Source organism: Bradyrhizobium sp. HKCCYLS3070, assembly GCF_051167575.1.
Taxonomy (GTDB): Bacteria; Pseudomonadota; Alphaproteobacteria; order Rhizobiales; family Xanthobacteraceae; genus Bradyrhizobium.
The window spans coordinates 570440-624014 of sequence record NZ_JBNPTI010000001.1 but is presented as its reverse complement, the minus strand read 5'-3'; the positions used below and the strand labels follow the sequence as shown (position 1 = coordinate 624014).

Annotated in this window: 63 protein-coding genes (1 of these 63 only partly in view); 13 read left to right on the top strand and 50 right to left on the bottom strand. The window is 65.4% G+C overall.

Annotation, left to right across the window (positions count from 1 at the left end; genetic code table 11):
- The first annotated feature begins 140 nt into the window (after positions 1–140).
- From ACQR03_RS02815 to ACQR03_RS02805, 3 genes are all read left to right on the top strand, one after another.
- A complete protein-coding gene (locus ACQR03_RS02815) occupies positions 141–494 on the top strand; it encodes a hypothetical protein (RefSeq protein ID WP_315749656.1) in 354 nt (117 codons plus the stop codon).
- Between the two features lie 16 nt (positions 495–510).
- Positions 511–1236, top strand: coding sequence for a hypothetical protein (locus ACQR03_RS02810; protein ID WP_434840926.1), 726 nt, complete (start codon positions 511–513; stop codon positions 1234–1236).
- A 114-nt stretch (positions 1237–1350) separates the two neighbouring features.
- Positions 1351–1977 (top strand): peptidoglycan recognition protein family protein, encoded by a 627-nt coding sequence (locus tag ACQR03_RS02805; protein ID WP_315749652.1) that lies wholly within the window; start codon positions 1351–1353, stop codon positions 1975–1977.
- Positions 1978–2199: 222 nt separating this feature from the next.
- Here ACQR03_RS02805 and ACQR03_RS02800 read toward each other — a convergent pair whose 3' ends face one another.
- The 4 genes from ACQR03_RS02800 to ACQR03_RS02785 all read right to left on the bottom strand — a co-directional run bounded on the left by ACQR03_RS02800 (position 2200) and on the right by ACQR03_RS02785 (position 5703).
- Positions 2200–2520: a hypothetical protein gene (locus ACQR03_RS02800; RefSeq protein ID WP_315749650.1), complete on the bottom strand. Its 321-nt coding sequence runs from the start codon at positions 2518–2520 to the stop codon at positions 2200–2202.
- Positions 2521–2576: 56 nt separating this feature from the next.
- Complete coding sequence (locus ACQR03_RS02795; RefSeq protein ID WP_315749648.1) at positions 2577–3296, bottom strand: alpha/beta hydrolase; 720 nt, start codon at positions 3294–3296, stop codon at positions 2577–2579.
- Positions 3297–3471: 175 nt separating this feature from the next.
- Positions 3472–3939, bottom strand: a complete 468-nt coding sequence (locus ACQR03_RS02790) for a hypothetical protein (protein WP_315714530.1) — start codon at positions 3937–3939, stop codon at positions 3472–3474.
- A gap of 231 nt (positions 3940–4170) precedes the next feature.
- Complete coding sequence (locus ACQR03_RS02785) at positions 4171–5703, bottom strand: acyl-CoA carboxylase subunit beta (RefSeq protein WP_009027335.1); 1533 nt, start codon at positions 5701–5703, stop codon at positions 4171–4173.
- 125 nt (positions 5704–5828) lie between these two features.
- Here ACQR03_RS02785 and ACQR03_RS02780 point away from each other — a divergent pair, with 125 nt between their 5' ends.
- On the top strand, positions 5829–6260 hold the full coding sequence (locus ACQR03_RS02780) for a DUF4260 domain-containing protein (protein ID WP_315749647.1): 432 nt from the start codon (positions 5829–5831) through the stop codon (positions 6258–6260).
- A 30-nt stretch (positions 6261–6290) separates the two neighbouring features.
- Here the strand turns inward: ACQR03_RS02780 and ACQR03_RS02775 are convergent, their stop codons facing one another.
- Together ACQR03_RS02775 and ACQR03_RS02770 are read right to left on the bottom strand one after the other, a co-directional pair.
- The gene (locus ACQR03_RS02775; protein ID WP_315749646.1) at positions 6291–9431 is read right to left on the bottom strand and encodes an efflux RND transporter permease subunit; all 3141 of its coding nucleotides are present in this window, start codon (positions 9429–9431) and stop codon (positions 6291–6293) included.
- A 24-nt stretch (positions 9432–9455) separates the two neighbouring features.
- Positions 9456–10637, bottom strand: coding sequence for an efflux RND transporter periplasmic adaptor subunit (locus tag ACQR03_RS02770; RefSeq protein WP_315749644.1), 1182 nt, complete (start codon positions 10635–10637; stop codon positions 9456–9458).
- 738 nt (positions 10638–11375) lie between these two features.
- Between ACQR03_RS02770 and ACQR03_RS02765 the strand changes: the two genes are divergently transcribed.
- Together ACQR03_RS02765 and ACQR03_RS02760 are read left to right on the top strand one after the other, a co-directional pair.
- Positions 11376–12347: a dienelactone hydrolase family protein gene (locus ACQR03_RS02765; protein ID WP_315750032.1), complete on the top strand. Its 972-nt coding sequence runs from the start codon at positions 11376–11378 to the stop codon at positions 12345–12347.
- 100 nt (positions 12348–12447) lie between these two features.
- Positions 12448–12933, top strand: a complete 486-nt coding sequence (locus tag ACQR03_RS02760) for a hypothetical protein (protein WP_315714534.1) — start codon at positions 12448–12450, stop codon at positions 12931–12933.
- Positions 12934–13130: 197 nt separating this feature from the next.
- Here ACQR03_RS02760 and blaOXA read toward each other — a convergent pair whose 3' ends face one another.
- From blaOXA to ACQR03_RS02740, 4 genes are all read right to left on the bottom strand, one after another.
- On the bottom strand, positions 13131–13949 hold the full coding sequence (gene blaOXA, locus ACQR03_RS02755; protein WP_434840925.1) for an OXA-1091 family oxacillin-hydrolyzing class D beta-lactamase: 819 nt from the start codon (positions 13947–13949) through the stop codon (positions 13131–13133).
- An 85-nt stretch (positions 13950–14034) separates the two neighbouring features.
- Positions 14035–14316 carry an EscU/YscU/HrcU family type III secretion system export apparatus switch protein gene (locus tag ACQR03_RS02750; protein ID WP_315714536.1) on the bottom strand — a complete coding sequence of 94 codons (282 nt, stop codon included), beginning with the start codon at positions 14314–14316 and terminating at the stop codon, positions 14035–14037.
- Positions 14313–15962 carry a flagellar hook-length control protein FliK gene (locus ACQR03_RS02745; RefSeq protein WP_315749641.1) on the bottom strand — a complete coding sequence of 550 codons (1650 nt, stop codon included), beginning with the start codon at positions 15960–15962 and terminating at the stop codon, positions 14313–14315. Before ACQR03_RS02745 ends, ACQR03_RS02750 begins: the two co-directional genes overlap by 4 nt.
- Before the next feature lie 61 nt (positions 15963–16023).
- On the bottom strand, positions 16024–16806 hold the full coding sequence (locus tag ACQR03_RS02740; RefSeq protein ID WP_315749639.1) for an ATP12 family chaperone protein: 783 nt from the start codon (positions 16804–16806) through the stop codon (positions 16024–16026).
- 89 nt (positions 16807–16895) lie between these two features.
- Between ACQR03_RS02740 and ACQR03_RS02735 the strand changes: the two genes are divergently transcribed.
- Positions 16896–17336 (top strand): hypothetical protein, encoded by a 441-nt coding sequence (locus ACQR03_RS02735; RefSeq protein ID WP_315749638.1) that lies wholly within the window; start codon positions 16896–16898, stop codon positions 17334–17336.
- A 61-nt stretch (positions 17337–17397) separates the two neighbouring features.
- A complete protein-coding gene (locus ACQR03_RS02730) occupies positions 17398–17571 on the top strand; it encodes an RNA polymerase sigma factor region1.1 domain-containing protein (protein ID WP_315749636.1) in 174 nt (57 codons plus the stop codon).
- Between the two features lie 15 nt (positions 17572–17586).
- Here ACQR03_RS02730 and ACQR03_RS02725 read toward each other — a convergent pair whose 3' ends face one another.
- Complete coding sequence (locus ACQR03_RS02725) at positions 17587–18969, bottom strand: RluA family pseudouridine synthase (RefSeq protein WP_315749634.1); 1383 nt, start codon at positions 18967–18969, stop codon at positions 17587–17589.
- A 105-nt stretch (positions 18970–19074) separates the two neighbouring features.
- Between ACQR03_RS02725 and ACQR03_RS02720 the strand changes: the two genes are divergently transcribed.
- Positions 19075–20022, top strand: coding sequence for an alpha/beta hydrolase (locus ACQR03_RS02720; protein WP_434840924.1), 948 nt, complete (start codon positions 19075–19077; stop codon positions 20020–20022).
- 109 nt (positions 20023–20131) lie between these two features.
- Here the strand turns inward: ACQR03_RS02720 and ACQR03_RS02715 are convergent, their stop codons facing one another.
- The 3 genes from ACQR03_RS02715 to ACQR03_RS02705 are packed head-to-tail and all read right to left on the bottom strand — an operon-like array spanning position 20132 to position 23294.
- Entirely contained in the window at positions 20132–21466 is a 1335-nt protein-coding gene (locus ACQR03_RS02715) for a replication-associated recombination protein A (protein WP_316202171.1), read from the bottom strand.
- Complete coding sequence (locus tag ACQR03_RS02710) at positions 21463–22857, bottom strand: DegQ family serine endoprotease (RefSeq protein ID WP_315714544.1); 1395 nt, start codon at positions 22855–22857, stop codon at positions 21463–21465. The genes ACQR03_RS02715 and ACQR03_RS02710 overlap by 4 nt, the downstream gene beginning before the upstream one ends.
- A 59-nt stretch (positions 22858–22916) precedes the next feature.
- Entirely contained in the window at positions 22917–23294 is a 378-nt protein-coding gene (locus ACQR03_RS02705; RefSeq protein ID WP_316171213.1) for a winged helix-turn-helix transcriptional regulator, read from the bottom strand.
- A 117-nt stretch (positions 23295–23411) separates the two neighbouring features.
- On the opposite strand from ACQR03_RS02705, the gene ACQR03_RS02700 reads away from it, so the two are divergent.
- Together ACQR03_RS02700 and chrA are read left to right on the top strand one after the other, a co-directional pair.
- Entirely contained in the window at positions 23412–24428 is a 1017-nt protein-coding gene (locus ACQR03_RS02700) for a zinc-binding alcohol dehydrogenase family protein (RefSeq protein ID WP_434840923.1), read from the top strand.
- A gap of 216 nt (positions 24429–24644) precedes the next feature.
- Entirely contained in the window at positions 24645–25874 is a 1230-nt protein-coding gene (gene chrA / locus ACQR03_RS02695; protein WP_434840922.1) for a chromate efflux transporter, read from the top strand.
- A gap of 78 nt (positions 25875–25952) precedes the next feature.
- Here the strand turns inward: chrA and ACQR03_RS02690 are convergent, their stop codons facing one another.
- Positions 25953–26249, bottom strand: coding sequence for a hypothetical protein (locus tag ACQR03_RS02690; RefSeq protein ID WP_434840921.1), 297 nt, complete (start codon positions 26247–26249; stop codon positions 25953–25955).
- Between the two features lie 347 nt (positions 26250–26596).
- On the opposite strand from ACQR03_RS02690, the gene ACQR03_RS02685 reads away from it, so the two are divergent.
- Positions 26597–28060: a hypothetical protein gene (locus tag ACQR03_RS02685; RefSeq protein WP_316171210.1), complete on the top strand. Its 1464-nt coding sequence runs from the start codon at positions 26597–26599 to the stop codon at positions 28058–28060.
- Positions 28061–28203: 143 nt separating this feature from the next.
- Here ACQR03_RS02685 and ACQR03_RS02680 read toward each other — a convergent pair whose 3' ends face one another.
- The 34 genes from ACQR03_RS02680 to rpsL all read right to left on the bottom strand — a co-directional run bounded on the left by ACQR03_RS02680 (position 28204) and on the right by rpsL (position 50007).
- Complete coding sequence (locus ACQR03_RS02680) at positions 28204–29541, bottom strand: chloride channel protein (protein ID WP_434840920.1); 1338 nt, start codon at positions 29539–29541, stop codon at positions 28204–28206.
- A gap of 21 nt (positions 29542–29562) precedes the next feature.
- Positions 29563–29859, bottom strand: a complete 297-nt coding sequence (locus tag ACQR03_RS02675; RefSeq protein ID WP_315714551.1) for a DUF1330 domain-containing protein — start codon at positions 29857–29859, stop codon at positions 29563–29565.
- 8 nt (positions 29860–29867) lie between these two features.
- On the bottom strand, positions 29868–30662 hold the full coding sequence (locus ACQR03_RS02670) for an SDR family NAD(P)-dependent oxidoreductase (RefSeq protein WP_315827335.1): 795 nt from the start codon (positions 30660–30662) through the stop codon (positions 29868–29870).
- Positions 30663–30901: 239 nt separating this feature from the next.
- Positions 30902–31315, bottom strand: coding sequence for a 50S ribosomal protein L17 (gene rplQ, locus ACQR03_RS02665; protein ID WP_315754213.1), 414 nt, complete (start codon positions 31313–31315; stop codon positions 30902–30904).
- 133 nt (positions 31316–31448) lie between these two features.
- Positions 31449–32480: a DNA-directed RNA polymerase subunit alpha gene (locus ACQR03_RS02660; RefSeq protein ID WP_315714554.1), complete on the bottom strand. Its 1032-nt coding sequence runs from the start codon at positions 32478–32480 to the stop codon at positions 31449–31451.
- A gap of 112 nt (positions 32481–32592) precedes the next feature.
- Positions 32593–32982 (bottom strand): 30S ribosomal protein S11, encoded by a 390-nt coding sequence (gene rpsK, locus ACQR03_RS02655; protein ID WP_006611861.1) that lies wholly within the window; start codon positions 32980–32982, stop codon positions 32593–32595.
- 129 nt (positions 32983–33111) lie between these two features.
- The gene (gene rpsM / locus ACQR03_RS02650; RefSeq protein ID WP_315714555.1) at positions 33112–33480 is read right to left on the bottom strand and encodes a 30S ribosomal protein S13; all 369 of its coding nucleotides are present in this window, start codon (positions 33478–33480) and stop codon (positions 33112–33114) included.
- Between the two features lie 195 nt (positions 33481–33675).
- Positions 33676–34554 (bottom strand): adenylate kinase, encoded by an 879-nt coding sequence (locus tag ACQR03_RS02645; RefSeq protein WP_315750031.1) that lies wholly within the window; start codon positions 34552–34554, stop codon positions 33676–33678.
- Positions 34555–34638: 84 nt separating this feature from the next.
- Positions 34639–35973, bottom strand: coding sequence for a preprotein translocase subunit SecY (secY, locus tag ACQR03_RS02640; RefSeq protein WP_315714557.1), 1335 nt, complete (start codon positions 35971–35973; stop codon positions 34639–34641).
- 156 nt (positions 35974–36129) lie between these two features.
- Positions 36130–36615 carry a 50S ribosomal protein L15 gene (rplO, locus tag ACQR03_RS02635; RefSeq protein ID WP_009031841.1) on the bottom strand — a complete coding sequence of 162 codons (486 nt, stop codon included), beginning with the start codon at positions 36613–36615 and terminating at the stop codon, positions 36130–36132.
- Between the two features lie 11 nt (positions 36616–36626).
- Complete coding sequence (rpmD, locus tag ACQR03_RS02630; protein ID WP_006611856.1) at positions 36627–36818, bottom strand: 50S ribosomal protein L30; 192 nt, start codon at positions 36816–36818, stop codon at positions 36627–36629.
- A gap of 60 nt (positions 36819–36878) precedes the next feature.
- On the bottom strand, positions 36879–37451 hold the full coding sequence (gene rpsE, locus ACQR03_RS02625; RefSeq protein ID WP_006611855.1) for a 30S ribosomal protein S5: 573 nt from the start codon (positions 37449–37451) through the stop codon (positions 36879–36881).
- A 48-nt stretch (positions 37452–37499) separates the two neighbouring features.
- The gene (rplR, locus tag ACQR03_RS02620) at positions 37500–37862 is read right to left on the bottom strand and encodes a 50S ribosomal protein L18 (protein ID WP_006611854.1); all 363 of its coding nucleotides are present in this window, start codon (positions 37860–37862) and stop codon (positions 37500–37502) included.
- 11 nt (positions 37863–37873) lie between these two features.
- Entirely contained in the window at positions 37874–38407 is a 534-nt protein-coding gene (gene rplF, locus ACQR03_RS02615; RefSeq protein ID WP_315714558.1) for a 50S ribosomal protein L6, read from the bottom strand.
- 13 nt (positions 38408–38420) lie between these two features.
- Complete coding sequence (gene rpsH, locus ACQR03_RS02610) at positions 38421–38819, bottom strand: 30S ribosomal protein S8 (protein WP_315714559.1); 399 nt, start codon at positions 38817–38819, stop codon at positions 38421–38423.
- A gap of 13 nt (positions 38820–38832) precedes the next feature.
- Entirely contained in the window at positions 38833–39138 is a 306-nt protein-coding gene (gene rpsN / locus ACQR03_RS02605; protein WP_315714560.1) for a 30S ribosomal protein S14, read from the bottom strand.
- A gap of 46 nt (positions 39139–39184) precedes the next feature.
- A complete protein-coding gene (gene rplE, locus ACQR03_RS02600; RefSeq protein WP_172108070.1) occupies positions 39185–39742 on the bottom strand; it encodes a 50S ribosomal protein L5 in 558 nt (185 codons plus the stop codon).
- The gene (gene rplX / locus ACQR03_RS02595; protein ID WP_315714561.1) at positions 39735–40049 is read right to left on the bottom strand and encodes a 50S ribosomal protein L24; all 315 of its coding nucleotides are present in this window, start codon (positions 40047–40049) and stop codon (positions 39735–39737) included. Before rplX ends, rplE begins: the two co-directional genes overlap by 8 nt.
- Positions 40049–40417, bottom strand: coding sequence for a 50S ribosomal protein L14 (rplN, locus tag ACQR03_RS02590; protein WP_006611848.1), 369 nt, complete (start codon positions 40415–40417; stop codon positions 40049–40051). Before rplN ends, rplX begins: the two co-directional genes overlap by 1 nt.
- A gap of 101 nt (positions 40418–40518) precedes the next feature.
- Entirely contained in the window at positions 40519–40767 is a 249-nt protein-coding gene (gene rpsQ / locus ACQR03_RS02585; protein ID WP_212358258.1) for a 30S ribosomal protein S17, read from the bottom strand.
- A gap of 10 nt (positions 40768–40777) precedes the next feature.
- On the bottom strand, positions 40778–40984 hold the full coding sequence (gene rpmC, locus ACQR03_RS02580) for a 50S ribosomal protein L29 (RefSeq protein WP_006611846.1): 207 nt from the start codon (positions 40982–40984) through the stop codon (positions 40778–40780).
- 5 nt (positions 40985–40989) lie between these two features.
- Complete coding sequence (gene rplP, locus ACQR03_RS02575) at positions 40990–41403, bottom strand: 50S ribosomal protein L16 (RefSeq protein ID WP_008963467.1); 414 nt, start codon at positions 41401–41403, stop codon at positions 40990–40992.
- A 40-nt stretch (positions 41404–41443) separates the two neighbouring features.
- The gene (gene rpsC, locus ACQR03_RS02570; RefSeq protein WP_012045041.1) at positions 41444–42154 is read right to left on the bottom strand and encodes a 30S ribosomal protein S3; all 711 of its coding nucleotides are present in this window, start codon (positions 42152–42154) and stop codon (positions 41444–41446) included.
- 21 nt (positions 42155–42175) lie between these two features.
- Positions 42176–42556, bottom strand: a complete 381-nt coding sequence (rplV, locus tag ACQR03_RS02565; protein ID WP_315714562.1) for a 50S ribosomal protein L22 — start codon at positions 42554–42556, stop codon at positions 42176–42178.
- A 10-nt stretch (positions 42557–42566) separates the two neighbouring features.
- Entirely contained in the window at positions 42567–42845 is a 279-nt protein-coding gene (gene rpsS, locus ACQR03_RS02560) for a 30S ribosomal protein S19 (RefSeq protein ID WP_006611842.1), read from the bottom strand.
- Positions 42846–42857: 12 nt separating this feature from the next.
- Positions 42858–43691, bottom strand: a complete 834-nt coding sequence (rplB, locus tag ACQR03_RS02555; protein WP_006611841.1) for a 50S ribosomal protein L2 — start codon at positions 43689–43691, stop codon at positions 42858–42860.
- A gap of 12 nt (positions 43692–43703) precedes the next feature.
- On the bottom strand, positions 43704–44003 hold the full coding sequence (locus ACQR03_RS02550) for a 50S ribosomal protein L23 (protein WP_172108066.1): 300 nt from the start codon (positions 44001–44003) through the stop codon (positions 43704–43706).
- Positions 44000–44620, bottom strand: coding sequence for a 50S ribosomal protein L4 (gene rplD, locus ACQR03_RS02545; RefSeq protein ID WP_315714563.1), 621 nt, complete (start codon positions 44618–44620; stop codon positions 44000–44002). The genes ACQR03_RS02550 and rplD overlap by 4 nt, the downstream gene beginning before the upstream one ends.
- Positions 44621–45340, bottom strand: coding sequence for a 50S ribosomal protein L3 (gene rplC, locus ACQR03_RS02540; protein WP_006611838.1), 720 nt, complete (start codon positions 45338–45340; stop codon positions 44621–44623).
- Positions 45341–45398: 58 nt separating this feature from the next.
- A complete protein-coding gene (gene rpsJ, locus ACQR03_RS02535) occupies positions 45399–45707 on the bottom strand; it encodes a 30S ribosomal protein S10 (RefSeq protein WP_002712302.1) in 309 nt (102 codons plus the stop codon).
- 91 nt (positions 45708–45798) lie between these two features.
- Entirely contained in the window at positions 45799–46989 is a 1191-nt protein-coding gene (gene tuf, locus ACQR03_RS02530; RefSeq protein WP_006611837.1) for an elongation factor Tu, read from the bottom strand.
- A 39-nt stretch (positions 46990–47028) separates the two neighbouring features.
- Positions 47029–49101 (bottom strand): elongation factor G, encoded by a 2073-nt coding sequence (fusA, locus tag ACQR03_RS02525; protein ID WP_315714564.1) that lies wholly within the window; start codon positions 49099–49101, stop codon positions 47029–47031.
- A 33-nt stretch (positions 49102–49134) separates the two neighbouring features.
- Positions 49135–49605, bottom strand: a complete 471-nt coding sequence (gene rpsG / locus ACQR03_RS02520) for a 30S ribosomal protein S7 (protein ID WP_006611835.1) — start codon at positions 49603–49605, stop codon at positions 49135–49137.
- 30 nt (positions 49606–49635) lie between these two features.
- The gene (gene rpsL, locus ACQR03_RS02515; RefSeq protein ID WP_006611834.1) at positions 49636–50007 is read right to left on the bottom strand and encodes a 30S ribosomal protein S12; all 372 of its coding nucleotides are present in this window, start codon (positions 50005–50007) and stop codon (positions 49636–49638) included.
- Between the two features lie 643 nt (positions 50008–50650).
- Here rpsL and ACQR03_RS02510 point away from each other — a divergent pair.
- Positions 50651–51874: an FAD-dependent oxidoreductase gene (locus ACQR03_RS02510; RefSeq protein ID WP_315749617.1), complete on the top strand. Its 1224-nt coding sequence runs from the start codon at positions 50651–50653 to the stop codon at positions 51872–51874.
- Here the strand turns inward: ACQR03_RS02510 and ACQR03_RS02505 are convergent.
- A protein-coding gene (locus ACQR03_RS02505) for an ABC transporter ATP-binding protein (protein ID WP_315749615.1) crosses the window boundary here: on the bottom strand, positions 51811–53575 show its 3' portion. The gene runs 308 nt beyond the window's last position; the window shows 1765 of its 2073 coding nt (coding positions 309–2073); its start codon lies off the right edge, out of view — the gene reads right to left on this strand; the stop codon is at positions 51811–51813. The genes ACQR03_RS02510 and ACQR03_RS02505 overlap by 64 nt on opposite strands.

Genomic DNA, 53575 nt, shown 5'->3' with positions numbered 1-53575 from the left:
ACTATCCCCCTCTGCCCTTCTTCCGTGCTCAGTCCGGGCCTCGTCAAAACACTGGAAATCCTAATGCAGTGGTTGTAGCCTTGGCAATGCCGCGCATACGGCTTTTTGACCTTAGTATATTAACCTGAAGGGGAAGCGCAATGCGCTGTTTTTTGATAGCTCTTGGGTACCTTCTTGTTTTTGCAACCGCTAACGCTCGGGCGGACGCGCTGGACATTTTCAACGGCGTTTGGGTTTCGGTTAATCCGCCCGGTCCGCACTTCATCTTCAACAAGGTGGGCCTCAACTCTCGTGAAGCCAGCCTTCCTGTCTTAGGACAGGCGGCCATCCGGGTGTCAAACGGCGAGAACGGGTCGAACTTCCTAGTCTCCGGCGAGGGCTTTTCGTGTCAATACTTCGTCGGCAAGATAAACAATAGCGAGATGACCTGGGAACTCAAAGGTGGCTCATCGGTGTGTTTCCCATCTGCGCATTTCAAGAAAGATCCTCCCTAGCGCGGAGCAGTGAGCGATGCGCGTTCCCGTCTTTCTCGTTGTCGGGGTGACGAGCGTATCATTGGCTTTCTCGACAAATGCGCTCGCCGACGATGCCTTACAAATGTTCGACGGCGTGTGGGTTTCGATCAGTCCGCCTGGACCGCACATCGTCTTCAACAAGATTGGTCAGACGCGCGAAGCTAGCTTACCCAATCTCGGTCAGGCCTCCATCACGAGCTCAAGGGGCGAGAGCGGATCGAACTATCAGATCGCTGGCGCTGGATTTACCTGTTACTACCTCATTCTTACTACGAATGCTCAAGCCAAGATGGTATGGGAGTTGAAGAGTGGCTCAAGCCCTTGCTTCGCAAATGCCGTCTTTGAAAGGGCCGACTCTGAAAATGAGAAGGCCAACTCGAGTGCCCGACCTGCAACGGCGATGGCACCCGCTGCTCTTCAGGCGCCCAACGCAGCTTTAGCACCCAGCCCTACGCAGCCGAACCCGCCCTCAGAAGGGGGCCGCAGGTGCGGCTACTACGCGATAGCATATTGTTCCGAAGATCTGAGTGTCGCCCGCGGAATCAGCGGTGCGCTTCAAGCACAACTCATCGACACAAATGCTCGTAATTACTATCCTAACTTCCGCGCCGGCTGGTACTGTGTCGGAGTCGGCCCGCTGAACAGGGACACAGCCCAGAGCGCCGCACAAGGATACAAGCAGCGCGGCTATCCAACAGCATACTTTAAGAATAGCTGCTGAAGCGCGCCTAACTTTGGTGCCGATCGTCCAGCTTGGGCCGCCCTGACCATTGTCCAGGCATTCCTAATAGCACCCGGATACGCTCTATTCGACTTCAGACCCGAAGGAATGGCCATGGGGAAGCAGCTCGTTTTGTTACTCGCCCTCGCTGCAACGCTTTCGAATTGCAGCGCGACCGGTACCGAGCGGTCCTTTGCTGACCGAAACCCCGATGTTCAGGGCGTGCAGCCGGAGATCGTGTCGCGCGAACAATGGGGAGCGAAACCGGCAAATGGTGGAATGACAGCCCAGACTGTCATTGGCATAATTATACATCATACGGGCGTTCGCAGTAACAACTCGACAAGCATCGAGGCGAAGATGCGCGGCTTGCAGGCATTCTCGCAATCGCCAGGTCGAGTCTCACCATCAAAGTCAAAACCATCCTGGCCCGATGTACCTTATCATTTCTACATCGACGCAAGGGGCTCCATCGCTGAGGGACGGGATGTAAGGTTCGCCGGTGACACTAATACGGGCTACGATCCTAGAGGTTACATTCAGATTGCTGTCGAGGGTGACTTCGAACATGAAGTGGTACGCCCAGGGCAAAGAGAAGCATTGCGAGGCCTATTAAAGTGGCTCTTAATTCGTTGGAATCTTCCAACGTCCAGCGTCACCATCCACAAACTTCATGCCCCTACCGACTGTCCCGGGCGGAACTTGATACCCGAAATTGAAGCAATCCTGAAGGAGATATAGACCGGTTGACGATTTTGCTGGCGGGCCTCGACCGCGTGAGATCATCATTTCCGAAAGCGCCGAGAGCATCCAGCACGCCGTACGAGCGAGACAATTGCTAGGTTGTTGAACACCTGCTCGGCCATTGCGCGGATGCTGAAGGAAATTCATCTCCGATTGCGAGCATTTGGTGGCCACTCGCGAATTGATGGCTACCGCAGCTCGATGAGAATGCACCCAAAGTCAAGAATCAACTGGAAATCCGTCCGCCAGTACGAAGCTTTCGCGCGTCCGCGTCACGTCGGGCCAGTCGCGATTGAAGTCGGCGATCAGGCGCTTCATCTCGTCGCCGCCGACGGCGCGCTCCATCGCATCGATGGCATCGAACTGATACATCGCCTGATGCACCGCCGGGTCAGCGAGGCTCCAGACCCGCCACGCCTTGCGCACGCCAAAACTCCTGATCGCGTCGGGCAGATGAACGTCGCGATACCAGCGATCGAACTCATCGCGCCGGGCGGGATCAGGCAGGGTCGCGCGAACGACGAAAATGGCTGACGGCATCGAGTTTCCTCCGGACCATGTTGGTGTTGTCGCTGAGTCTACCTGCAATCGGCCGCTCAGCGAAACCCTGCGGCCAGGCCAACCACCTGCCCGTCGAGCCCGTTGAAGCCGTGATGGCCGCGCGCCTGACAGGGATCCCCCGCCTCCGCGCCGCCCGACAGCCACTTCACCCGCGCGCGGCCGCTCGACCATCTGATGAATGGATCGACGCCCGCCGGCAGCGTGAACTTGCAGCCGTCACTGGTGTGATGAATGACCAGCGTCCGCGGCAAGGCGGAGGGCGAGCCAAGGATCGACATCACGTTCGAGGAGCTGCCGGACTCCGGGCTGAGGAAGCCCGAAGTCAGCACCAGCGCATCCGGCCGGGCACCGCGGGCAATGCCTTCCGCGGCGCGCAACGTGCCGCGGCTGGTCCCGATCACCGTCACCGGCCGCTTGATCGCGGCCATGTAGTCCACCGCGGCCTTCAAATCGGTGCTGGCGTCCGCGACCATGACGGCGAGCCCGCGGGCGGCATAGGCGTTGCGCGTGCGCACCAGCTGGTTGCCGAGCAGGCCGTGAATGTCGCCGCGATCGCCGACATTGATGGCGCCGTCGCCGCCGGGCAGCAGGATCACGCTGGCGCGCACCGAGGCCGGCCTGATCAGGGCGACGCGGGAGCCGCCGATCGTCACGGTCTCATCGGCGCCGGCGGCTTGAGCGGCGGCGGCCGATATCATCAGCGCCATGCAGATGCGCACGATCAAAAAACGCGACCTCGCCGTCGTCTCGATCATTGGAGCCTCCCCGCGCCGACTCGCGCGATGACGGGAGACTATCAGAATCAACGAGGCCCGGAGTGCCTAGGAGTCCGGGCCTCGTCACCTCGCGACCTCGCGCGAGCGAGGCCGGTCGGTATTTGATGAAATCTAGCGCCGGTTCACACGGGTCGCATTGAGCTGGCTCAAAACGTCAGTAGCAGCGGGTGATCGTGACGGAGTGATCGCCGCCGCGGCGTCCCGGCACCGTCACGGTCTGCATCGGGCAGCTCGACACATAGGGGCGATCCGACGGCACGACGTTCGGCGGAAAGCGGTGGACCCAGTCCCACGGGACGTCGTAGGTATAGGTGTAGCGCACATCGGCCGATGTGTGCTCGGGGATCTGCTGCGGCACGGGCTCGCCATAGCCGCCATAGGCGAACGCGCCGGCAGCCGGCAGATAGGAACGATAACCGCGGTGGTGGTGACGGACGAAGGGCCGCACGCCAGGCGCCGGCGGGACGACTTGGCTTGCCCCCGCCTGACCGGCGGCCACGGGCGCAGCCACGGCAACGCCAGACCGGGCCGACGCGGCCTCGGAGGAGAACACCAGCGCGGCGGCTGCCGCGCAGACGACCAGAACTCTGGAATTCCGATATGCCGATGTTCTAACAGCCATGATACGCGACCCTACTCTTCTGACCCATCAGCGATCGACAAAGGCTAGGCCAGCGGCCCAGTTCCCGCAAACCCTTCGTTAAAGGTTAGTTAAGCCGTAAGCTTAACGCCAGGGGCGAAAACGGCGCAGATTGCCGCGCCGATCCGGCGGCAGCGCGCGGCGGCCGCCAGACTTCGTCAAATACGACGGCGACCCGCCGGTGCGCCGCCCTCCCTGCTCTTCAACCGCCGCTCACAACGGCAGATTGTCGTGCTTCTTGGCCGGCATCTCCATCTTCTTGTCACGCAGCATGGCGAGCGCACGGGCGATGCGGCGGCGGGTGGAGTGCGGCATGATGACGTCGTCGATGTATCCGCGCTCGGCAGCGATGAACGGCGACAGGAAGCGGTCCTCGTATTCCTTGGTGCGCGCGGCGATCTTCTCCGGATCCGCCATGTCGGCGCGGAAGATGATCTCGACGGCGCCCTTGGCGCCCATCACCGCAATCTGCGCCGTCGGCCAGGCGTAGTTCATGTCGGCGCCGATCTCCTTCGAGGCCATGACGTCGAAGGCGCCGCCATAGGCCTTGCGGGTGATCACGGTGACGAGCGGCACCGTGCATTGCGAGTACGCGAACAACAGCTTGGCGCCATGCTTGATCAGGCCGCCATATTCCTGCGCGGTGCCCGGCAGGAAGCCCGGCACGTCGACGAAGGTGACGATCGGGATGTTGAAGGCGTCGCAGAAGCGGACGAAGCGCGCGGCCTTGCGCGAGGCGTCGCTGTCGAGCACGCCGGCCAGCACCATCGGCTGGTTGGCGACGAAGCCCACGGTGCGACCGGCAATGCGACCGAAGCCGGTGACGATGTTCTTGGCGAAGCCTTCCGCGATCTCGAAGAAGTCGCCCTCGTCGACGACCTTCAGGATCAGCTCCTTCATGTCGTAGGGCTTGTTCGGATTGTCCGGGATCAGCGTGTCGAGCGACATGTCGACGCGCTCGATGTCGTCGAAGCTCGGCCATTCCGGCACGCCGTCGGAGTTGTTCGACGGCAGGAAGTCGATGAGGCGCCGCATTTGCAGCAGGGTCTCGACGTCGTTGTCGAAGGCGCCGTCGGCGATCGAGGAGCGCGTCGCATGCACCGAGGCGCCGCCGAGCTCCTCCGCGGTCACGACCTCGTTGGTGACGGTCTTCACGACATCCGGGCCGGTCACGAACATGTAGCTGGTGTTCTTCACCATGAAGATGAAGTCGGTCATCGCCGGCGAATACACGTCGCCCCCGGCGCACGGGCCCATGATCACCGAGATCTGCGGGATCACGCCGGACGCCAGCACGTTGCGGCGGAACACGTAGGAATAGCCCGCGAGCGCCGCGACGCCCTCCTGGATGCGGGCGCCGCCGGCGTCATAGAGGCCGATGATCGGCGCCCTCGCCTTCATCGCCATGTCCTGCAGCTTGGTGATCTTCAGCGCGTGGGTCTCGGACAAAGAGCCGCCGAACACGGTGAAGTCCTTGGCGAACACAAAAGTCTTGCGGCCGTTGACGGTGCCCCAGCCGGTGACGACGCCATCGCCCGGGACCTTGGTCTTCTCCATGCCGAACTCGGTCGAACGGTGCTCGACGAACATGTCGAACTCCTCGAACGAGCCCTTGTCGAGCAGCAGCTCGATGCGCTCCCGCGCCGTCAGCTTGCCGCGTGCGTGCTGCGCCTCGATGCGCTTCTCGCCGCCGCCGAGCTTGGCGCCTTTGCGCCGCTCCTCGAGGGTGTCCAGGATGTCCTTCATGCGCTTCCCGCCCGTTCCCGATGTCGTGACTGTTGGCGGCCTTCTATCACGGCTATTTCGGAGCCGGAAAGCCGCTTTCGGCCGTGCCGCCCCTCCTCCCACAGTTCGGAATTGGAAGCAGAATCATGGATATGGCCGCTCAACCGGATCTGGTCACTGAGCCTGCCGGCACATCCCATGGCGCCGTCCATGGCGGCCCGCGCCTGCTGCTGCGGCTCGAAGGGCTGGCGCTGGCCGCCGGCGCAGCCGCCTTCTATGCCCACCAGGGCGGGTCGTGGTGGCTGTTCGCGGCGCTGTTTCTGGCCCCGGACACCAGCTTCGCGGCCTATCTCGGCGGACCGCGCGTCGGCGCGGTCGTCTACAATGCCGTCCACAGCACGCTGGCGCCCGCCGCCCTGCTCGCCCTCGGACTCCTGGCCGGACAACCGCTGGTCACGGCGATCGCGACCGTCTGGCTTGCCCATATCGGCGTCGACCGCCTCGCCGGCTACGGTTTGAAATATGCCGACGGCTTCGGCTTCACCCATCTCGGCCGGATCGGCCGGGCCGCGGCCTGATCGGACGGCGCGTCCCCTGCACGCCCCGGATCAGTGCGCGGCCGACGGCAGCTCCCGGTTCGGCGTCGCCGCGGCCGGCTTGTCGCGGGTGAAGAACCGGATCACCACGACGAAGAACACCGGTACCCAGAGCACCGCGAGGAAGGTCGCCGTGATCATGCCGCCGAGCACGCCCGTGCCCAGCGCCTGCTGGCTCGCGCCACTCGCCCCCGTGGCGATCACCAGCGGCACGACACCGAGGATGAAGGCCAGCGACGTCATGATGATCGGCCGGAAACGCAGCTCGCAGGCGGTGACGGTGGCCTCGATCAGGGGCATCCCGCGCGCCCGCAGGTCCTTGGCGAACTCGATGATCAGGATCGCGTTCTTCGCCGACAGGCCGATGATGGTGATGACGCCGACGGTGAAATAGACGTCGTTCGGCAGGCCGCGCAGCCAGGCCGCGGCGACCGAGCCGATCAGGCCGAGCGGCACGGCGAGCATGACCGCGAACGGGATCGCCCAGCTCTCGTACAGCGCGGCGAGGCAGAGGAAGACGAACAGGATCGACAGCCCGAGCAGGAACGCGGCCTGCGATCCCGCAAGCTTCTCCTGCAGCGACTGGCCGGTCCAGGCGTAGCCGAAGCCCTTCGGCAAGGTGCCCATCAGCCGCTCCATCTCGGCGATCGCGTCGCCGGAGGTGTAGCCCGGCTTGGGATTGCCGGTGATGCGGACCGACGGGTAGCCGTCGAAGCCGACGACCTGGGTCGGCCCGACCACCCATGACAGGCGGGCGAAGGAGGAGAACGGCACCATCTCGCCGGCCGTGTTGCGCACGCTGTAGGTCAGCAGGTCCTCCGGCTTGAGGCGCTTGTCCTCATTGGCTTGCACGATCACGCGCTGCATGCGGCCGAGATTGAGGAAGTCGTTGATGTAGCTCGAGCCGAGGCTCGTCGACAGCGCGCCGTTGATGGCCGCGAAGGTGACGCCGAGCGCGGCCGCCTTGGCACGGTCGATCTCGAGACGGACCGAGGGCGCCGGCGGCAGCCCCTCGACGCTCAGCTTGCCGAGCACGGGCGAGTTCGCCGCGGCCGCAAACAGCGTATCCTTGGCCGCCATCAGCGCATCATAGCCGCGCTGCGAGCGATCCTGCAGGCGGAAACTGAAGCCGGAGGTGTTGCCGAGATTGTCGATCGGCGGCGGCGCCAGCACCGACACCTCGGCATCACGGATTTTCGCGAACTGCGGATTGAGCTTGGCGATCAGGGCGTCCGCGCTCTGGGCCTTGTTGCGCTCCGACCAGTCCTTCAGCGTCACGAAGGCCTGCGCGGTGTTGGCGCCCTGGCCGTAGAAGCTGAAGCCGGCGACGAACGACACCGTGTCGATGCCGGGCGTCGCGACCAGCTTCTCGTTGACCTCCTGCAAGATGTCGAGGGTCCGGTTGGCGCTGGCATCGGCGGGCGCCAGCACGTCGACCATGACGAAGCCCTGGTCGTCCACCGGCAGGAAGCCGCCGGGCATGCGCCAGAACGAATAGCCGAGCCCCGCCAGGATCAGTGCATAAACGATCATGAAGCGTCCGGCGCGCGCCACGATCCAGCGCGTCGCCTGGCTGTAGCGGTTGGTCGCCGCGGCAAAGCGGCGGTTGAACCAGCCGAAGAAGCCGCGTGCGGCGTGGCCGTGCCCCTTCTCGATCGGCTTCAGCAGGGTCGCGCACAGCGCGGGCGTCAGCGACAGCGCGAGGAACGCCGAAAAGCCGATTGACACCACCATGGCGGCGGAGAACTGCTGATACATGATGCCGACCGAGCCCGGGAAGAAGGCCATCGGCACGAACACGGCCATCAGCACCAGCGTGATGCCGATCACCGCGCCGGTGATCTGATCCATCGCCTTGTCGGTCGCCTCGCGCGGCGGCAGCCCCTCTTCCGCCATGATGCGTTCGACGTTCTCGACCACGACGATGGCGTCGTCCACGAGGATGCCGATCGCGAGCACCATGCCGAACATCGTCAGCACGTTGATGGAGAACCCGAGCGCGAGCAGCACGCCGCAGGTGCCGAGCAGTGCGATCGGCACCACGATGGTCGGGATCAACGTGTAGCGGATGTTCTGCAGAAACAGGAACATCACCAGGAACACCAGCACGACGGCCTCGCCCAGCGTCATCAGCACCTTCTTGACGGAGGCCGCGATCACCGGGGTCACGTCGTAGGAGACTTCGTACTTCACGCCCGGGGGAAAGAACGCGGCAAGCTCCTCCATCCGCGCCTTGACTGCCTTGGAGGTGGCGAGCGCATTGCCGGCCGGCGCCAGTTGCACCGCGACCGAGGCGGCCGGCTTCCCGTTGAGCCAGGACGAGAACGCATAAGAGAGACCGCCGACCTCGATGCGCGCGACGTCCGCAAGCCGCACGGCCGAGCCATTCAGGTTGGCGCGCAGCACAATGTTGCCGAACTCCTCCGGCGACTCGAGCTGGCCCTTCACCAGCACGGTGTTCTGCACCCGCTGGCGGGTCGGCGACGGCTGCACGCCGAGCTGGCCGGAGGCGACCTGCGCGTTCTGCGCCGCGATCGCCTGATCGACGTCCTGCGGCGTGAGACCGAGGCCGAGCAGCTTGTCGGGATCGAGCCAGATGCGCATCGCGCGCTCGGTGGCGAACAGCCGCGCACGGCCGACGCCGGGCAGCCGGCGCAGCTCGGGCAGCACGTAGCGCGTCGCGACGTCGCCGAGCCCGATCTCGTCGAGACTGCCGTCGGTCGAGGTCAAGGTGACGAATTGCAGGATGGCGCTGCTCGCCTCGAGAATGACGATGCCCTGCTGCCGCACCGCCTCGGGCAGGCGCGGCTCGATGCGCTTGATGCGGTTCTGGACGTCGACGGAGGCGAGGTCGATGTCGGTCCCCGGCTTGAACGAAGCGAGGATCTCGACCTCGCCGGTGGTGTCGCTGGTCGATTCGTAGTTCAGGATGCCGGCGGCGCCGTTCAGCTCCTCCTCGATCAGGCGCGTGACACTGTAATACAGGTTCTCGGTCGACGCGCCGGGATAGGCGGTCGAAATCGAGATCGAGGGCGGCGCGATGATCGGATACTGCGCGACGGGCAGGAACGGAATCGACAGCACGCCGGCCAGGCAGATGAAGATCGCCACGACCCAGGCAAAGATCGGACGTGCGATGAAGAAGCGCGACATGACAACCTCCGGGCCGTGACTGCGTCAGTTCGAGGCGGACGGCTTGTCGGAGCCGGAAACCTTCCAGGGCACGGCTGTGACGGCACTGCCGGGCGCCACCTTCTGGACGCCGTCGACGACGACGCGCCAGCCGGGCTTGAGGCCATCCTCGATCAGGACGCCGGAGGCGAGCGTACGCCCGGCACGTACCGGCTGAAGGGTGGCGCGGCCTTCGTCATTAACGACATAGACGGCGCTGCTGCCCGACGTCGTGCGCTGCACAGCCTGCGCCGGGACCACGATGCCGTTGGTATCGATCGCCTCCTCGATCTGCACCCGGACATACATACCGGGCAGCAGCTCGCCTTCGGGATTCGGAAACTCGCCGCGCAACGTCACCTTGGCGGTGCCCGGATCGACGCTGACGTCGGAGAACAGCAGGCGCCCTGCATGCTTGTAGATTGAGCCGTCGTCCAACACGAGTCGGACGCGCGCCGCGTCGGGCGCAACGCTCTTCAGCCGCCCTTCCGCGAGATCGCGCCGCAGTTCGTTCAGCTCGGCAACCGACTGGGTGAAGTCGGCATAGACCGGATCGAGCTGCTGGATGGTGGCGAGATGAGTCGTCTCGTTGGGATTGACCAGCGCGCCTTCGGTGACCAGCGCACGGCCGATGCGGCCGCTGATCGGCGCGCGCACCGTCGCCCAATCAAGATTGAGCTGCGCCTGCGCAACCGCGGCCTTCTGGGCCGCGACGTCGGCCTCGGCCTGGCGCTCGGAGGCAACCGCGAGCTCGTACTGCGCCTGGGACGTGGCCTGGCCGGTCAACAAGGTCTTGAGGCGGTCTTCCTGGCGATCGGCCTGATAGAGCACGGCCTCGGCCTTGGCGAGCGCAGCGCGAGCCTTGTCGAGCTCGACCTGGAACGGCGCCGGATCGATCCGGTACAGCACGGCGCCTGCCTCGACGAGCGCGCCCTGCTGGAAGCTGCGCTCGACCACGATGCCGCTGACGCGCGGCCGCACCTCGGCGATCCGCATCGACGTGATCCGCCCCGGCAGGTTCTTGGTCAACGTCACCGGCGCCGCTTCGACCGTGATCACGCCGACCTCGGGAGGGCTCGACGCTTGGGAGGCACCGGAGCCGTCACGGTCGCTGCACGCTGCAAGCGTGAGAAACGAGACCGCACAGATCGTCGCGCCGGCCGAACGGATCAATTGCTCTCTCAGCATGAAGTCCATCTTGTTACGTCGCCGGCGCGCATGGATGCTGGACGATTATCGAGGACATCGGATCGCCGAGGATCCGCCGCCCGTCTTCCAGATCGTCGCTCACCAACTCGACGCGTCGTATGCCACCGTCGCGAGCCGGCGAACGTTCGTGCGCTCCTCATAGGCGAACTGATAGCTGCAATCCAGAATTTTTCCGCAACATGCGGCGACTGCGACAACTGCGCACCATGTATCATCGCAGAAGTCTGCAAGGATGCTGGGCGATATGTCGCGCTTTGCTTCCCGGGCGTTGATGCGGAGTCCGAAAGGCACGAAGAATCCGCAACGACACCGAAAGGATAATGGATCACCCACAAGTCGGATCACGCGACGCTGACGGTCGATGATCGCCTCGTCCTGATCACGTTACCGGGCGCAGAGGCCGCGATCGCCAAACGGTCGCACGAGCGCCGCGTGATCAGCATACCGCTCTCCGCCGGGCTGCCCGCCCGAGCAACGCACATGCCCCCTCGATCCGTTGTCCACCATGCATCTCACGGGATGGTTTGACAGCGCCATGATCGCTCGTTCTACTTGGTTGCAAAGCCGCGCCACAAGCGGCGAGCCAGGAGGACGGTCATGGAGCGACACCATGGTAGCGCGCCGTTGGCGCTTGCCGCGCGCGCCTGTTTCGGTCTCAGACGCGTATCGCGCACCACCGCTGGACCAGCGCGGCGTTCGGCAGCAACGGCGGTGGTCATGATGCTGCTCGCTGCACTCGGTCCCGGGCTCTGCGGCAGCGCGAGCGCGCAGGGCATCACCAAGGACGTGCCCGCCCGGGTCGAGATGTACCCGATCCCCTCGCTGACCCTGTCCGACCGGCAGTTCCTCTCCGGCGACGACGGCGGCAAGCCGGTCACCGTCGTCGGCGAAATGCGCGTGGCGCAGGGCAGCGGCAGGCTGCCGGTAGTGGTGCTGATGCACGGCTCGGGCGGCGTCGGCGCCAACATCGCAGCCTGGAGCCGCACCTTCAATGCAATGGGGATCTCGACCTTCGCGATCGACGGCTTCACCGGGCGCGGCATCACCGCGACCAGCACCAACCAGGCCCAGCTCGGCCGGCTGAACCTGATCATGGACATCTATCGTGCGCTGGACGTGCTGGCGAAGCATCCGCGCGTCGATCCCGAGCGCATCGTGCTGATGGGCTTTTCACGCGGCGGACAGGCGGCGCTGTATGCTAGCCTCCAGCGCTTCCACAAGCGCTGGAACAATTCCGGGCTGCAATTTGCCGCCTACATCCCGTTCTATCCGGACTGCTCGACGACCTATCTCGGTGAGACCGACGTCGTGGCGCGGCCGATCCGGATCTTTCACGGCGGACCGGACGACTACAATCCGGTGCGGACCTGCAAGGCCTATGTCGAGCGGCTGAAGGCAGCGGGCCGCGACGTCGCGCTGACCGAATATCCGGACTCGCCGCACGGCTTCGATCTCGGCCTGCTCGGCGCCAACATGCTCGCCGTCGCGCCGAAGGCGCAGACCGTGCGCAACTGCCGCATCAAGGAGAGCGACGGCGGGATGCTGATCAATGCCGACACGCAGCAGCCCTTCACCTATCAGGACGCCTGCGTCGAGTTCGATCCGCATGTCGGCGGCAATCCGGCCACGGCCGAGGCGGCCCGCCAGGCGGTGACGGATTTCCTGCGCGCACTGTTCAAACTGTCGTGAGCAAAAATAGAACGATTTGGATCAATTCTTGAGGTGACAGGTCGAACGCATCGGGTCTTGCTGCGTTGTCGCTCACTTTTCGACGATGAAACGGAGCCCGATGATGCGCGCCTCTCGCCTTGCGATCCCAACTTTGCTGACCGCCCTCGCCTTGGGCGGCGCGGCCCATGCGGCGCCTGCCGCGCCGTTCCGGGGGCTGGAGGGCTCCTGGACCGGCGGCGGCGTGATCAGCATGTCCGACGGCAACCAGGAGCGGCTGCGCTGCCGCGCGGCCTATGACGTCGGCGGCGCCGGCGAGCAGCTCCGGCTCAACATCCGCTGCGCGAGCGACAGCTACAACATCGACCTCTCCAGCGACGTCGCCTATCGCGGCGGCGAGATCTCGGGGCAATGGAGCGAATCGAGCCACAACGCATCCGGCACGATCGAGGGCCGCGCGGTCGGCAACCGCATCGAAGCCCAGGCGCGCGGGCAGACGTTTTCCGCCGGGCTGTCGCTGACGACGCAGGGACGCCGGCAGACCGTGTCGATCCGCCCGGCGGGCACGGAGATCAGGGGCGTCGACCTGGAGCTGGCGCGGAGATAGGCCACCAACATTTCCGCGTCATTGCGCGCGAAGCGGCGAAGCGAAGCGATCCCGAGTCCCTCGATGACTCCGGATTGCTTCGTCGCTTCGCTCCCCGCAATGACGACAGTGTCCTGGTCTTCGAGGAACTCACGTTCGCTGGTCCCGGATATCGCTGCGCCCATCCGGGCTACGCCACGACATCACGGCAGTTCGATTCACACCGCGCCGATGTCTTTCAGGCAAGCCTGCGTCAGCGTCATCCGAGCCTCGACGTGGCGCGGCTCAGGGCAGTCCATGTTGAGCGCGAACACGGTCGGCTGATCGCCCTTGTCGACCCAGCCGACCATCCAGCCAAGCGCCCCCTGCTCCTTGCCGAGCAGTCCGGACTTGAAGTGAATGACGGCATCGCCGACCTTGGTCACGGGGATGATGTCGCGGGTCAGATCCTGGCTGCGCTTGGAGACCTGAAGCACGCCACGCCTGAGGCGATCGATGAAATCGACCTGCTCGACGGGATCGATGCGAAGCGCGCCGGTCAGCCAGAACTGGTCGATGCCGCCGCCGATGTCGTGATTGCCGTAGTCGAGCTCCTCGAGATATGTCTGCATCCGCTCAGCGCCGATGCGGCGCGCGATCTCCTGATAGACCGGCACGGCGGAGACCGCGATCGCGCTGCGCAAGGTGTGGTCCTTGTTCCAGGCCTCGATCGATCTCGAGACGCCATCCCACTTGAACACGTCCTTGTCGGGATCCTCGACGACGCCCGTCTCCAGCGCGATCAGCGAGTTCGCGATCTTGAAGGTCGAGGCCGGCAGCCTTGCCTCGCCGGAGCGATCGGTGTCGCTGGCGATGACGAGATATTCCTCGACCTTGTAGGCCAGGAAAGTCCCCTTGGTGCCTTCGTCGGTGAAGCGCTTGGCGAGATCGCTGCGGATCTCGTTGCGCGGCGGCGCGACATGCGCGAATGAACGTGCGGGCAGCAGGCTGGCGCCGGTCATCAGGGCGAGCACGTGGCGGCGGCTCATCATGGGCATCGCAAATTTCTCCGTCGTCGTCGGCTCCTCCCTATCACAGGGCGGTGACGACCGACGCATGACGGAGATCACAAATGCGGCGCGCTCAGCGCATCGGCCGCGACAGGTTGAGCACGAACACCAGCACCTCGGCGACGGCCTTGTAGAGCTCCTCCGGGATCTCGTCGCCGAGCTCGACATTGGAGAGCGCGCCGGCCAGCACCTCGTTCTCCTCGATCGGGATGTCGTGCGCCTTCGCGACCTCGATGATCTTGGCGCCGATCGTGCCCTTGCCCTTGGCGACGACGCGCGGCGCGCCCTGGCCCTTGTCATAGTGCAAGGCGACGGCGAGCTGGGTCTTGTTGGCGGCCTTCACCTCGATGCTCATAGCGCGCGATCCAGGAAATGGCCGGCCCTGGGCGGCATCGCCGCCGGCGGCGCGCCGTCCTGCACCACGAGATCGCCCGGCGAGAGCTCGGCACGGCTGAGGGCCTGGCTCAGTTCGGAGAGACCGGCGCGCAAGCGCGCGGCGGTGACCGGACGCTCGGCCCACATCCGCACGGAGGTGCGCTCGGCGCTGAAGCTGATCATCGCATGCACCGGGCCGGCCGGCTCGACGTCGAGCGAGAAACGCGCCCGCCAGACGCGCTTGGCGGCGTCCGGCGATTGCGTGCCGCCGTCGCGCGAGATCTCGAACTGCGCCATGGCCGTGCCCTGCGGGGTAGCGAAGGGAATCTCGAAGTTCCAGCGCGGCGGCGCGGGATCGGTGCGCGCGGTCGAGGCGTCCGGGCGATCCGGCAGCGAGGCGACCTGCAGCAGGGTCTGGCGCGACAGCGCCTGGTCGGTCTCGTCGAGCAGGCGGTGCGCGATCGCCGGCAGCGGCGTGTCCGGGCGGAGCGTCGGCGCCGCCACGGCCTGCGGCATCGGTGCAGCCCCGCGGAACGGCGGCGGCGGCGTGTTGGTGCGCACGACCATATCGGCGCGGCCATTGGCGTTGCGTCCGGGAACGAGGCCGGCGGCGCGCGGAATCTGCTGCTGCGCCTCCTGCAGCACGGCCAGCACCGTGCCGGGCGTGAGCGACTGCGCCTTGGCGCCCGTCAGGGCCTCGATCAGCGCCGAGCCGGTGAAGCCGGCAGACGCGGCGTCGGGCCGCCCCATTCCCGTGGCCCAGGGCTGGGGCGGCAGCTCGATCTCGATGTCGGGCACCAGCGAGGGTGCGCCGCTCTGTTGCTGCGCGGCGGCGGCGCGGCCGGCCTCGGACAGCACCGAGGCGTAGGAGCCACCGGGCGACGGCTGCGTCGACGCCGCCATGCCGGGCTCGGCGGTCTGCAGCACCGTCGCCAGCGTCTGGCGCAGCACGATCAGCGCCGCCTTCAGGTCGGGCGTGCCGGCACCGGCGGCGCCATTGGCGAGCGAGGATTCCAGGAACAGGCCGGAATGCTGTACGGCGTTCTGCACATCCTCCGCGGTCAGCGCCGGCGATAGCTGGGTCTGTTGCGCCAGCACCTGGGCCACGGCGGCGCGCAAGGCCGGTGGAAGGTTCGGCGAGTCGGCGACGGCCTGGAGATCGGCGAACAATTGGCCCTGGCTGCCCTGACGGGTCGCCGCCTCCTCGCTGGCAATCGACAATGCGAGCCGCTCCATCCCGGTCAGCGGATCCGGCGGCGGAGGCAGCCCCGGCGCCAGCCGGCCGGTGACGTCGACGACGGTGGCGGCCGGCGTCGGGGTGCCGGTGGTGCCAGCGGCAGCGCTGCCGCCCTGCCCGACGATGGCGAGCTGCAGCCCTTGCGCGGTCTGCGACACGGCGACCTGCACCGTCTGGCCGGCCTGCAGCGGCAGCTCGCTCGCGAGCTCCATCGACAGGTTTCCGATCGCGACTTGGACCAGATTCTCGGCGAGCACCTGCTGCACCCTGGCGCTGACCAGTGCGCCGGCCTGCAGCGTGGTTGCTGCCGCCACCGTGGTTCCGGCCGGCGAGCTGCCGACGCCGCGGACGGCGCTCACGGAAGGCGACGGGGTGACACTCTGGACCATGCGCGTACTCGGGTTACGCGCACAGCCTATCGGTTGCCCCTAAACCCGGCGTTAACCGGCCTCAGAGCGCGGCGTCGACCGCCTGGAGGATGCGGACGGCGGCCTCGTAGTCGATCTGCTTGGCGGCGCGGCGGCTCATCGCCTCCTCGTCGGCCCCCCATTGCGCGACGTTCCAGTCCTCGTCGACATGGGCTGCCGCCCAGATCTGGCCAGGGTCGCGCACCCCATGAACCAGCGCCAGCGCCAGCAGCGCCGAGCCGGTCAGTGTGGTGACGACATGCGCCGCCGCCACCGTCCACGGGCCGGTCGGCAGCGCACCGCGCGCCGCCTGCACCGCAGCCTCCGGTTGGGTCACATGCATGATGCCTTCGGACAGGATGAAATGCGCGCCGAGACTATCGCGGGCCCAGTCCAGCACCGGGTCCCAATGCTCGGCCTCGCGCGCGACCAGCCCCTCAGGATGGCCGGCCCGGTAGAACAACAGGTCCGATTGGAGATATTTGGCAATGTCCTCGCGCACGTCATCGGTGCGGTCGACCACCGACTGCACGACGCTGTTGGCGAACCGCGTCAGCGGCATCGTGGCGGGGTCGATGTTCTCACCCTGGGCCTGCCACTCGGCGGCCACGGCCGCCGCCAGCTCCCCGGCGGGAACGATGACGACGCGCCCCGACGGCGTGCGGATCGGCCGGCCGTCGAGGGTCACGTTGAAGCCGCCCTCGGCGGCGGCGGTCCCGGCCTCCTTGTAGAAGCGCTTGCGCAGCGGCGTCCGCATCGCCTGGCGCGCCGATTCCTGCGGATCGAGCGGCGACCGGCCGACGACGTCGTCAAACAGTTCACGCATCAGAATTCCAGCCCTCTCGCGGGATGATCACACGGGATCCGTTGTTTTTGCGGTAGATAAGCCCTGTCCGCCCGAAATGCGAGCTGCCGATGCGTCCCCTGCTCTCCGCTCTCGTCCTGCTCGGCAGCACCGTCCCGGCCGTAGCCGGCTTCCGCACGCCGGAATCGCTGGTGCGCAACGTCTATGCGCATTACGGCCGGGGCGCGCCGGAGCTCTCCGCCGGGCTGCCGCGGACGGCCGAGGTCGCACGGCAGTTCTTCGATCCGAGCCTCGCCAGGGCCTGGACGGCGCCGCGGCGTGAGCCCTACGATTTCCTGGTGCAGAGCCCGCGCTGGAAGCTCGGCCCGGTCGCGATCTCGATTGTGCGCAGGCAGTTCGACAAGACCTATGTCGCCGCCAGCTTCGACAACCAGGGTCACCGCGTGACGATGAACTTCATCGTGGTCAAGGGGCCGGACGGCTGGGTCATCCTCGATGTCGAAACCCCGCACGATTCGCTCACACTGTTCCTGCAGCAGTTCCGGAACTGAAGGCCGCAGCGGAAACCGATTCTCCTCCCCTTAAGCAGAGGCTGCAAAGAGGAGGACGACCATGAACATGCCGGAGATCGTTCGCCGGCTGATCGCGATGAGCGAGCAGGATGGCAAGATCACCTTCGACGAGTTGAACGCGCTGTGCGGATGGGACATGCCGCCCGAGGATATCGAAAACATCTTCTGCGCGCTGCGGGACGCGGGCATTCAACTCGTCGAACAGAGAGGCTGAGCGCTCCGGAGCCGCTCACTCCTCCGGCGCGTTCTCGATCGGGTCGAAGCGGTCATGCTCGAGGCCGAGCAGGTTCCACGACTGCAGCATGTGCGGCGGCAGCGGCGCGGTGGCGTCGATGAACCCGCCGCGCGGATGCGGGATGACGATGCGGCGCGCCAAGAGATGCAGCCGGTTCTGCAGGCCGCCGGGCAGCGCCCAGTTCTCGATGTTGAAATATTTGGGATCGCCGACGATGGGGTGGCCGATATGGGCCATGTGCGCGCGCAACTGATGGGTGCGCCCCGTCACCGGCTTCAAGGAAACCCAGGCGAGCTTGTTGGCCGAGGCCTCGACCACGGCGTAGTAGGTCACGGCGTGGCTGGCGCCCTCGTCGCCATGCGCGGCGACGCGCATGATGGTGTCGTCCTCGCTCTCCTCCTTGGCAAGATACGTGGAGATGCGGCCCTGCTTGGGCTTGGGCACGCCCGCCACCAGCGCCCAGTAGATCTTGCGCGCGGAACGGCTGCGGAAGGCGCCGGTCAGATGCGTGGCGGCGAAGCGGGTCTTGGCGATCAGGAGGCAGCCGGAGGTCTCGCGGTCGATGCGGTGCACGAGCCGCGGCTTCTGGCCCTTGGCGTCGCGCATCACCTCCAGCATCTGGTCGATGTGGCGGGTCATGCCGGAGCCGCCCTGCACCGCGAGCCCGGCGGGCTTGTTGAGGACGAGCACGTCGTCGTCCTCGTACAGCGTCATCGCCTTGAGGCTCTCCAGCGTCTTTCGCTCGCCCTCGGAGAGGCCGGCCCGCTCCTTCGGCGCATCGAGCTTGAGCGGCGGAATGCGCACGCTCTGGCCTTCCTCCAGGCGGTCCTTGGAGTCCGCGCGCTTGCCATCGACGCGCAACTCGCCTTTGCGGACGATGCGCTGGATGTGGGAGAACGACAGACCGGGGAAGCGCGCCTCGAGGAAGCGGTCGACGCGCATGTTGTTCTCGTCGGCCGTGACCACCACGGTCTGCACCTTCGTCGGCAGCAGCGGCGTCTCCGGCTCGACCTTCTTCGGCGGCGGCGCCGCAGGCCTGCGCTCGGCATGCTCCGAGCTGAACCGCGCCGGCTTGCCGGCGCCGGCGCGCTTGGCCGGCGGCTGTTTGCGCGGCGCGAAGCTGTCGCGGCGATCCTCTCCCTCGGCGCGCGGCGCACGGCTGCGCTCGGCTTTGCCGCGCCCGAAATCGCCGCGCGGTGCCGCCTCGCGGTCACCGGCAAAACGGTCGCGCCGCGGCCGCTCGGCATCGGGACGCTTCGCAGACTCACGCTTGGCCGCGGCGCCTTGGCTGCGGGCTGCCTCGGCCTTCGGCCGCTCGTTGCGGCGATCGGTCGGGCGATCGGATCGGGTCTGGGTTCGCTTGATACGGCGGCTCATGGCAGGTTGCGTATCTCAAAAGCCACTGCCAGTCACGGCGAAATCGCGATAAATCCGCTTGTGAGTCGGCCCCTTGGGCCATCGATACTGATCGGAGCGAATCGAATGACGCTCACGCGACTGGGCCTGGCGATCCTGGCAGCCACGCTGGCGACGACCGCCACGCAGGCGCAGCAGAGCCCGATGCCCGACGACATCGCCTGGAAGCTGATCGAGATCGGCCGGGTCATCGCCCCGCCGAAGACCGCCGCGATCTACGCGCCGCTGCAGGCCAAGGAACCCTACACCGGCGTCAAGGTGCAGCGCGATGTGAGATACGGCACGGCCGAACGCAATCTGCTCGACGTCTTCACACCGGATGCCCCGGCCCCGCCCCGGCCCGTGCTGATCTTCGTGCATGGCGGCGCCTTCATCGGCGGCAACAAGCGCACCACGCCGGACGGCCCGTTCTACGACAACATCATGCTATGGGCGGTGAAGAGCGGCTTCGTCGGCGTCGACATCACCTACCGCCTCGCGCCGAAATTCCCCTGGCCTGCCGGCGTCGAGGACGTCGCCAGCGCGGTGCAATGGGTGGTCGCCCATGCCGCCGAGAACGGCGGCGATCCCGCGCGCATCTATCTGATGGGCCATTCGGCCGGCGCGGTGCACGTCGCGACCTATGTCGCGCATCCCGAATTCCACAAGGTCGCCGGCGGCGGCCTTGCGGGCGCGATCATGGCCTCGGGCGTCTACGACCTCACCGCGACGCCGCTTGGCGACCAGGAGATGGCCTATTTCGGCACCGATCCCTCGCGCTTCAAGGAGCGCTCGTCGCTATCAGGCCTGCAAGCCTCGAGTCTGCCGCTCATGATCGTCTCCGCCGAGCTCGACCCGCCGCGCTTCGTCGAGCAGTTCGACCTGTTGAAGCAGGCCGCCTGCAAACGGCCATCCGGCTGCGCCCGCGCGGTGATGCTGCCGCAGCACAGCCACATGTCCGAGGTGTATGCGATCAATACCGAGGACGACCGACTGACGCGGGAGATCGCGGAGTTCGTACAGAGCGGGAAGTAGTTGATGATCACTTGGCATAGCGGTCTCCGAGTCAGGCGTCCGCAGGAGAGCTCGGTGTTTCCCAGCAAGCGGGCCGAGGTGAACCGAGCAAGCCGCAAGGTCAGCGATCCTACCCGCCCCGCTCCTTCCGCAGCTTCGCCCAATAATCCAGCCGTTTCCTGATCTCGCGCTCGAAGCCGCGCTCCGGGGGATCGTAGAACTGCTGGCGGCCGAGGGCGTCGGGAAAGTAGTCCTGTCCCGAAAACGCGTCGGGCGTGTCGTGGTCGTACTGATAGCCGGTGCCGTAGCCTTCGCTCTGCATCAGCTTGGTCGGGGCATTCAAGATGTGCTTGGGCGGCAGCAGCGAGCCGCCCTCCTTCGCCACGCGCTTGGCTGCGCCGAACGCCTTGTAGGCGGCGTTGGATTTCGGCGCGGTCGCCACATAGATCACGGCCTGCGCGATCGCGAGCTCGCCTTCGGGTGAGCCCAGGAAATCATAGGCGTCCTTGGCGGCGTTGGCGATCACCAGCGCCTGCGGATCGGCGAGGCCGATGTCCTCCACGGCCATGCGCACGATGCGACGGGCGAGGAACAGCGGATCCTCGCCGGCGTCGAGCATGCGGGCGAAGTAGTACAGCGCGGCATCGGGATCCGAGCCGCGCACCGATTTGTGCATGGCCGAGATCAGGTTGTAGTGGCCGTCGGCGGACTTGTCGTAGATCGGCGCGCGGCGCTGCAGGATGTCCTGCAGCTGCACCGCGTTGAAGATCTCGTCCTTGCGCGCCGAGCGCCAGACCTCCTCGGCGAGCGTCAGCGCGGCGCGGCCGTCGCCGTCGGCCATGCGGATCAGCACGGCGCGCGCCTCGTCATCGAGCGGCAGCTTGCGGCCCTCGACCGCCTCTGCGTTGCTGTAGAGCTTCTCGATCGCGGCGGCATCGAGCGAGTGGAACACCAGCACGCGCGAACGCGACAGCAGAGCGGCGTTGAGCTCGAAGGACGGGTTCTCCGTGGTCGCGCCGACCAGCACGACGGTGCCGTCCTCCATCACCGGCAGGAAGGAATCCTGCTGGGCGCGATTGAAGCGATGCACCTCGTCGACGAACAGCAGTGTGCCCTGCCCGGTCTCGCGTCTCGCGCGCGCCGCGTCGAACACCTTCTTCAAATCGGCGACGCCGGAGAACACCGCCGAGATCTGCTCGAAATGCAACTCCGTGGCGTCGGCCAACAGCCGCGCCACGGTGGTCTTGCCGGTGCCGGGCGGGCCCCAGAAGATCAGCGAGCCCAGCGTGCGCGTCTCCAGCATGCGCGTCAGCGCGCCATCGGGCCCGAGGATGTGATCCTGCCCGACGACGTCGGACAGCTTGTGCGGGCGCAGCCGCTCCGGCAGCGGCCGTGGCGCATCCTGCTCCATCCCCGCCGCAGCGAAGAGGCTCGGGCCTCCCTGCTGGGGACGCTTCGGGCTCATCCGCCGAGCGTGACGTTGATCTGCTGGCCGCCGCGCAGCACGGTGATGCGCCAGATGCGGGCGGCCTCGCGCGAGGCCTTGTCGAGATCGGCGGTCTTGGCGATCTTCTGGTTGTTCACGGCCATGATGACGTCGCCCTTCTGGAAGCCGACATTGGCGGCGGTGGTGCCGTCGCCCGGCTCGAGCACCACCACGCCCTCGGTGTCGGCATCGAGGTGCAGCTCGTCGGCGACCGCCGGCGAGATGTTGGCGACCTTCGCGCCCTGGAATGGCGAGCGGCCGTTGATGACCATCTCGTTGCGCCCGGTGTCCGGTGCGGTCTCCAGCGCGACCGCGACCTTCACCGGCTTGCCGCCGCGTTGCACCTCGATCTGCGCAGTGCCGCCGAGCGGACGGGTCGCAAAACGGTAGTCGAACGCGTTGGGATCATCGACGGTCTGGCCGTCGATCGACACGATCAGGTCCGACGACTTGATGCCCGCCTTCGCCGCCGGGCTGTTCGCGACCACCGAGGCGACCAGCGCGCCGGTCGGCGAGCGCAGGCCGAGGCTCTCGGCGATCTCGGGCGTCACCGCCTGCAGCCGCGCGCCGAGCCAGGGGCGCTTCACCGCCTTGCCGCCGCTCTTGGCCGAGGCCACGACGACGCGCACCATGTTCGCGGGAATGGCAAAGCCGATGCCCTGCGAGCCGCCGGATTTGGAATAGATCGCGGTGTTGATGCCGACCAGACGGCCGTTGATATCGACCAACGCACCGCCCGAATTACCGGGATTGATCGCGGCATCGGTCTGGATGAAGAACTGATAGTCGGTGATGCCGACCTGCGTGCGCGCCAGCGCCGAGACGATGCCGTGCGTCACGGTCTGGCCGACGCCGAACGGATTGCCGATCGCCAGCACGATGTCGCCAACCAGCAGATCGTCGGAATTGGCGAGGTCGAGCGTCGGAAACTGCTCCTTGGTCCCCTTCAGCTTGAGCACGGCGAGATCGGTACGGCTGTCCTTCAGCACGATCTCGGCCTCGAACTCGCGCTTGTCGGCGAGCGAAACCTTCACCTCGTCGGCGCCCTCGATCACATGCACGTTGGTGACGACGAGACCCGACGCATCGATCATCACGCCCGAGCCGAGCGAGCGCTGCATCTGCTCCTGCGGCCCGCCCTGCAGACCGAAGAAGCGGCGGAAGATCGGATCGTCGAGAAAGGGATTGCGGTTCTGCACCACCTTGGCGGCGTAGACGTTGACGACCGCCGGCTGCACGCGCTGCACGATCGGCGCATACGACAGCCGCAGCTCGGCCTGGGACTGCGGCACGCGCCGGTCCTGCGCCGCCAGCGGAGACGCGGCCAGCAGAGACAGCAGCAGGACCAGTGTGGAGCGAATCAACGACATGCGAACAATCCTGGGAAATGACGGTTTCGATATAAGCGGAACGGCCGGTGCGGCCAAGCTCAGGCGGCCTGATGCGGCGTTTTGATGGTCTCTGCAACGGGCGCGCAGGACAGCCGTTCCTGGTGCCGCTCGCCCCAGCTTCTGAGAACCTCGATCACCGGCCGCAGGCTCTCGCCGACCTCGGACAGGCTGTATTCGACGCGCGGCGGCACCTCGGCATAGACCTTGCGGACGACCAGCCCGTCCTCCTCCAGCGCACGCAGCTGCTTTGTCAACATGCGCTGGGTGATGCCGGGCATCAGCCGGCGCAGCTCGCCGAAGCGCTGGCTGCCACCCTGCAGGTGGTAGAGGATCACGCCCTTCCACTTGCCGTCGATCAGATCGAGCGTGGCTTCGACCGCGCAGCCGGGACGGCGGGTGAAATTCTTCCGTTTCATCGCGTGTTGGCCCAACAGTATCCAAACGGGGACTAGTTCCCCATTTTTACAGTACTTGCTGAACTGGCGCCAGCAGGACAAACAGATCCTATCGCCAAGCCAACCAGGAGGCTGTTCATGAAGGCCGTCGGATACCAGCAGTCGCTGCCCATCACCGAGGACCGCGCGCTGTTCGATTTCGAGACCGCCAAACCCGAGCCGAAGGGACGCGACATCCGCGTCGCCGTGAAAGCGGTGTCGGTCAATCCGGTCGACACCAAGGTGCGCAAGCGCGCCGCACCGCCCGCCGGCGAAACCAAGATCCTGGGCTATGACGCCGCTGGCGTGGTCGAGGCTATCGGCCCGGACGTGAGCCTGTTCAAGCCCGGTGACGAGGTGTTCTACGCTGGCTCGATCCTGCGCCAGGGCACCAATGCCGAATTCCATCTGGTCGACGAGCGCATCGTCGGCCGCAAACCGAAGAGCCTGTCGTTCGCCGAAGCCGCCGCCCTGCCCCTGACCTCGATCACGGCCTGGGAGCTCTTGTTCGACAGGCTCGGCGCAATCCCCGGCAGGAGCCTCGACGACCGCACTTTGCTGATCACCGGCGCGGCCGGCGGCGTCGGCTCGATCCTGATTCAGCTCGCGCGCCGGCTCACCGGGCTGACCGTGCTCGCCACCGCGACGCGACCGGAGTCGCGCGACTGGTGCCTGAAGCTCGGCGCCCATGCCGTGATCGATCATGGCAAGCCGATGAAAGAGCAGATCGACGCGCTGAAGCTGCCGCCGGTCAGCCTCATCGCCAGCCTCACCCACACCGAGCAGCACTACAAGGCGATCGCCGACTTCATGACGCCGCAGGGCAAGTTCGGCCTGATCGACGATCCCGCCGAGTTCTCGCTCGCCGCCTTCAAGGGCAAGGCGATCTCCATCCACTGGGAATCGATGTTCACGCGCTCATCTTTCACGACAGCCGACATGATCGCGCAGCACCATCTGCTCAACGACGTGTCCGACCTGATCGACAAAGGCGTGATCCGCACCACCCTCGGCGACAATTACGGCACCATCAACGCGGCCAACCTCAAGCGCGCGCACGCGTTGATCGAGAGCAACACCTCCCGCGGCAAGATCGTGCTGGAGGGATGGAGCTAACTAACAGGCAACAATGGGCAAAGGCGCCCCCGCGGTCTCCCCGCGCGCGAGATCGCGGTGGCGCCGTGCCCACCATCCTGCCGATCGAAGGCATAAGATGGCCGGCAGCCGACGCGCGGTCCGATCAGCGGCCATGAGCGATCGAGACTGGCCGACGGTCCCGTTTCCCCTTAACGAAAGCCGATAAGAACCTCCTCGCGACTGGAACGAACGTCCGTGAGCAGCCTGAAGTCCGCGACCAACCCGCCCGCCGATCACGGCCGCCGCTCCGGATCTCCACTCGAGGTTCTGCGGATCTTCCTCACGCTCGGCCTGACCTGCTTCGGCGGTCCGGTCGCTCATATCGGCTATTTCCGCGACGAGTTCGTCGTCAGACGGAAATGGATCGACGAGCATGCCTATGCCGATCTGGTCGGGCTGTGCCAGTTCCTGCCCGGCCCCGCCAGCAGCCAGGTCGGCTTCTCCATCGGGCTGATGCGGGCCGGCTATCTCGGCGCGCTCGCCGCCTGGACCGGCTTCACCCTGCCGTCGGCCGCCGTGCTCGTCCTGTTCGCCTACGGTGCGGGCCGTCTGAGCGGACCGATCGGCAGCGGCCTGCTGCACGGGCTGAAGCTGACCGCGGTCGCCATCGTCGCGCAGGCGGTCTGGGGCATGGCGCGCTCGCTGTGTCCGGATCGTGCGCGCGCCTCGATCGCGGTCGCCGCAACGCTCATCATCCTGTCGAGTACGGCCTCGGTCGCGCAGATCGGAGCGATCGTCCTCGGCGGGCTCGCCGGCCTCTGGCTCTGCCGCGGCGAGGCGGCGCCGTCGGGACACGTCGCGATCCCCGTCTCGCGAAGCGTGGGGCTGATCGCGCTCGCGCTGTTCGTCATCCTGTTGGCGGGACTTCCGCTGCTGCGCGGCGTCACGGGATCGACCGGCGTCGCCTTGTTCGATGCCTTCTATCGCTCCGGCGCGCTGGTGTTCGGCGGTGGACATGTCGTGCTGCCGCTGCTGCGCGAGGCCTTCGTCGGACCTGGCTGGCTGAGCGACGACGCCTTTCTCGCCGGCTACGGTGCGGCGCAGGCCGTCCCGGGCCCGCTCTTCACCTTCGCCGCCTATCTCGGCGCCGTCGTCGCTCCGGAGCCGCATGGGATCGTCGGGGCCGCGCTCGGTCTCCTGGGCATCTTCCTGCCGGGCATGCTGGTCCTGCTCGCCGCGCTTCCGTTCTGGGACTCGTTCCGCAAACGCGCCGGCGCCCAGGCGATGATGCGGGGTGTCAACGCTGCGGTCGTCGGTGTGCTGGGAGCGGCCCTGTACGACCCGGTCTGGACGACCACCGTCCACAACGCCGCGGATTTTGGCATCGCGCTGGTCGGTTTTGTCCTCTTGGTCGCCTGGCGCGCGCCGCCGCTCGTCGTGGTCACGTTCAGCGCCCTGGCCGGCGTCGCAGCCGCGCTGGTGTGAGCGGCGGCGCCGCCGCATCACGTGGTGGCAAAGCGCCGCCGAAGCGGCGCTTTGCCACCAGCGAGCTGCCGTGCGCGGCTAATTGTGCTTCTTCCAGAAGATGCGCGCGCCCTGCACGGATTGCGCGACGTTGATGCGGGCACGCTCGAACGGCGTCACCACGCCGTCCGCCTTGGCCTTGTTTTCCAGCTTCTGGACGTGGATCTGGCCGCGGACGAGCTGCTGCGCCTCCGGATAGGTCAGCCGTCCACTCGCGATGCCATTGTAGATGCGATGTGACCGGTTGTGCTGCCGCGCATCGATCAGCGGCGTACCCGCAAGGCTTGCGCCCGACGTCAACGCGAGCAGCAACGCAGCGGCCATGATGGACTTCATTTCACTCTCCTGTGGTTGCTGTCCACTGGCGTGAAGACCTCATTGTCCGCACTTCTCCAGCGAACGGCCGCCAGGATGCACGCGATCCGTGGTGTCAACCGTGCCTGCGCTCACACTGCAGCCCGTGTCGGCTGGTGAAGACGAATGCTGCCGCGAGCCGCATTCCACTGCCGCGAGGGGCGTCCGAAAAAAATTGCGGACTGCGTGAGCTGCCGGTCTTGCAAATCTCACCTTTGGGTGCATGTTCGCCGCGCACTACTTTTGAATGAATCATTTTTAACAATCATTTGCGACGCATGGCGGCGACCATCGGCCCGTCCCAGCGCGCACATCAATGGAGACCGGCCATGAAGACGATTCAGTGGCTCATGCTCACTTTCGCGACGACCGTCACCGCGAGCGGCCTTGCCGGCGCTCTCAACCCCGCCAGCGCTGCTCCGCCGCCGCCGGCGAAGAACTGCCCGGCCTTCGGCTGGTCGGAGGGACTGGGCAATTATCTCAAGCCGGACGCCGCCTTCCCCACCTCCGACACCAAGACCATCCCGACGCCGGACTGCAATTTCCATCAATGGTCGTGGGAGGCGTTCGTCTGGGCGACAGCGCTGGTGAAGGACTCGGGCTCCGGCGCCGCCGTGCCGCGGTTCATGACCTTGGCGACGCCCGACGAGCTGCTCGGCAACGCCGAGAATGCCGGCGCACCACGGCAGCGCCCGCTGACGCTGGCGGCCCGCGCCCAGGTCTTCCACGGCACGGCCGGCTTCACCGAAGGTGCCGGCGCCATCGTCGAAGCCGACGGCAACATGCTGGTCGCGCAGAACGGCTATCCCGTCTACGCCTCGGTCCACATGAACCAGGGCTATTTCAACACGGCGCGCAAGAATCTGATCGCGACCGGCGGCTACCAGAGCCAGCCGGCAGATTCCTCCTTCGCCGTGGGCGATGCGGTGTTCAAGGCGACGTGGCTGCGGCTCGACCCAGGGCAGGCACCGCCTGCGGGCGCTTATACGACCCAGGCACAGGTGCCGGTGCTGGAGAACAACGTCACCCCCGGCCTGATCACGATCCGCCCGACGCCCGGCAAGTTCGTCACGGTGACCGTGGCGCTGATCGGCTTGCACGTGGTCGGCTACACCGAGAACCACCCCGAATTCCTGTGGGGCACGTTCGAGCTGAAGAACAACTCGCCGCAGACGCCGGACAACACCTTTGCGCCATCGGCAAGCCGCTCCGATCCGAAGAGCTACACGCTCTACAAGGGCGGTACGCCGTTCTCGCAGGTCAACATCGCGGCGCTGCCCGGCGCCAACCGGCCGCAGTTGCGGCTCGATCCGGCGACCCAGAAGCTGACGCCGGTGACCAACGTCGTGCTCGAGAACCAGACCGGCGGCGAGAACCAGCCCAACGGCGTCGGCAACATCTTCGCGATCACGGCGCAAGCCCAGGGCTTTCTCTCCGGCCTGAAGGGCCCGCAATCGACCTTCGCGAGCTACAGCCTCGACGGCACCGTCTGGATGCTCCCCAACTCGTACAATCTGAACAGCAACCAGACCAGCGCGGTCGGATCGGTCAATCTCGCCAACGCCACCGCCGAGACCTTCGTGCAGAACGCCGACAACACGCCGATCAAGAACGTGCTGAACTGCTTCCTGTGCCACAACCCGACGTCCTATTCGTTCCAGACACCGCCGCCGGCCAAGCTGCCGAACCGGCTGATCGCGCTGAGCCACGTGCTGTCGATCGGCTCGCCCTACGAGGTGCCGAACTCGATCTCCGGCCGACTCCTGATGCGGCCGGATCCGTTCAGGAAGTAGGCCGACGAACCTTGCGCGGCGGCGCCGGCAACGGGGCCGCCGGCAGCCCTTTCGAGCCGATGGCAGATCTCAGGATCTGCCATCAAGCGATTGAACCGACAGCCGTTATCGGCGCGCTCCGAACATGGTGGATGAGCGCTGCGTCAGGACGGCGCTGTGGCCTGCTTCGACTCCTGCGCGGCCTCAGCCTTGGTCTCAGCTCGGGCGACGAAGCCCTTGGCGAGAGCGTGATAGAGCCCCTCCTCGCAGATCAGACGCGAGGTGCCGTAGGCGATCAGCGAGGCCATCATCAGCGGCACCACCATGGCGTGGTTGTCGGTCATCTCGGTGACGATGACGAAGGCGGTGATCGGCGCCTGCACCACGCCGGCGAAATAGGCGACCATGCCGAGCAGCATGATCGGCGCCAGTAGCGACTGCTGGAACAGGCTGGCGACGTTGGCGCCGATCCCCGCCCCGACGGCGAGCGACGGCGCGAAGATGCCGCCAGGAATGCCGCTGATCGCGGCAAAGGTGGTGGCGAGGAATTTCAGCACGCCGAAATCGCCCGGCAGCGGCGTGCCGGTCTCCAGCGCCCCTTTCACCTGGGCATACCCGGTGCCGTAGATGGTATCGCCTGACGCCAGCCCGCACAGCGCGACGGCAAAGCCGCAGGCGAGCGCGAACGGCAGCGGGTGGCGCTTGATGAGCCGGCCGGACGCCCCGGGCAGCCCGCGCGCCATCGTGATCAGGATGCGGCTGAACAGACCGCCGGCGGCGCCGCCCAAGACCCCGCAGACGGGCACCGCCAGCCAGTCGATGCCCTTGCCGAGCGCGATCGGCGTCGTGCCGAAATAGGCGTAGTTGCCCATCAGGGCCAGCGAGGTCAGGCCAGCGGCGATCACGGTGGCGATGACGAGGCTCGAGGTCCGCATCTCGAAGGCACGGCTCATCTCCTCGATGCCGAACACAATGCCGGCCAGCGGCGTGTTGAAGGCGGCCGCGACCCCGGCGGCGGCGCCGGCCAGGATCAAGCCCGGCTGCCGCCGCGGCGACAGCCGGCCGAGCGCGAACATGATGGAGGCGCCGACCTGCACGGTCGGCCCCTCGCGGCCGACCGAGCCGCCGCACAGCAGCCCGAGCAGGGTCAGCAGCACCTTGCCGATGGCGATGCGGATCGACACCAGCGGGCTGCGCGCGCTCGTGTCCGTCAGGTGGCGCGCGGCGATGGCCTGCGGGATGCCGCTGCCTTGCGCGTTCGGGAAGAAGCGCTGGGTCAGATAGACCGACAGCGCGAAGCCGGCGGGCGTCACGATCAGTGAGGCGTAGCGTGATTTCGACAACAGCCAGTTGAAGGCGAGCTGGGCCAGGTCGGCGAGCTCCGCCAGCGCCACCGCCGCCGCGCCCACCACCAGGCCGCCGGCCACGAACAGCACCCGCCGCTGCCACCGCGCCGAGGTCAGCTTGAGCCAACGCCTGCGGCGGGGGGTGATGGTCAGCATGGGCGCAACAGAGTCCGTTCTCTACGCAGGTGCAGCACCCTCGACGAAAATCAGCCGGCGGTCCAGCGCCTTCCAGCGCTCGCCCAGGGCGTCGGCGTATTCGGCCGACGCATACCATTCGCGCAGCCGGGCCATCGAGGGGAACTCGACGATAATGAGGGTCTTGGCCGGCGGGCCGCCTTCGACCGTCTCGGAGGTCCCGCCGCGGACCAGATAGCGCCCGCCATATTGCGCGATCGAGTGCGCCGCGCGGGTGCGATAGCGTTCCATCGCCTCGATGTCGCGCACCTCGACCTCGGAGATGACGTAAGCCGCCATGGCCGGCCTCAGGCGATGGTGTCGAGGATGCCGCCCTCGGCGCGCAGCGCGGCGCCGTTCGTGGCGGAGGCCTGCTTGGAGGCGGCGTAGACGACCATGTTGGCGATCTCGTCGACGCCGGCGAAGCGCTGCAGCAGCGAGGCCGGCCGGTGCTGCTTGACGAAAGACGAGGCCGCCTCCTCCTCCGACTGGCCGTTCTGACGGGCGAGATCCTTGACGAAGGTCTCGACGCCTTCCGACATCGTCGGTCCCGGCAGCACTGCATTGACGGTCACGCCAGTGCCGCGGGTCAGTTTGGCGAGGCCGCGGGAGACCGCGAGCTGCGCGGTCTTGGTCATGCCGTAATGGATCATCTCGGTCGGGATGTTCACCGCCGACTCCGAGGAGATGAAGATGATGCGCCCCCAGTTGCGCTTCAGCATGCCCTGCATGTAGGCGCGCGCCATGCGCACGCCGGACATGACGTTGATCTCGAAGAAGCGGCTCCAGTCCTCGTCGGGAATGTCGAAGAACTCCTTCGGCTCGAAGATGCCGGCATTGTTGACGAGGATGTCGACCTCGGGCAGCGCGGTGACGATGGCGTTGCAGCCGCCGATCTGAGCGACATCGCCGGCGACGCCGCGCAGCTTGGCCGCGGGGACCGCCTGCTTCAGCTTCGCGACGGCCGCATCGACACGGGCTTGGCTGCGACCATTGACGACGACCTCCGCGCCGGACGCAGCAAGCCCCTTGGCGATGGCAAAACCGATGCCGGCGGTCGAACCGGTGACGAGCGCGGTCTTTCCCGAGAGGTCGATGTGCATGAGCAGCTCTCCGTTGTGCTGGAGGAAAGGATGTGGGGCGTCATCGCGCCAACGCAACGCGCGGCATGCAGCGCTGATCCCTTATGATCAATCGTAGCCCGGATGAGCGAAGCGATATCCGGTGCCACACCGGCTGTGCAAGGCGAACCCGGATGTCGCTTCGGTCATCCGGGTTGCAGAACCTCAAAATGAAAACGGCGCCCGAAGGCGCCGTTTTGAACGTCGGGTCGGAGCTGCGCTTACGCGGCTTCCGAGGTCTCCTGGACCGGACCCGAGTCCAGGCCCTTGGCATCGACGTCGCGATCGACGAACTCGATCACGGCCATCGCGGCGTTGTCGCCGTAGCGGAAGCCGGCCTTGATGATGCGGGTGTAGCCGCCGTTGCGGTCCTTGTAGCGGGGTGCCAGGACGTCGAACAGCTTCTTGACCTGGTCGACATCGCGCATCTCGGCGATCGCCTGGCGACGCAAAGCGAGACCGCCCTTCTTGCCGAGGGTGACGAGCTTCTCGACGATCGGCCGCAGCTCCTTGGCCTTCGGCAGCGTGGTGACGATCTGCTCGTGCTTGATCAGCGCGGCGCACATGTTGGCGAACATCGCCTTGCGATGCTCGGCGGTGCGGTTGAGCTTCCGATGAACCTTGCCGTGACGCATTGTCTTAGTCCTTCATTTCTATCTGCCGCGACGGTTCGTCGGACATGTTGCTCAGGTGGGCTGCCTGCGTTCGCCCGAGTGGTGGACGTCATTCCGGGGCGACGCGCAGCATCGAACCCGGAATGACGAATGCTCAGTAATGATCCTCGAAGCGCTTGGCCAGCTCGTCGATGTTCTCCGGCGGCCAGCCCGGCACTTCCATGCCGAGATGCAGACCCATCTGGGCCAGCACTTCCTTGATCTCGTTCAGCGACTTGCGGCCGAAGTTCGGGGTGCGCAGCATTTCCGCTTCCGACTTCTGCACGAGGTCGCCGATGTAGACGATGTTGTCGTTCTTCAGGCAGTTCGCCGAACGTACCGACAGCTCGAGCTCGTCCACCTTCTTGAGGAAGGCTGGGTTGAAGGCGAGGTCCGGGATGATCTCCTGGGCGACTTCCTTGCGCGGCTCTTCGAAGTTGACGAAGACGTTGAGCTGGTCCTGCAGGATGCGGGCGGCATAGGCCACCGCGTCCTCCGGCGTGATCGCGCCGTTGGTCTCGATCGTCATGGTCAGCTTGTCGTAGTCGAGGATCTGGCCCTCGCGGGTGTTCTCGACCTTGTAGGAGACCTTGCGGACCGGAGAGAACAGGCTGTCGACCGGGATCAGGCCGATCGGGGCGTCCTCGGGGCGGTTGCGATCGGCGGCGACGTAGCCCTTGCCGGTGGCGACCGTGAACTCCATGCGGATCTCTGCGCCCTCGTCCAGCGTGCAGAGCTGCAGGTCAGGGTTGAGCACCACGATGTCGCCGACGGTCTGGATATCGCCGGCGGTGACGGCGCCCGGGCCCTGCTTCTTCACGACCATCCGCTTCGGGCCTTCGCCCTGCATCTTGATCGCGATGTCCTTGATGTTCAGCACGATGTCGGTGACGTCCTCGCGGACACCAGCGATCGAGGAGAACTCGTGCAGCACGCCGTCGATATGCACCGACTGCACGGCGGCGCCCTGCAGCGACGACAGCAGGATGCGGCGCAGCGCATTGCCGAGCGTCTGCCCGAAACCGCGCTCCAGCGGCTCGGCAACCACGGTGGCGAAACGGGTCGCGTCGGAGCCCGGCGTGACCTGGAGCTTGTTCGGCCGAATCAATTCTTGCCAATTCTTCTGGATCGTCACTGTTTCACCCATGGGCCAGTCATGGGATCTGACTGACTGGCGTTGGAGAACCGCGCTTCAGATCGCGGCAGTCGAAATGTCTCAAAAGCACGACGAGGCGGACATGCTGTCCGCCTCTTTCAGATTAGACGCGCCGACGCTTGCGTGGGCGGCAACCATTGTGCGGGATCGTCGTCACGTCGCGGATCGAGGTGACGGTGAAACCCGCAGCCTGCAGCGCACGGAGCGCCGATTCACGGCCGGAACCCGGGCCGGCAACCTCGACCTCGAGGGTGCGCATGCCGTGTTCCTGAGCCTTCTTGGACACGTCCTCCGCCGCGACCTGCGCGGCATACGGGGTCGACTTGCGCGATCCCTTGAACCCCATCGTGCCCGCCGACGACCAGGCAATGGTGTTGCCCTGCGCGTCGGTGATGGTGATGGTGGTGTTGTTGAACGACGAATTCACGTGGGCGACGCCGGAGGCGATGTTCTTGCGCTCACGACGGCGGACACGTGCGGCTTCCTTGGCCATATAAGTACCTTTCTCGAGATCTCAACGCCGCCGTAGTGCCAGCGGCTACACCAGAAAGGCGAACGGTGAATAGCGAGTAGCGAATAGGGATTGCCCCTACTCGCCACCCGCTATCAGCAATTCGCCAAATTACTTCTTCTTGCCGGCGATCGCCTTGGCCGGCCCCTTGCGCGTGCGCGCATTGGTGTGGGTGCGCTGGCCGCGCACCGGCAGGCCACGACGATGGCGCAGGCCGCGATAGCAGCCGAGGTCCATCAGACGCTTGATGTTGATGCCGGTCTCGCGCCGCAGGTCGCCCTCGACAACGTAGTCGCGGTCGATGATTTCGCGGATCTGCAGGACTTCCTGGTCGCTCAGCTGGTTGACGCGGCGATCCTCGGCGATCTTGACCTTGTCAATGATCTCGCCCGCGATCTTCGGGCCGATGCCATGGATATACTGGAGCGCGATCAGGACGCGCTTGTTGGTCGGGATGTTGACACCGGCAATACGGGCCACGGACTTCTCTCCTGTCACCGATCCCAGGATGGACCGGCCTTCGTTCTCGCTATCTCGGGCAGGTGTCCGCAAACGCGAACAAGACGCCCACCCCTCGATTCGTGGGGCCCGGCATCTTTGGAAAACCATCCGACTTGGATGCGGGCTTATTAATGGATTCACACGGCGGTCGTCAACCGCCCCTACAAGATTCGGTCACCTCTTGGCGCGCTTTTTTGCAGCCTTTGCAGAGGTTTTCCGGGTTCCCCGGGTCGCCTTGGCAGCGGGCTTGGGGGCCTTCTTCGCAGCCTTGGGGGCTTTCTTGGGGGCCGCTTTTGCTCCCTTTTTCGCAGTCTTTGCGACCTTTTTGGCTGTCTTTGTGGCCTTTTTCGCCGGCGCGGGCGCCCTGGGAGCCTTTTTGGCCGATTTTGCCGGCGCGGTCTTGCCCCGAGCCTTGGCACTGCGCTTGGCCGGGTTTGCCTTTTTGGCCGCCCGGCTGCCGCCGGACTTGCCGACGGCGGCCAGGATCCGTCCGATCTCCTCGGTGACCTGCTCGATCGGCATCATGCCGTCGACGGTCGCCAGCATCCGATGGTCCGAATAATAGTGGATCAGGGGCTCGGTCTGGTCGCGGTAGCTGGCTAGGCGCTTGGTCAGGACCTCCGGCGTATCATCGGCCCGCACAGCCTCGCCGCGCGCGCGGGTCTCGGCGGCCCGGCGCTCGACGCGCTCAAGCAGCACGCCTTCATTGACCCGGAGTTCGATTACCGCGTCGAGCTTCATCTGCTTCTGCTTCAGCAGCGCATCCAGCGCCTCCGCCTGCGGCACCGTGCGCGGGAAGCCATCGAGGATGAAACCATTGGCGGCGTCCGGCTGCTCGATCCGGTCGGCAATGATGCCGACCACGACCTCGTCCGGGACAAGGCCACCCGCCGCCATGATGTCCTTGGCCTTCAGCCCGATCGGCGTCTGCGCCGCCACCGCGGCACGCAGCATGTCGCCGGTCGACAGCTGAACGATGCCATATTGCTGCACCAGGCGCTGCGCCTGCGTTCCCTTGCCCGAACCGGGCGGCCCCAGAAGAATGAGTCTCATCGAATTTCGCCCCCCGGCACACGGTGAGCGACCCTCCCGCACACCTTGTTCTTGGCTTGGTGGTTCCCGGGCCGCGATCCGCCGCTATCCGCGGCGGCGCCCCCGCAGCTTCGACTTCCTGATCAGCCCCTCATACTGATGGGCGAGCAGATAACCCTGAACCTGCGCCACGGTATCCATCGTAACGCTGACCACGATCAGAAGCGAAGTGCCACCAAAGTAGAACGGGACGGAAGCGTAGGAAATCAGAATTTCCGGGATCAGACACACGATCGCCAGATAGATGGCGCCGAGCACGGTGATCCGCGACAGCACGTAATCGATATATTCCGCGGTGCGCTCGCCCGGCCTGATGCCGGGGATGAATCCGCCATGCTTCTTCAGGTTGTCGGCGGTCTCGGTCGGGTTGAACACGATCGCGGTGTAGAAGAAGGCAAAGAACAGAATCAGCGCCAGATACAGCACCAGGAACAGCGGCCGGCCATGACCGAGCTGCGTCGTGATCCACTGGAACCACTCGGGTCCCTTGCCGGCGTTGAAATTGGCGACCGTGGTCGGCAGCAGCAGCAGCGACGAGGCAAAGATCGGCGGGATCACGCCCGAGGTGTTCAGCTTCAGCGGCAGATGCGAGGACTGGCCCTCGAACATCTTGTTGCCGACCTGGCGCTTCGGATACTGGATCAGGAGCCGGCGCTGGGCGCGCTCCACGAACACGATGAAGGCGATCACGGCGACGGCCATCACGATGACGATCAGGATCAGGCCGGTCGACAGCGCGCCCTGGCGGCCGAGCTCGAGCATGTTGGCAAGCGCCGAGGGCAGCTCGGCCACGATGCCGGACAGGATGATCAGCGAGATGCCGTTGCCGATGCCGCGCGAGGTGATCTGCTCACCGAGCCACATCAGGAACATGGTGCCGCCGGTCAGCGTGATCGCGGTGGAGAGGCGGAAGAACAGGCCGGGATCGGCGACGACGTTGCCCGCGCCTTCGAGGCCGACGGCGATGCCGTAGGACTGCACGGCAGCAAGAATCACCGTCAGATAGCGGGTGTATTGATTCAACATCTTGCGGCCAGCCTCACCCTCTTTCTTGAGGGCTTCGAGCTGGGGCGAGACGGTGGTGAGCAACTGAATGATGATCGATGCCGAGATGTACGGCATGATATTCAGCGCGAAGATCGCCATGCGGTGGATGCCGCCGCCGGCGAACATGTTGAACATGCCGAGAATGCCGCCGGCCTGCGTGCGGAACACCGAGTCCCAGATGTTCGGGTCGATGCCCGGCAGCGGAATGTAGGTGCCGAGGCGGTAGACCAGCAGCGCGCCGAGGGTGAACCAGATGCGCTTCTTCAGCTCATCGGCCTTCGCAAGCGCGCCGAAATTGAGGTTTGCCGCCAGTTGTTCCGCTGCTGAGGCCATATCTAGCTTTCTCCCGCCGCCCTTCTTCACCGCACTGGGCCCCGCGAGGGCTCGCAGGGCTGGGCAGACGCCGGATATTATCTGGTGCGCGGGCGCGTTCTGTCCATTGCCCTGCCCTCTCCGGCATGCGCCGGCGGCAGGGCAATGACGCAGATGTTACGCCGCCTCGCCTTCGTCCTTGGCTGGCGCCAGGAGCTTGACGGTGCCGCCGGCCTTCTCGACCGCCGCAATCGCCGACTTCGAGGCGCCATGCACCTCGATGTTGATCTTGGCCTTGAGCTCGCCGCGGCCGAGCAGGCGCACGCCGTCCTTGGCGCGGCGCAGCGCACCGGACTTCACGAGGGACTCGGCGTTGATCACGCTGCCGGCGTCCAGCTTCTTGGCATCGATCGCCTGCTGGATCCGGTCGAGATTGATCTCGACGAAATCGAGCGCGAAGATGTTGTTGAAGCCGCGCTTCGGCAGGCGGCGATGCATCGGCATCTGACCGCCTTCGAAGCCCTTGATGCGCACGCCGGAGCGCGCGGTCTGGCCCTTGCCGCCACGGCCCGAGGTCTTGCCCTTGCCGGAGCCGATGCCGCGGCCGACGCGCATGCGCTTCTTGCGCGCGCCGGCGTTGTCGGCGATATCGCTGAGCTTCATCGCCCTTCTCCTTACTTCTCGTCGACGATGCGGACGAGATGATGAACCTTGGTGATCATGCCGCGGACCGCCGGCGTATCCGGCAGCTCGGTCACGCGGCCGATCTTGTTGAGCTTCAACCCGATCAGCGTCTCGCGCTGCGAGTGATGCCGGCGGATCGGGCTGCCGATCTGCTCGATCTTGATCGTCTTGGCGCTAGCCATCGTGTTCACTCCGAGTTGCGCCATCCAGCGGACGGCGCGCGTTCGTTAGTCGGCCCAACCTTAGTCGGCGGCGGCTTCGGCATCGCCACCGACGCGGCGGGCCTGCAGGGTCGACACCTTGATGTTGCGGCGCGCGGCGACCGAGCGCGGGCTATCCTGGTGCTTCAGCGCGTTGAAGGTCGCGCGCACCATGTTGTACGGGTTGGACGAGCCGATCGACTTCGCCACCACGTCCTGGATGCCCAGCGTCTCGAACACGGCGCGCATCGGGCCGCCGGCGATGATGCCGGTACCGGCCGGAGCCGCACGCAGATAGACGCGACCTGCACCGTGACGACCGAAGATGTCGTGGTGCAGGGTGCGGCCCTCGCGCAGCGCGACCCGGGTCAGGTTGCGCTTGGCGGAGTCGGTCGCCTTGCGGATCGCCTCCGGAACCTCACGTGCCTTGCCGTGGCCGAACCCGACCCGGCCCTTCTGATCGCCGATCACGACGAGCGCCGCAAAGCCAAAGCGCTTACCGCCCTTCACGACCTTCGCGACTCGGTTGATGTGGACGAGCTTGTCGACGAACTCGCTGTCGCGCTCCTCGCGCTCCTTGCGATCGCGACCGCCTCGTTCCCGTTCACCTGCCATGGTGCTATCCAATCTTCTGAGGGGCTCTGACGCCCATATCCATTGATGTTAGAAGCTCAGCCCGCTCTCGCGCGCCGCGTCGGCCAGCGCCTTGACGCGCCCGTGATAGAGATAGCCGCCGCGATCGAACACGACTTCCTTGATCCCCGCCTTCACCGCGCGCTCGGCGAGCAGCTTGCCCACCGCCTTCGCCGCGTCGATGTCGGCACCGGTGTTGCCGGCCGAGCGCATCTCCTTCTCCATCGACGACGCGGAGGCGAGCGTCTCGCCCTTCTGATCGTCGATGACCTGAGCGTAGATGTGCTTCGACGAGCGGAACACCGACAGACGCGGACGGCCGCCGGCGGAGCGGCGCAGCGACAGCCTCACGCGCTGCTTGCGCCGGGCATTCGTAACCTTGGCTCTCGACATGTCCGGCTCCGTTACTTCTTCTTGCCTTCCTTGCGGAAGATGAATTCACCCGCGTACTTCACGCCCTTGCCCTTATAGGGCTCCGGCGGCCGGTAGGCGCGGATTTCAGCGGCCACCTGGCCGACGCGCTGCGGGTCGATGCCCGTGACCGTGATCTCGGTCGGCTTCGGCACCGCGATGGTGATGCCCTCCGGGATCTGGTAGACGACATCGTGGCTGTAGCCGAGCGCGAGCTGCAGGTTCTTGCCCTGCATCGCGGCGCGGTAACCGACGCCGGTGATCTCGAGCTTCTTCTCGAAGCCCTTGGTCACGCCTTCGACCAGGTTGGCGATCTGGGCGCGCGCGGTGCCGTACAGCGACCGGGCGCGCTTGGTCTCGGAACGCGGGGCAACCTTGACCTGGCCGTTCTCGAACTTCACGTCCACGTCGTCATGAACGATGAACTGAAGCTGGCCCTTCGGCCCCTTCATCTTGACGGTCTGTCCGTCGACGGAGGCCGTCACTCCGGACGGCACCGCCACAGGCTTCTTGCCAATACGTGACATGGCTCAATCCTTCTTAGAACACCGTGAAGAGAACTTCACCGCCGACATTCGCGTCACGCGCGCTGTGGTCGGCCATGATTCCCTTCGGTGTCGACAAAACAGAAATTCCGAGCCCGTTGTTCACACGCGGCAGGTTCTTCACCGAGGTGTAGACGCGGCGGCCGGGCTTGGAGACGCGCTCGATCTCGCGGATCACGGGCTCGCCGTCAAAATATTTCAGCTCGATCTCGATCTCGCTGCGGCCCGACGGATGCTCCAGCGTGGCATAGCCACGGATGTAGCCTTCGGACTTCAGCACCTCGAGCACGCTGGCGCGCATCTTCGAGCCAGGCGTCGAGACCTTCGACTTCGAGCGCATCTGCGCGTTGCGGATGCGGGTGATCAGATCGCTGATGGGATCGTGCGTTGACATGGTGCGACCCTCCTTACCAGCTCGACTTCACGAGGCCCGGAACCAGGCCCTTGGACCCGAGCTCGCGCAGCGCGATGCGGCTCAGCTTGTTCTTGCGGTAGTTCGACCGCGGCCGGCCCGTCAGCTCGCACCGGTTGCGGATGCGAGTCGCCGACGAATTGCGCGGCATCTCGGCCAGCTTCAGGGTCGCGGCAAAGCGCTCCTCCATCGGCTTGGACTTGTCGGCGATGATCGCCTTCAACCGGGCGCGCTTCGGGGCGGCGTTCTTCGCCATCCGCTTGCGCCGGTTGTTCTTCTCGATTGAACTCTTCTTTGCCATGCTTGGCTCCTGGGTATCCGCGTTTGAGAAGCTTGAAGTCAGCTGCTCACTGCCGGAACGGGAAATTGAATGCGGTCAGAAGGGCACGGGCCTCGTCGTCGGTCGTCGCGGTGGTGCACACCGTGATGTCCATGCCCCAGCTCTCCCCGGCCTTGTCGAAGTCGATCTCGGGGAAAATGATGTGCTCCTTGATGCCGAGCGAATAGTTGCCGCGGCCGTCGAAGCTCTTCGGGTTCAGGCCGCGGAAGTCGCGGACGCGCGGCAGCGCGACGTTGATCAGGCGGTCGATGAACTCGTACATCTTCGTCTTGCGCAAGGTGACCTTGCAGCCGATCGGCTGGTTCTCGCGCAGCTTGAAGGTCGCGATGGCGACGCGCGAGTAGGTCACGACCGCCTTCTGGCCGGCGATCAGCGACAGGTCGGCCGCGGCGGTTTCCGCCTTCTTACGGTCGTTCACGGCCTCGCCGATGCCCATGTTGAGCACGACCTTGTCGAGCCGCGGCACCTGCATGACGTTGGCGTAGCCGAACTTCTCGGTCAGCTGGCTCTTGATCGTGCGGTCGTATTCCGTGCGGAGGCGCGGGGTGTAAGCAGTCTCAGCCATCGATCTCAACTCCCGAGCTCTTGGCAACGCGGACCTTCTTGCCGTCCGCCTGAATCTTGAATCCGATGCGCGTCGGCTTGCCGTCCTTGCCGACATAAGCGACGTTCGACAGCTGGATCGGCGACTCCTTGCTGATGATGCCGCCCTCCTGGTTCTGGGTCTGCTTCTGGTGACGCTTCACCAGGTTGATGCCCCGCACCAGCGCCGTCCCCTCGTCGGGACGCACCTCGAACACCTCGCCGGTGCGACCCTTGTCGCGACCGGTCAGGACGATCACCTTGTCGCCCTTGCGGATCTTGGCAGCCATCACAGCACCTCCGGCGCAAGCGAAATGATCTTCATGTGGTTCTTGGCGCGCAGCTCGCGCGGCACCGGCCCGAAGATACGGGTGCCGACCGGCTCCGACTGGTTGTTGATCAGGACGGCCGCATTGCGGTCGAAGCGGATCACCGAGCCGTCGGCGCGGCGGATGTCCTTGCGGACGCGCACCACGACGGCTTTCATGACGTCGCCCTTCTTCACCTTGCCACGCGGAATGGCTTCCTTGATCGACACCACGATGATGTCGCCGACGGTGGCATAGCGGCGCTTCGAGCCGCCCAGCACCTTGATACACATGACACGGCGTGCGCCGGAATTATCGGCCACGTCGAGGTTGGTCTGCATCTGAATCATTGATGCACCTCGTCCTCTTCATCTGCTGCGCAGGAAAGCTGCGCCTTGTTTGATCCCGAAAGCGAAACGGGCCCTCTTCGACGAGGGCCGCGGTCCGCGCCTCAGGCGGTTTTCTTGTGCTCGCCCCGGACCACGGTCCAGCGCTTGAGCTTCGAGATCGGCTTGCTCTCCTCGATCCACACCATGTCGCCCGGCTTGAACTCGTTGTTCTCGTCGTGGGCGTGGTAGTTCTTCGAGCGGCGGATGGTCTTCTTGTAGATCGGGTGGGTGAAGCGCCGGTCGACGCGCACAACGATCGTCTTGGCCTGCTTGTCGCTGACGACGACGCCCTGAAGGGTCCGTTTCGGCATGTCGAGCCTCTTACTTCGTCTTGGCGCGCTGCTGCGCGGCGATGGTCTTGATACGGGCGATGTCGCGGCGCGCCTCACGCAGCCGCGCGGTGTTCTCCAGCTGCCCGGTGGCACGCTGGAAGCGCAGGTTGAAGCGCTCCTTCTTCAGGTTGACGATCGCATCGTCCATCTGATCGGGGCTCATCGCGCGAATGTCGGCAATCTTCATCTCGGCCATGACCATTACTCCGCAATGCGCTCGACGAAGCGCGTCTTGATCGGCAGCTTGGCGGCCGCCAGCAGCAGCGCCTCGCGCGCGATCTGGTTGCTCACGCCGTCGATCTCGAACATCACCCGGCCCGGCTTGACGCGGGCCACCCACAATTCAGGCGAGCCCTTGCCGGAGCCCATGCGGACTTCAGCCGGCTTCTTCGACACCGGGAGATCCGGGAACACGCGGATCCAGACGCGGCCGGCGCGCTTCATGTGACGGGTCAAGGCACGACGGGCGGCCTCGATCTGGCGCGCGGTGACGCGATCCGGCTCCATCGCCTTCAGCCCGAACTGGCCGAAGGCCAGCGTCGCGCCCGAGGACGCAACGCCGTGAATACGGCCCTTATGCGCCTTTCGGAACTTGGTCTTCTTTGGTTGCATCATGGCTTTGAGCCCTCAAACCTGTCTTGTCGCGGCTGATCGATCAGGCCGCGTCGCGGCGCGACCGGGGCTGCGAGCTCTCGCCGCCGCCTTCGTTCATCCGCTTGTCCTGTGCCATCGGATCGTGCTCGAGGATCTCGCCCTTGAAGATCCAGACCTTCACGCCGCAAGTGCCGAAGGTGGTGAACGCGGTGGCCACACCGTAGTCGATGTCGGCGCGCAGCGTGTGCAGCGGCACCCGGCCCTCGCGATACCACTCCATGCGGGCGATTTCCGCGCCGCCCAGACGACCCGAGCAGTTGATGCGGATGCCCTCGGCACCGAGACGCATCGCCGACTGCACGGCGCGCTTCATGGCGCGGCGGAACGCGACGCGGCGCTCGAGCTGCTGGGCGATCGACTCGGCGACCAGGGTCGCATCGAGCTCCGGCTTGCGGATCTCGACGATGTTGATGACGACGTCCGACGAGGTGATGTCGGCGACGCGCTTGCGCAGCTTGTCGATGTCCGCGCCCTTCTTGCCGATCACGACGCCCGGACGTGCCGAGTGGATCGTGACGCGGCACTTCTTGTGCGGACGCTCGATCACGATGCGGGCGACGGCCGCCTGCTTGAGCTCCTTGTGCAGGATCTCGCGGATCTTGACGTCTTCATGCAGCAGCTTGCCGTACTCGGCCTTGCCAGCGAACCAGCGCGAATCCCAGGTCCGGTTGATGCCGAGACGCAGACCGATCGGATTGATCTTTTGACCCATCGTATTCTCCCAGCGCCTGCTTTAAGCGCTCGCCTCGACCTGACGCACAATGATCGTCAGCTGCGAAAACGGTTTGAAAACTCGGCCCGAACGGCCACGGCCGCGCGGCGAGAAACGCTTCATCACGATTCCCTTGCCGACGAAAGCCTGCGAGACGACGAGATCGTCGACCTCGAGCTCGTGATTGTTCTCGGCATTGGCGATCGCCGATTCCAGGCACTTCTTGACGTCGACCGCAATCCGCTTGCGCGAGAACTGCAGGTCGGCGAGGGCGGCCGACGCCTTGCGGCCGCGGATCATCTGCGCCACCAGGTTCAGCTTCTGCGGGCTCACCCGAAGCATCCGGGCCACAGCCTTGGCCTCGTTTTCGGGGAGGCTCCGTTCGCGCTTTGGTTTGCTCATCGCTTAATCCTCAAGCCTTCTTGGCTTTCTTATCGCCCGAATGGCCGTGGAAGGTGCGGGTCGGCGAGAACTCGCCGAACTTGTGGCCGACCATCTCTTCGTTGATCGCCACCGGCACGTGCTTCTGGCCGTTGTAGACGCCGAACGTCAGGCCGACGAACTGCGGCAGGATGGTCGAGCGGCGGCTCCAGATCTTGATGACGTCGTGACGGCCGGACGCGCGCGCCGCATCTGCCTTCTTGAGCAGCGACGCCTCGACGAACGGGCCTTTCCAGACTGAACGAACCATGTCCGTCGTTCCTTACTTCTTCCGCTTGTGGCGGCTCAAGAGAATGAATTTATCGGTCGACTTGTTGGTGCGGGTCTTCTTGCCCTTGGTAGGCTTGCCCCACGGAGTGACCGGGTGACGACCGCCCGAGGTACGGCCTTCGCCGCCGCCGTGCGGATGGTCGATCGGGTTCATCGCGACACCGCGGTTGTGAGGCCTGCGGCCCATCCAACGCTTGCGGCCGGCCTTGCCGATCGAGGTGTTCATGTGGTCCGGGTTCGACACCGCACCGATGGTGCCGCGGCAGCGGCCGTGCACCAGGCGCTGCTCGCCCGAGTTCAGGCGGACGATCACGTAGTCCTGGTCGCGGCCGACGATCTGGGCGTAGGTGCCTGCCGAACGCGCGAGCTGGCCGCCCTTCCCGATCTTGACCTCGATGTTGTGCACGATCGTGCCGACCGGCATGTTGCCCAGCGGCATGACGTTGCCCGGCTTCACGTCGACATAGTTGCCGGCGACGATGGTGTCGCCGACCGCCAGGCGCTGCGGCGCCAGGATGTAGGCGAGCTCGCCGTCCTGATACTTGACCAGCGCGATGAAGGCGGTCCGGTTCGGATCATACTCCAGGCGCTCGACGGTCGCGGGAACGTCGACCTTGTCGCGCTTGAAGTCGACCGTGCGGTACGACTGCTTGTGACCGCCGCCGAGGAAGCGAACGGTGATGCGGCCGGTGTTGTTGCGACCGCCGCTCGACTGCTTGCCTTCGGTCAGCGCCTTGACCGGCTTGCCCTTGTAGAGGGCCGAACGATCGACCATCACCAGCTGGCGCTGGCCGGGCGTCGTGGGATTGAATGTCTTCAGTGCCATGGCAGCTCAGCCTTACAGTCCGGTGGTCACGTCGATACGGTGGCCCTCTTCGAGGGTCACGATCGCGCGCTTGCTGTCCGATTGCGAACCGAAATTGCCGCGGAACACCTTGGTCTTGCCCTTGCGGACGAGCGTGTTGACGCTCTTGACCTTGACGTCGAACAGCTTCTCGATCGCTTCCTTGATCTGCGGCTTGGTCGCCTTGGCGGCCACCTTGAACAGAACCTTGTTGTGCTCCGAGGCGAAGGTCGCCTTCTCGGTCACGACCGGCGCGATGATGATGTCGTAGTGGCGCGGATCGATGGTCTTCATTTGAAGCGCGCCTCCAGCGCATCGATCGCCGCCTTGGTCAGCACGAGCTTCTGACGGCGCAGGATGTCGTAGACGTTGATGCCCTGGATCGGCAGCACGTCCATGTTCGGAATGTTGCGGGCGGCATTGGTGAAGCCGGTATGCAGCTCGGCGCCGTCGATGATCAGGGCGTTGGTCAGGCCGAGACCGGAGAAGTGACCGATCAGCGCCTTGGTCTTCGCCGCCTCCAGGGTGGCGTTCTCCAGCACGACCAGATCACCGTCCTTGGCCTTGGCCGACAGCGCATGCTTCAGCGCCAGCGCACGGACCTTCTTCGGCAGGTCCGTCGCATGCGAGCGCACGACCGGACCGAAGGCGCGGCCGCCGCCCCGGAACTGCGGCACGCGAGCCGAGCCGTGACGAGCACCGCCGGTGCCCTTCTGCTTGTACATCTTCTTGCCGGTGCGCCAGATCTCGGCGCGGCCCTTGGCCTTGTGGGTGCCGGCCTGACGCTTGTTGAGCTGCCACTGGACGCAGCGCGCGATGATGTCCGCACGCGGCTCCAGACCGAAGATGGCGTCGGACAGCTGGACGGAGCCGGCTTCCTTGCCCTCGAGGGTGGTGACTTTCAGTTCCATTTATGCGCCCTCCTGCACGGCCGGCGCTTCGGCAGCCTGCTCACCCGCGACCTTGAACTTGCCGGGCTTCGGCGCTTCCTTCGGCAGCGGCTTCTTGACGGCGTCGCGCACCGAGATCCAGCCCCCCTTGGAGCCGGGCACCGCGCCTTCCACCAGGATCAGGCCGCGCTCGACGTCCGTCTGCACCACACGCAGGTTCAGCGTGGTGATGCGATCGACGCCCATGTGACCGGGCATCTTCTTGTTCTTCCAGGTCTTGCCGGGGTCCTGACGGCCACCGGTCGAACCGATCGAACGATGCGAGATCGACACACCGTGCGTGGCGCGCAGACCGCCGAAGTTCCAGCGCTTCATGCCGCCGGCGAAGCCCTTACCGACCGAGGTGCCGGTGACGTCGACGAACTGGCCGACGACGAAATGGTCGGCCTGGATCTCGGCGCCGACCGGGATCAGCGAATCCTCGCTGACACGGAATTCGGCGAGCTTGCGCTTCGGCTCGACCTTGGCGACCGCGAACTGGCCGCGCTCCGCCTTCGGCATGTAGACCGTCTTGCGGCTGCCGCTGCCGAGCTGCAGCGCGACGTAGCCGTTCTTCTCGGTGGTGCGGTGACCGACCACCTGGCAATTGCCGAGCTTCAGCACGGTCACGGGGATATGTTCGCCGGTCTCCGTGAAGACCCGCGTCATCCCGACCTTTTGTGCGATCACTCCGGAGCGCATCGGCGTGCTTCCTGTTCTTCTCTATGTCCGCGTGAGGTGCGAACGTGAATCCAAAAACTTAGAGCTTGATCTCGACGTCGACGCCAGCGGCCAGATCGAGCTTCATGAGAGCATCGACGGTCTGCGGGGTCGGATCGACGATGTCGAGCAGGCGCTTGTGGGTGCGCATCTCGAACTGCTCGCGGCTCTTCTTGTCGACGTGCGGCGAACGGTTCACGGTGAACTTCTCGATGCGGGTCGGCAGCGGAATGGGTCCGCGAACCTGCGCGCCGGTCCGTTTCGCCGTGTTGACGATCTCGCGCGTCGACGTATCGAGGATACGATGGTCAAACGCCTTGAGACGGATGCGGATATTTTGGCCGTTCATTGCCGTATCTTTCTGTGAGTAGTGAGTGGCGAGTAGCGAACGGCGAATGGATAATCTCCATTCGCCACCCGCCATTCCCTATTCGCTGCTGTTACTCGATGATCGAGGCGACGACGCCGGCGCCGACGGTGCGGCCGCCCTCGCGGATGGCGAAGCGCAGCTTCTCCTCCATCGCGATCGGCACGATCAGGTGCACTTCCATCGCAATGTTGTCGCCCGGCATCACCATCTCGGTGCCTTCCGGCAGGTGAACGACGCCGGTCACGTCGGTCGTGCGGAAGTAGAACTGCGGCCGATAGTTGGTGAAGAACGGCGTGTGACGGCCACCCTCTTCCTTCGTGAGGATGTAGGCCTCAGCCTTGAACTTGGTGTGCGGCTTGACCGAACCCGGCTTGCACAGCACCTGGCCGCGCTCGACGTCCTCGCGCTTGGTGCCGCGGAGCAGCGCGCCGATGTTGTCACCGGCCTGGCCCTGATCGAGCAGCTTGCGGAACATTTCAACGCCGGTGACGGTGGTCTTCTGGGTCGGACGGATGCCGACGATCTCGATTTCCTCACCGACCTTGATGATGCCGCGCTCGACACGGCCGGTCACCACGGTGCCGCGGCCCGAGATCGAGAACACGTCTTCGACCGGCATCAGGAAGGGCTGGTCGATCGGACGCTCCGGCTGCGGAATGTACTCGTCGACATTGCGCATCAGCTCGAGGATGGCGTCGTGGCCGAGCTTCTTGTCCGAATCTTCCAGAGCGGCCAGCGCCGAGCCCTTGATGATCGGGATCTTGTCGCCCGGGAATTCGTACTTCGAGAGCAGCTCGCGGACCTCGAGCTCGACGAGCTCCAGCAGCTCCGGATCGTCGACCATGTCGCACTTGTTGAGGAACACGACCAGCGCCGGCACGCCGACCTGGCGGGCGAGCAGGATGTGCTCACGGGTCTGCGGCATCGGGCCGTCAGCGGCCGACACGACCAGGATCGCGCCGTCCATCTGGGCAGCGCCGGTGATCATGTTCTTCACGTAGTCGGCGTGGCCAGGGCAATCGACGTGGGCGTAGTGGCGGTTCTTGGTCTCGTACTCGACGTGCGCGGTCGAGATGGTGATGCCGCGCGCCTTCTCTTCCGGGGCCTTGTCGATCTGGTCGTAGGCAGTGAACGTCGCACCGCCCGTCTCGGCCAGGATCTTGGTGATTGCAGCCGTCAGCGAGGTCTTGCCGTGGTCGACGTGACCGATGGTGCCGATGTTGCAGTGGGGCTTGTTACGTTCAAACTTAGCTTTGGCCATTTGACTCTCCGTTCAGTCGCTAACTTGAGCTAACGACAATCAGGCAAACTTCTTCTGGACTTCGGCCGACACGTTGGCCGGCGCTTCAGCGTAGTGCGAGAACTGCATCGTGAAGGTCGCGCGCCCCTGGCTCATGGAGCGCAGGTTGTTCACGTAACCGAACATGTTCATGAGCGGCACCATCGCGTTGATGACGTTGGCATTGCCGCGCATGTCCTGGCCCTGGATCTGGCCACGACGCGAGTTCAGGTCGCCGATGACCGAGCCGGTGTAGTCTTCCGGGGTCACCACCTCGACCTTCATGATCGGCTCGAGCAGAACCGACTTGCCCTTCTGCAGCGCCTCGCGGAAAGCCGCACGAGAGGCGATTTCGAAGGCCAGCGCCGACGAGTCGACATCGTGATACTTGCCGTCGACCAGCGCCACCTTGACGTCGACCACCGGGAAGCCGGCGACGACGCCCGCGCCGAGCACGCTCTCGATGCCCTTCTCGACGCCCGGGATGTATTCCTTCGGAACCGCACCGCCGACGATCTTGGACTCGAACACGTAGCCGCCACCGGGCTCGTTCGGCTCGACCACGAGGCTCACGGCCGCGAACTGGCCGGTACCACCGGTCTGCTTCTTGTGGGTGTAGTCCACGTTGGCCGGCTTGGTGATACGCTCACGGAACGCCACCTGCGGCGCGCCGATGTTCGCATCGACCTTGTAGGTGCGCTTGAGGATGTCGACCTTGATGTCGAGATGGAGCTCGCCCATCCCCTTGAGGATGGTCTGGCCCGACTCGTGATCGGTCGACACGCGGAAGGACGGATCCTCAGCGGCCAGCTTCGCCAGCGCAACGCCGAGCTTCTCCTGGTCGGCCTTCGACTTCGGCTCGATCGCAATCTCGATGACCGGCTCCGGGAATTCCATCTTTTCCAGGATCACCTGGTTGGACGGATCGCACAGCGTGTCACCGGTGCGGGCTTCCTTGAGGCCTGCGAGGGCGACGATGTCGCCGGCATAGGCTTCCTTGATGTCCTCGCGGTTGTTCGCATGCATCAGCAGCATGCGGCCGATACGCTCCTTCTTCTCGCGGGTCGAGTTCACGACGCCGGTGCCCGAGGTCAGGATGCCCGAATAGATGCGGCAGAACGTGATCGTGCCGACGAAGGGGTCGTCCATGATCTTGAACGCGAGCAGCGCCAGCGGCTCCTTGTCGTCCGCCTTGCGCACAACCTCGTTGCCCTTGTCGTCGGTGCCCTTGATCGCAGGCACGTCGAGCGGCGACGGCAGATAGTCGACAACGGCGTCGAGCAACGGCTGCACGCCCTTGTTCTTGAAGGCCGAGCCGCACAGCACCGGATAGAACGCGCCGGTCAGCACGGCCTTGCGGATCAGGCGCTTCAGAGTCGCCTCGTCCGGCTCCTTGCCGTCCAGGAACGCGGTGAGCGCGTCGTCGTCGAGCTCGACGGCGGCCTCCACCAGCTTCTCGCGATATTCCTTGGCCTGGTCGGCGAGATCAGCCGGGATCTCGACGTAGTCGAACTTCGCGCCGAGCGCTTCGTCGTTCCAGACGATCGCCTTCATCGTCACGAGATCGATGCAGCCCTTGAAATTGTTCTCGGCGCCGATCGGCAGCTGGATCGCAACAGGCTTCGCGCCCAGGCGGTCGACGATGTCGGCCAGGCACTTGAAGAAGTCGGCACCGGTCTTGTCCATCTTGTTGGCGAAGACGATTCGCGGAACCTTGTACTTGTCGCCCTGGCGCCAGACGGTCTCGGTCTGCGGCTCGACGCCCTGGTTGGAGTCGAGCACGCACACGGCGCCGTCGAGCACGCGCAAGCTGCGCTCGACCTCGATGGTGAAGTCGACGTGGCCGGGGGTGTCGATGATGTTCAGGCGCTTGCCGTTCCAGAACGCGGTGGTCGCAGCCGAGGTGATCGTGATGCCACGCTCCTGCTCCTGCTCCATCCAGTCCATCGTCGCGGCACCTTCGTGCACTTCGCCGATCTTGTGGCTCTTGCCGGTATAATAGAGGATGCGCTCGGTCGTCGTGGTCTTGCCGGCGTCGATATGCGCCATGATGCCGAAGTTGCGATAGTCTTCGATGGCGTGTTGGCGGGGCATGGGTGTGTTCCCTGATTTCCGTTCGGGTCGCCGTTACCAGCGATAGTGCGAGAAGGCGCGGTTGGCTTCCGCCATCCGGTGCACGTCTTCACGCTTCTTCACGGCGTTACCCCGATTGTTCGAGGCGTCGAGCAGCTCCGCCGAAAGCCGCTCGGTCATCGTCTTCTCGTTGCGGTCGCGCGCGGCCGAGATCAGCCAGCGGATGCCCAGCGCCTGCCGGCGGGTCGAACGAACTTCGACCGGCACCTGGTAGGTCGCACCGCCGACGCGACGGGAGCGAACCTCGATGGTCGGCATGACGTTTTCGAGGGCCTGCTCGAACACCGTCAGCGGGCTCTGCTTGGTCTTGGCCTCGATGATGCCGAACGCGCCGTAGACGATACCTTCGGCGACCGACTTCTTGCCGGCGTACATCACCGAGTTCATGAACTTGGTGACAATGATGTTCCCGAACTTCGGATCCGGAAGCACTTCACGCTTTTCGGCTGAATGGCGACGCGACATGTGATCTTGTTCCCGCTTCTCTCGAACGTCTTACTTCGGACGCTTCGCGCCATACTTCGAACGGCGCTGCTTACGGTTCTTGACGCCCTGGGTATCCAGCACGCCGCGGAGGATGTGATAGCGCACGCCCGGCAAGTCCTTGACGCGGCCGCCGCGGATCATGACCACCGAGTGCTCCTGCAGGTTATGGCCTTCACCCGGAATGTAGCCGATCACCTCGAAGCCGTTGGTCAGGCGCACCTTGGCGACCTTACGAAGCGCCGAGTTCGGCTTCTTCGGGGTCGTGGTGTAGACGCGCGTGCAAACGCCACGCTTCTGCGGCGACTGCTGCAGCGCCGGCACCTTCTTGCGCGACTTCTGCACTTCGCGCGGATTTGCGATCAGCTGGTTGATCGTCGGCATCTTGGCCTTCACCCTTCTCAACGTTCGCACGGAGACCGCGACCGGCTTCCGCAAATTCTGTTCGAGGTTCCCCGCCTCACCGGGCCGTTTCGCGCGATCAAAACCCACGCAAAACGAAATCGCGCCAACCGTCCATCGCTGAACGGAAAGCGCTTGACGCCACAGAGGACCGCGATCACCACCAGTCAGCTTGCGCTGGCGGGCGGCCTACCGAGGTCATGCATCCGAAATTGGTCTCAGGAGAACGAGCTCGAGAGATCTAATATCGTTTTGGCATTGCCTAGCTATGATCGACAGCGTTTGAGCGGCATTCGTCGAGGGTGGTGCCCGTCCCGCCCTGTTTCGGGCGGTCTGGGTGATCCGTACCGACGCTGGCGAAGCTCACCGCCTGTCGTTGAGTGCCGGCCTTTTATAAGCGGTAAATATCCAAGTCAAGCAAAACGACGCCGCAGGACGCGCAAAGAAGCGCTTCTGGCCGCTGCGGTTTCCGGTCCCGACAGGGCCCCCGCCGTCCGAGGTATCTGCAGACCGCACAGCCCTGCGAGTGCAGGCGCCTCTCCAGCCCGGGACATGTCCAGAAACATTGAAGATAAGGCTTTTTTCGGCTTTGGCCGACAAGGATGGCGCCGCGACGAGGCGCCTGGTGACAGAATATACCGACATTGCGATCATTGGCGGCGGCCTGAGCGGCTCGATCACGGCCGCCATGCTCGGAATGGCCGGCATCCCCGCGATTCTCGTCGATCCCCACGCGGTCTCCCCGCCCGACTTTCGAATCGAGAAGATCTCCGGTGCCGAGCAGATCGGCCGATTCCGTCGCACCGGGATCGCCGACAAGGCGTTGACCCAAGCCACCCTGGCCCCGGAGAACTGGATCGCCCGATTCGGCTACGTGCTCGAACGGGCTCAGGTCCAGCAATACGGCATTCCGTATGATGCGCTCGTGACGGCGGTGCGCGACCAGATCCCAGGCGCTGTGACGCGAATCGTCGCCAAGGCCGTAGCGATCACGCCAACCGAGGATCGCCAGTCGGTCGTGCTGTCCAACGGGCAGACGATCTCCGCCCGCCTCGTCGTGCTCGCCAACGGGCTGAACGTCGGGCTGCGGCACATGCTGGGAATCACCCGCACGATCACCAGCCCCGCCCATTCGATCTCGATCGGGTTCGACCTGACGCCGGTCGGCCGTTCCGCCTTCCCATTCCCGGCCATGACCTATTTCCAGGAACGAGCCAAGGCGCGGGTGCCCTACATCACCCTGTTCCCGATCGGCGAGCGCATGCGGGCGAACCTGTTCGCCTACCGCGAGGTCGATGATCCCTGGCTTCGGGCGATCCGCCGCAACCCAGTCGAAACGCTGGCCGCCGCCCTGCCCGGCCTGCGGCGGATCACGGGCGAGTACGCCGTGAGCGGCGAGGTGCGGGTCCGGCCCGCCGATCTCACCATCAACAGCGGGTACCGCATGCCGGGTGTCGTGCTCGTCGGCGACGCCTTCTGCACCACCTGCCCCGTCACCGGCACCGGTTCCGACAAGGTGTTCACCGATGTCGAGCGCCTCTGCAACGGCCACATTCCGCGCTGGCTGGCGACTGACGGCATGGGCGAGGCCAAGATCGCGGCCTTCTATGCGGACCCGGTCAAGACGGCCTGCGATGCGTGGTCGCTCGAGAAGGCATGGAATTTCCGATCGGTCTCGATCGGGGCCAGCCCCTATTGGCAGGCGCAACGCTGGGCGCGCTTTGCCGTCTCGCTCGGCCGCGGGGTTCGGCAGCGGCTGACGAAGACCAATGCGCCGCTCAACGTCTATTCCTCGTCATCATCCTCCTCGTCGTCGTCCTCCTCGTCATCGCTGTCGTCGTCGGCCTGATCCTGCCGGCTCGGCTGATGGCCCTGGTCATCCCAGAGCTTGCGATAGGTCCCATTCTTCGCCAAGAGCTCGGCGTGGCTGCCGCGCTCGATCGCCCGGCCGCCGGAGATGACGATGATCTCGTCCATCTCGACCACCGAGGTCAGGCGGTGGGTCGACCAGATCATGGTGCGGCCCTTGGCGACCTTGAGCAGGGTGCGGTTGATCGCGGCTTCCGTGGTCTGGTCCAGCGCCGAAGTGGCCTCGTCGAGCAGCAGCACGGACGGGTTGCGGATGATGGCGCGGGCGATCGCGATGCGCTGGCGCTGTCCACCGGACAGCGTGTCGCCGCGCTCGCCGACGATGGTGTCGTATTTCTGCGGCAGGCTCATGATGTAGCGGTGGATCTCGGCCTTCTTGGCCGCCTCCTCCACCTCCGCGTCGGTGGCGCCCTCCTTGCCGAGCCGGATGTTCTCCCGCAGCGACATGTTGAACAGCATGTTGTCCTGGAACACCACGGCCATGCTGCCGCGAAGCGAATCGCGCGTCACCTTGCGGATGTCGACGCCGTCGATGGTGACGCGGCCTTCATCGGGTACGTAGAGCCGCAGGATCAGGTTGAGCAGCGTGCTCTTGCCCGAGCCCGACGGACCGACGATCGCGATCCGCTTGCCGACGTCGAGCTTGAGGCTCAGATTGTCGAGCACCGGCGTCTCGCTGCCCTCGTACTGGAAGGTCACGCGCTCGAAGGTGATGTCGTGGCTGATGCGGGGCAGATCCGGCGCGCCCGGCCGGTCGGCGCCGCGGGTCGGCTCGTCCAACAGCTCCTGCATGTGCCGGATCGCGGCCGCCGAGGAGATCGACACCGGCACGAAATGCATGACATGGGCGATGTTGTAGGACACCTCCCAGAATGCGCTCTCGAAGGTGACGAAGGTGCCGATCGTGATCTGGCCCTTGGTGGCGAGATAGGCGCCGAGAGCGAGCACGACGAGATGCAGCAGCAGCACGGAGATCGTGACGGTGCGCTCGACCATGGTCGACAGGAACATCGCATCGGCCATCTTGCGCCGCGCCGCGTCGTTGCGGAAGCTGAACCAGCCGAATACCTTGCGGTGGAGGCTGAAGGCCTTGATGACGGCTTGCGCCGCGATGTTCTCCTGGATCACGCCGAGCAGCGACGCTTCGTTCAGTTTCTGCTCGTAATTGGCCTGAACCGCCTTCGGCGTCAGGATACGCGGGCCGATCAGGGTGATCGGAAACACCAGCAGCGCGATCGCAGCGAGCTGCCAGTTCAGGAACAGCATCAGAATGATGCCCGCAATCAGCTCGAGGAACGGCAGCACAGCGCTGTTGGCGAAGCTCTTCACGACGTTCTCGAACGCCGACATGTCGACCGAGAAGCGCGACAGGATCTCGCCGCGCTTGGTGCGCTGGAAATAGGCGGCCGGCAGGTTCTGCACGTGATCGAACAGACGGGTGCGGACGTCCGAGATGACGCAGGCCGCGAGCCGCGCATCCCAGCGCTCGTAGAGCACGGCAATGATCGAGGTGAAGATGCCCGCAGCGGCCAGCACGCCGAGGATGCGATAGAGCGCCTCGAAATCCTCTTCGCCGAGCGCATCGTCGATCAGGAACTTGAGGCTGAGCGGCATGATGACGTTGAACAGCGTCTCGATCAGGACACCGATCGACACGAAGGCCAGCATCTTCTTGTATCTG

Bases quoted from the DNA above. Each gene is read 5' to 3' on its own strand.
- ACQR03_RS02815 (WP_315749656.1), top strand. From the start codon at position 141: ATGCGCTGTTTTTTGATAGCTCTTGGGTACCTTCTTGTTTTTGCAACC.
- ACQR03_RS02810 (WP_434840926.1), top strand. From the start codon at position 511: ATGCGCGTTCCCGTCTTTCTCGTTGTCGGGGTGACGAGCGTATCATTG.
- ACQR03_RS02805 (WP_315749652.1), top strand. From the start codon at position 1,351: ATGGGGAAGCAGCTCGTTTTGTTACTCGCCCTCGCTGCAACGCTTTCG.
- ACQR03_RS02800 (WP_315749650.1), bottom strand. From the start codon at position 2,520: ATGCCGTCAGCCATTTTCGTCGTTCGCGCGACCCTGCCTGATCCCGCC.
- ACQR03_RS02795 (WP_315749648.1), bottom strand. From the start codon at position 3,296: ATGATCGAGACGACGGCGAGGTCGCGTTTTTTGATCGTGCGCATCTGC.
- ACQR03_RS02790 (WP_315714530.1), bottom strand. From the start codon at position 3,939: ATGGCTGTTAGAACATCGGCATATCGGAATTCCAGAGTTCTGGTCGTC.
- ACQR03_RS02785 (WP_009027335.1), bottom strand. From the start codon at position 5,703: ATGAAGGACATCCTGGACACCCTCGAGGAGCGGCGCAAAGGCGCCAAG.
- ACQR03_RS02780 (WP_315749647.1), top strand. From the start codon at position 5,829: ATGGATATGGCCGCTCAACCGGATCTGGTCACTGAGCCTGCCGGCACA.
- ACQR03_RS02775 (WP_315749646.1), bottom strand. From the start codon at position 9,431: ATGTCGCGCTTCTTCATCGCACGTCCGATCTTTGCCTGGGTCGTGGCG.
- ACQR03_RS02770 (WP_315749644.1), bottom strand. From the start codon at position 10,637: ATGCTGAGAGAGCAATTGATCCGTTCGGCCGGCGCGACGATCTGTGCG.
- ACQR03_RS02765 (WP_315750032.1), top strand. From the start codon at position 11,376: ATGATGCTGCTCGCTGCACTCGGTCCCGGGCTCTGCGGCAGCGCGAGC.
- ACQR03_RS02760 (WP_315714534.1), top strand. From the start codon at position 12,448: ATGATGCGCGCCTCTCGCCTTGCGATCCCAACTTTGCTGACCGCCCTC.
- blaOXA (WP_434840925.1), bottom strand. From the start codon at position 13,949: ATGCCCATGATGAGCCGCCGCCACGTGCTCGCCCTGATGACCGGCGCC.
- ACQR03_RS02750 (WP_315714536.1), bottom strand. From the start codon at position 14,316: ATGAGCATCGAGGTGAAGGCCGCCAACAAGACCCAGCTCGCCGTCGCC.
- ACQR03_RS02745 (WP_315749641.1), bottom strand. From the start codon at position 15,962: ATGGTCCAGAGTGTCACCCCGTCGCCTTCCGTGAGCGCCGTCCGCGGC.
- ACQR03_RS02740 (WP_315749639.1), bottom strand. From the start codon at position 16,806: ATGCGTGAACTGTTTGACGACGTCGTCGGCCGGTCGCCGCTCGATCCG.
- ACQR03_RS02735 (WP_315749638.1), top strand. From the start codon at position 16,896: ATGCGTCCCCTGCTCTCCGCTCTCGTCCTGCTCGGCAGCACCGTCCCG.
- ACQR03_RS02730 (WP_315749636.1), top strand. From the start codon at position 17,398: ATGAACATGCCGGAGATCGTTCGCCGGCTGATCGCGATGAGCGAGCAG.
- ACQR03_RS02725 (WP_315749634.1), bottom strand. From the start codon at position 18,969: ATGAGCCGCCGTATCAAGCGAACCCAGACCCGATCCGATCGCCCGACC.
- ACQR03_RS02720 (WP_434840924.1), top strand. From the start codon at position 19,075: ATGACGCTCACGCGACTGGGCCTGGCGATCCTGGCAGCCACGCTGGCG.
- ACQR03_RS02715 (WP_316202171.1), bottom strand. From the start codon at position 21,466: ATGAGCCCGAAGCGTCCCCAGCAGGGAGGCCCGAGCCTCTTCGCTGCG.
- ACQR03_RS02710 (WP_315714544.1), bottom strand. From the start codon at position 22,857: ATGTCGTTGATTCGCTCCACACTGGTCCTGCTGCTGTCTCTGCTGGCC.
- ACQR03_RS02705 (WP_316171213.1), bottom strand. From the start codon at position 23,294: ATGAAACGGAAGAATTTCACCCGCCGTCCCGGCTGCGCGGTCGAAGCC.
- ACQR03_RS02700 (WP_434840923.1), top strand. From the start codon at position 23,412: ATGAAGGCCGTCGGATACCAGCAGTCGCTGCCCATCACCGAGGACCGC.
- ACQR03_RS02690 (WP_434840921.1), bottom strand. From the start codon at position 26,249: ATGAAGTCCATCATGGCCGCTGCGTTGCTGCTCGCGTTGACGTCGGGC.
- ACQR03_RS02685 (WP_316171210.1), top strand. From the start codon at position 26,597: ATGAAGACGATTCAGTGGCTCATGCTCACTTTCGCGACGACCGTCACC.
- ACQR03_RS02680 (WP_434840920.1), bottom strand. From the start codon at position 29,541: ATGCTGACCATCACCCCCCGCCGCAGGCGTTGGCTCAAGCTGACCTCG.
- ACQR03_RS02675 (WP_315714551.1), bottom strand. From the start codon at position 29,859: ATGGCGGCTTACGTCATCTCCGAGGTCGAGGTGCGCGACATCGAGGCG.
- ACQR03_RS02670 (WP_315827335.1), bottom strand. From the start codon at position 30,662: ATGCACATCGACCTCTCGGGAAAGACCGCGCTCGTCACCGGTTCGACC.
- rplQ (WP_315754213.1), bottom strand. From the start codon at position 31,315: ATGCGTCACGGCAAGGTTCATCGGAAGCTCAACCGCACCGCCGAGCAT.
- ACQR03_RS02660 (WP_315714554.1), bottom strand. From the start codon at position 32,480: ATGGGTGAAACAGTGACGATCCAGAAGAATTGGCAAGAATTGATTCGG.
- rpsK (WP_006611861.1), bottom strand. From the start codon at position 32,982: ATGGCCAAGGAAGCCGCACGTGTCCGCCGTCGTGAGCGCAAGAACATC.
- ACQR03_RS02645 (WP_315750031.1), bottom strand. From the start codon at position 34,554: ATGAGACTCATTCTTCTGGGGCCGCCCGGTTCGGGCAAGGGAACGCAG.
- secY (WP_315714557.1), bottom strand. From the start codon at position 35,973: ATGGCCTCAGCAGCGGAACAACTGGCGGCAAACCTCAATTTCGGCGCG.
- rplO (WP_009031841.1), bottom strand. From the start codon at position 36,615: ATGAAGCTCAGCGATATCGCCGACAACGCCGGCGCGCGCAAGAAGCGC.
- rpmD (WP_006611856.1), bottom strand. From the start codon at position 36,818: ATGGCTAGCGCCAAGACGATCAAGATCGAGCAGATCGGCAGCCCGATC.
- rpsE (WP_006611855.1), bottom strand. From the start codon at position 37,451: ATGGCAGGTGAACGGGAACGAGGCGGTCGCGATCGCAAGGAGCGCGAG.
- rplR (WP_006611854.1), bottom strand. From the start codon at position 37,862: ATGTCGAGAGCCAAGGTTACGAATGCCCGGCGCAAGCAGCGCGTGAGG.
- rplF (WP_315714558.1), bottom strand. From the start codon at position 38,407: ATGTCACGTATTGGCAAGAAGCCTGTGGCGGTGCCGTCCGGAGTGACG.
- rpsH (WP_315714559.1), bottom strand. From the start codon at position 38,819: ATGTCAACGCACGATCCCATCAGCGATCTGATCACCCGCATCCGCAAC.
- rpsN (WP_315714560.1), bottom strand. From the start codon at position 39,138: ATGGCAAAGAAGAGTTCAATCGAGAAGAACAACCGGCGCAAGCGGATG.
- rplE (WP_172108070.1), bottom strand. From the start codon at position 39,742: ATGGCTGAGACTGCTTACACCCCGCGCCTCCGCACGGAATACGACCGC.
- rplX (WP_315714561.1), bottom strand. From the start codon at position 40,049: ATGGCTGCCAAGATCCGCAAGGGCGACAAGGTGATCGTCCTGACCGGT.
- rplN (WP_006611848.1), bottom strand. From the start codon at position 40,417: ATGATTCAGATGCAGACCAACCTCGACGTGGCCGATAATTCCGGCGCA.
- rpsQ (WP_212358258.1), bottom strand. From the start codon at position 40,767: ATGCCGAAACGGACCCTTCAGGGCGTCGTCGTCAGCGACAAGCAGGCC.
- rpmC (WP_006611846.1), bottom strand. From the start codon at position 40,984: ATGGCCGAGATGAAGATTGCCGACATTCGCGCGATGAGCCCCGATCAG.
- rplP (WP_008963467.1), bottom strand. From the start codon at position 41,403: ATGATGCAACCAAAGAAGACCAAGTTCCGAAAGGCGCATAAGGGCCGT.
- rpsC (WP_012045041.1), bottom strand. From the start codon at position 42,154: ATGGGTCAAAAGATCAATCCGATCGGTCTGCGTCTCGGCATCAACCGG.
- rplV (WP_315714562.1), bottom strand. From the start codon at position 42,556: ATGAGCAAACCAAAGCGCGAACGGAGCCTCCCCGAAAACGAGGCCAAG.
- rpsS (WP_006611842.1), bottom strand. From the start codon at position 42,845: ATGGTTCGTTCAGTCTGGAAAGGCCCGTTCGTCGAGGCGTCGCTGCTC.
- rplB (WP_006611841.1), bottom strand. From the start codon at position 43,691: ATGGCACTGAAGACATTCAATCCCACGACGCCCGGCCAGCGCCAGCTG.
- ACQR03_RS02550 (WP_172108066.1), bottom strand. From the start codon at position 44,003: ATGAAGACCATCGATCCGCGCCACTACGACATCATCATCGCGCCGGTC.
- rplD (WP_315714563.1), bottom strand. From the start codon at position 44,620: ATGGAACTGAAAGTCACCACCCTCGAGGGCAAGGAAGCCGGCTCCGTC.
- rplC (WP_006611838.1), bottom strand. From the start codon at position 45,340: ATGCGCTCCGGAGTGATCGCACAAAAGGTCGGGATGACGCGGGTCTTC.
- rpsJ (WP_002712302.1), bottom strand. From the start codon at position 45,707: ATGAACGGCCAAAATATCCGCATCCGTCTCAAGGCGTTTGACCATCGT.
- tuf (WP_006611837.1), bottom strand. From the start codon at position 46,989: ATGGCCAAAGCTAAGTTTGAACGTAACAAGCCCCACTGCAACATCGGC.
- fusA (WP_315714564.1), bottom strand. From the start codon at position 49,101: ATGCCCCGCCAACACGCCATCGAAGACTATCGCAACTTCGGCATCATG.
- rpsG (WP_006611835.1), bottom strand. From the start codon at position 49,605: ATGTCGCGTCGCCATTCAGCCGAAAAGCGTGAAGTGCTTCCGGATCCG.
- rpsL (WP_006611834.1), bottom strand. From the start codon at position 50,007: ATGCCGACGATCAACCAGCTGATCGCAAATCCGCGCGAAGTGCAGAAG.